Origin of the sequence: Lentzea cavernae (assembly GCF_014653695.1) — a bacterium.
GTDB lineage: Bacteria > Actinomycetota > Actinomycetes > Mycobacteriales > Pseudonocardiaceae > Lentzea > Lentzea cavernae.
In genome coordinates this window covers 57,379-111,959 of sequence record NZ_BNAR01000010.1, presented here as the reverse complement: position 1 = coordinate 111,959, position 54,581 = coordinate 57,379, and the positions used below count along the sequence as shown (strand labels likewise).

59 protein-coding genes and 1 pseudogene (1 of these 60 running past the window's edge) are annotated in these 54,581 nt (G+C 69.4%); 26 read left to right on the top strand and 34 right to left on the bottom strand.

What is annotated here, in order from left to right; all coding sequences use genetic code 11:
- Positions 1–115: 115 nt before the first annotated feature.
- Positions 116–625 carry a ribonuclease FAU-1 family protein gene (locus IE307_RS29525; RefSeq protein ID WP_191302656.1) on the bottom strand — a complete coding sequence of 170 codons (510 nt, stop codon included), beginning with the start codon at positions 623–625 and terminating at the stop codon, positions 116–118.
- Positions 626–675: 50 nt separating this feature from the next.
- Here IE307_RS29525 and IE307_RS29520 point away from each other — a divergent pair, with 50 nt between their 5' ends.
- The 3 genes from IE307_RS29520 to IE307_RS29510 all read left to right on the top strand — a co-directional run bounded on the left by IE307_RS29520 (position 676) and on the right by IE307_RS29510 (position 4,412).
- The gene (locus tag IE307_RS29520; protein WP_191302655.1) at positions 676–1,788 is read left to right on the top strand and encodes a DUF5685 family protein; all 1,113 of its coding nucleotides are present in this window, start codon (positions 676–678) and stop codon (positions 1,786–1,788) included.
- Positions 1,789–1,843: 55 nt separating this feature from the next.
- A complete protein-coding gene (uvrB, locus tag IE307_RS29515; protein WP_191302654.1) occupies positions 1,844–4,006 on the top strand; it encodes an excinuclease ABC subunit UvrB in 2,163 nt (720 codons plus the stop codon).
- A gap of 115 nt (positions 4,007–4,121) precedes the next feature.
- The gene (locus tag IE307_RS29510) at positions 4,122–4,412 is read left to right on the top strand and encodes a hypothetical protein (protein WP_191302653.1); all 291 of its coding nucleotides are present in this window, start codon (positions 4,122–4,124) and stop codon (positions 4,410–4,412) included.
- A gap of 209 nt (positions 4,413–4,621) precedes the next feature.
- On the opposite strand, the gene IE307_RS29505 is transcribed toward IE307_RS29510, so the two are convergent.
- Complete coding sequence (locus IE307_RS29505) at positions 4,622–5,086, bottom strand: GNAT family N-acetyltransferase (RefSeq protein ID WP_191302652.1); 465 nt, start codon at positions 5,084–5,086, stop codon at positions 4,622–4,624.
- Between the two features lie 197 nt (positions 5,087–5,283).
- On the opposite strand from IE307_RS29505, the gene IE307_RS29500 reads away from it, so the two are divergent.
- Complete coding sequence (locus tag IE307_RS29500) at positions 5,284–5,715, top strand: MarR family winged helix-turn-helix transcriptional regulator (protein WP_229905190.1); 432 nt, start codon at positions 5,284–5,286, stop codon at positions 5,713–5,715.
- Between the two features lie 7 nt (positions 5,716–5,722).
- A complete protein-coding gene (locus IE307_RS29495) occupies positions 5,723–6,073 on the top strand; it encodes an MmcQ/YjbR family DNA-binding protein (protein ID WP_191302651.1) in 351 nt (116 codons plus the stop codon).
- Here the strand turns inward: IE307_RS29495 and IE307_RS29490 are convergent.
- Positions 6,070–6,450, bottom strand: a complete 381-nt coding sequence (locus IE307_RS29490; RefSeq protein WP_191302650.1) for a VOC family protein — start codon at positions 6,448–6,450, stop codon at positions 6,070–6,072. The two genes, IE307_RS29495 and IE307_RS29490, sit on opposite strands and share 4 nt — an antisense overlap.
- 56 nt (positions 6,451–6,506) lie before the next feature.
- On the opposite strand from IE307_RS29490, the gene IE307_RS29485 reads away from it, so the two are divergent.
- On the top strand, positions 6,507–6,899 hold the full coding sequence (locus IE307_RS29485; protein WP_191302649.1) for a VOC family protein: 393 nt from the start codon (positions 6,507–6,509) through the stop codon (positions 6,897–6,899).
- On the opposite strand, the gene IE307_RS29480 is transcribed toward IE307_RS29485, so the two are convergent.
- From IE307_RS29480 to IE307_RS29470, 3 genes are read right to left on the bottom strand one after another with little or no spacing between them, the layout of a single operon-like run.
- Complete coding sequence (locus IE307_RS29480; protein ID WP_191302648.1) at positions 6,900–7,826, bottom strand: ABC transporter permease; 927 nt, start codon at positions 7,824–7,826, stop codon at positions 6,900–6,902.
- On the bottom strand, positions 7,823–8,134 hold the full coding sequence (locus IE307_RS29475; protein ID WP_191302647.1) for a hypothetical protein: 312 nt from the start codon (positions 8,132–8,134) through the stop codon (positions 7,823–7,825). The genes IE307_RS29480 and IE307_RS29475 overlap by 4 nt, the downstream gene beginning before the upstream one ends.
- Positions 8,127–10,973 (bottom strand): alpha/beta fold hydrolase, encoded by a 2,847-nt coding sequence (locus IE307_RS29470; RefSeq protein WP_191302646.1) that lies wholly within the window; start codon positions 10,971–10,973, stop codon positions 8,127–8,129. Before IE307_RS29470 ends, IE307_RS29475 begins: the two co-directional genes overlap by 8 nt.
- A gap of 355 nt (positions 10,974–11,328) precedes the next feature.
- Here IE307_RS29470 and IE307_RS29465 point away from each other — a divergent pair, with 355 nt between their 5' ends.
- On the top strand, positions 11,329–12,336 hold the full coding sequence (locus IE307_RS29465) for a TerC family protein (RefSeq protein ID WP_191302645.1): 1,008 nt from the start codon (positions 11,329–11,331) through the stop codon (positions 12,334–12,336).
- A gap of 53 nt (positions 12,337–12,389) precedes the next feature.
- Here IE307_RS29465 and IE307_RS29460 read toward each other — a convergent pair whose 3' ends face one another.
- A complete protein-coding gene (locus IE307_RS29460) occupies positions 12,390–13,592 on the bottom strand; it encodes a metal-dependent hydrolase family protein (RefSeq protein ID WP_191302644.1) in 1,203 nt (400 codons plus the stop codon).
- An 89-nt stretch (positions 13,593–13,681) separates the two neighbouring features.
- On the opposite strand from IE307_RS29460, the gene IE307_RS29455 reads away from it, so the two are divergent.
- Positions 13,682–15,541, top strand: coding sequence for a S9 family peptidase (locus IE307_RS29455; RefSeq protein WP_191302643.1), 1,860 nt, complete (start codon positions 13,682–13,684; stop codon positions 15,539–15,541).
- On the opposite strand, the gene IE307_RS29450 is transcribed toward IE307_RS29455, so the two are convergent.
- The 4 genes from IE307_RS29450 to IE307_RS29435 are packed head-to-tail and all read right to left on the bottom strand — an operon-like array spanning position 15,526 to position 17,572.
- Positions 15,526–15,948: a DUF6236 family protein gene (locus tag IE307_RS29450; protein ID WP_191302642.1), complete on the bottom strand. Its 423-nt coding sequence runs from the start codon at positions 15,946–15,948 to the stop codon at positions 15,526–15,528. The genes IE307_RS29455 and IE307_RS29450 overlap by 16 nt on opposite strands.
- A 23-nt stretch (positions 15,949–15,971) precedes the next feature.
- On the bottom strand, positions 15,972–16,304 hold the full coding sequence (locus tag IE307_RS29445) for a hypothetical protein (protein ID WP_191302641.1): 333 nt from the start codon (positions 16,302–16,304) through the stop codon (positions 15,972–15,974).
- Positions 16,301–16,957 carry an RES family NAD+ phosphorylase gene (locus IE307_RS29440; RefSeq protein WP_093596775.1) on the bottom strand — a complete coding sequence of 219 codons (657 nt, stop codon included), beginning with the start codon at positions 16,955–16,957 and terminating at the stop codon, positions 16,301–16,303. Before IE307_RS29440 ends, IE307_RS29445 begins: the two co-directional genes overlap by 4 nt.
- Before the next feature lie 30 nt (positions 16,958–16,987).
- Positions 16,988–17,572: a DNA-binding protein gene (locus tag IE307_RS29435; RefSeq protein WP_191302640.1), complete on the bottom strand. Its 585-nt coding sequence runs from the start codon at positions 17,570–17,572 to the stop codon at positions 16,988–16,990.
- A 156-nt stretch (positions 17,573–17,728) separates the two neighbouring features.
- On the opposite strand from IE307_RS29435, the gene IE307_RS29430 reads away from it, so the two are divergent.
- Complete coding sequence (locus IE307_RS29430; RefSeq protein WP_191302639.1) at positions 17,729–18,898, top strand: glycosyltransferase 87 family protein; 1,170 nt, start codon at positions 17,729–17,731, stop codon at positions 18,896–18,898.
- Here the strand turns inward: IE307_RS29430 and IE307_RS29425 are convergent.
- Positions 18,840–19,385: an HdeD family acid-resistance protein gene (locus IE307_RS29425; RefSeq protein WP_191302638.1), complete on the bottom strand. Its 546-nt coding sequence runs from the start codon at positions 19,383–19,385 to the stop codon at positions 18,840–18,842. The genes IE307_RS29430 and IE307_RS29425 overlap by 59 nt on opposite strands.
- A gap of 53 nt (positions 19,386–19,438) precedes the next feature.
- On the opposite strand from IE307_RS29425, the gene IE307_RS29420 reads away from it, so the two are divergent.
- Entirely contained in the window at positions 19,439–19,957 is a 519-nt protein-coding gene (locus tag IE307_RS29420) for a hypothetical protein (RefSeq protein WP_191302637.1), read from the top strand.
- Here IE307_RS29420 and IE307_RS29415 read toward each other — a convergent pair whose 3' ends face one another.
- The 6 genes from IE307_RS29415 to IE307_RS29390 form a co-directional block, all read right to left on the bottom strand.
- A complete protein-coding gene (locus IE307_RS29415) occupies positions 19,958–20,860 on the bottom strand; it encodes a hypothetical protein (RefSeq protein WP_191302636.1) in 903 nt (300 codons plus the stop codon).
- 164 nt (positions 20,861–21,024) lie between these two features.
- A complete protein-coding gene (locus IE307_RS29410) occupies positions 21,025–21,885 on the bottom strand; it encodes an immunity 49 family protein (protein WP_191302635.1) in 861 nt (286 codons plus the stop codon).
- 7 nt (positions 21,886–21,892) lie between these two features.
- The gene (locus IE307_RS29405; protein WP_191302634.1) at positions 21,893–26,548 is read right to left on the bottom strand and encodes a DUF8616 domain-containing protein; all 4,656 of its coding nucleotides are present in this window, start codon (positions 26,546–26,548) and stop codon (positions 21,893–21,895) included.
- Complete coding sequence (locus IE307_RS29400; RefSeq protein WP_191302633.1) at positions 26,548–26,856, bottom strand: type VII secretion target; 309 nt, start codon at positions 26,854–26,856, stop codon at positions 26,548–26,550. Before IE307_RS29400 ends, IE307_RS29405 begins: the two co-directional genes overlap by 1 nt.
- A gap of 35 nt (positions 26,857–26,891) precedes the next feature.
- The gene (locus IE307_RS29395) at positions 26,892–27,422 is read right to left on the bottom strand and encodes a YbaB/EbfC family nucleoid-associated protein (protein ID WP_191302632.1); all 531 of its coding nucleotides are present in this window, start codon (positions 27,420–27,422) and stop codon (positions 26,892–26,894) included.
- A gap of 149 nt (positions 27,423–27,571) precedes the next feature.
- Positions 27,572–27,946: an FKBP-type peptidyl-prolyl cis-trans isomerase gene (locus tag IE307_RS29390; RefSeq protein ID WP_191302631.1), complete on the bottom strand. Its 375-nt coding sequence runs from the start codon at positions 27,944–27,946 to the stop codon at positions 27,572–27,574.
- Positions 27,947–28,116: 170 nt separating this feature from the next.
- Here IE307_RS29390 and IE307_RS29385 point away from each other — a divergent pair, with 170 nt between their 5' ends.
- Together IE307_RS29385 and IE307_RS29380 are read left to right on the top strand one after the other, a co-directional pair.
- Positions 28,117–28,923 carry a S1 family peptidase gene (locus tag IE307_RS29385; protein ID WP_191302630.1) on the top strand — a complete coding sequence of 269 codons (807 nt, stop codon included), beginning with the start codon at positions 28,117–28,119 and terminating at the stop codon, positions 28,921–28,923.
- A gap of 53 nt (positions 28,924–28,976) precedes the next feature.
- A complete protein-coding gene (locus tag IE307_RS29380; RefSeq protein ID WP_191302629.1) occupies positions 28,977–30,929 on the top strand; it encodes a beta-propeller domain-containing protein in 1,953 nt (650 codons plus the stop codon).
- Here IE307_RS29380 and IE307_RS29375 read toward each other — a convergent pair.
- Complete coding sequence (locus IE307_RS29375; protein WP_191302628.1) at positions 30,919–31,677, bottom strand: EI24 domain-containing protein; 759 nt, start codon at positions 31,675–31,677, stop codon at positions 30,919–30,921. The two genes, IE307_RS29380 and IE307_RS29375, sit on opposite strands and share 11 nt — an antisense overlap.
- Before the next feature lie 49 nt (positions 31,678–31,726).
- Positions 31,727–32,476, bottom strand: coding sequence for a GNAT family N-acetyltransferase (locus tag IE307_RS29370; protein WP_229905188.1), 750 nt, complete (start codon positions 32,474–32,476; stop codon positions 31,727–31,729).
- A 29-nt stretch (positions 32,477–32,505) separates the two neighbouring features.
- Between IE307_RS29370 and IE307_RS29365 the strand changes: the two genes are divergently transcribed.
- Complete coding sequence (locus tag IE307_RS29365; protein WP_191302627.1) at positions 32,506–32,892, top strand: hypothetical protein; 387 nt, start codon at positions 32,506–32,508, stop codon at positions 32,890–32,892.
- Here the strand turns inward: IE307_RS29365 and IE307_RS29360 are convergent.
- Both IE307_RS29360 and IE307_RS29355 read right to left on the bottom strand, forming a co-directional pair.
- Positions 32,863–33,783: a YihY/virulence factor BrkB family protein gene (locus IE307_RS29360; protein ID WP_191302626.1), complete on the bottom strand. Its 921-nt coding sequence runs from the start codon at positions 33,781–33,783 to the stop codon at positions 32,863–32,865. The two genes, IE307_RS29365 and IE307_RS29360, sit on opposite strands and share 30 nt — an antisense overlap.
- Positions 33,770–33,955: a hypothetical protein gene (locus tag IE307_RS29355; RefSeq protein ID WP_191302625.1), complete on the bottom strand. Its 186-nt coding sequence runs from the start codon at positions 33,953–33,955 to the stop codon at positions 33,770–33,772. The genes IE307_RS29360 and IE307_RS29355 overlap by 14 nt, the downstream gene beginning before the upstream one ends.
- A gap of 83 nt (positions 33,956–34,038) precedes the next feature.
- Between IE307_RS29355 and IE307_RS29350 the strand changes: the two genes are divergently transcribed.
- A complete protein-coding gene (locus tag IE307_RS29350) occupies positions 34,039–35,652 on the top strand; it encodes a hypothetical protein (protein WP_191302624.1) in 1,614 nt (537 codons plus the stop codon).
- Here the strand turns inward: IE307_RS29350 and IE307_RS29345 are convergent.
- From IE307_RS29345 to IE307_RS29330, 4 genes are read right to left on the bottom strand one after another with little or no spacing between them, the layout of a single operon-like run.
- The gene (locus IE307_RS29345) at positions 35,645–36,787 is read right to left on the bottom strand and encodes a cysteine desulfurase-like protein (RefSeq protein ID WP_191302623.1); all 1,143 of its coding nucleotides are present in this window, start codon (positions 36,785–36,787) and stop codon (positions 35,645–35,647) included. The genes IE307_RS29350 and IE307_RS29345 overlap by 8 nt on opposite strands.
- 4 nt (positions 36,788–36,791) lie before the next feature.
- Positions 36,792–37,388 (bottom strand): TetR/AcrR family transcriptional regulator, encoded by a 597-nt coding sequence (locus IE307_RS29340; protein ID WP_191302622.1) that lies wholly within the window; start codon positions 37,386–37,388, stop codon positions 36,792–36,794.
- Complete coding sequence (locus IE307_RS29335; RefSeq protein ID WP_191302621.1) at positions 37,376–38,041, bottom strand: YqeB family protein; 666 nt, start codon at positions 38,039–38,041, stop codon at positions 37,376–37,378. Before IE307_RS29335 ends, IE307_RS29340 begins: the two co-directional genes overlap by 13 nt.
- A gap of 37 nt (positions 38,042–38,078) precedes the next feature.
- Positions 38,079–39,221 carry a GNAT family N-acetyltransferase gene (locus IE307_RS29330; RefSeq protein WP_229905186.1) on the bottom strand — a complete coding sequence of 381 codons (1,143 nt, stop codon included), beginning with the start codon at positions 39,219–39,221 and terminating at the stop codon, positions 38,079–38,081.
- Between the two features lie 55 nt (positions 39,222–39,276).
- Between IE307_RS29330 and IE307_RS29325 the strand changes: the two genes are divergently transcribed.
- The 3 genes from IE307_RS29325 to IE307_RS47680 all read left to right on the top strand — a co-directional run bounded on the left by IE307_RS29325 (position 39,277) and on the right by IE307_RS47680 (position 41,982).
- Positions 39,277–39,780 carry a DinB family protein gene (locus tag IE307_RS29325; protein ID WP_191302619.1) on the top strand — a complete coding sequence of 168 codons (504 nt, stop codon included), beginning with the start codon at positions 39,277–39,279 and terminating at the stop codon, positions 39,778–39,780.
- An 82-nt stretch (positions 39,781–39,862) separates the two neighbouring features.
- Complete coding sequence (locus IE307_RS29320) at positions 39,863–40,765, top strand: NADP-dependent oxidoreductase (protein ID WP_229905184.1); 903 nt, start codon at positions 39,863–39,865, stop codon at positions 40,763–40,765.
- Positions 40,766–40,836: 71 nt separating this feature from the next.
- Positions 40,837–41,982 (top strand): endonuclease, encoded by a 1,146-nt coding sequence (locus tag IE307_RS47680; protein ID WP_191302618.1) that lies wholly within the window; start codon positions 40,837–40,839, stop codon positions 41,980–41,982.
- Here IE307_RS47680 and IE307_RS29310 read toward each other — a convergent pair.
- Positions 41,969–42,415 (bottom strand): NUDIX hydrolase, encoded by a 447-nt coding sequence (locus IE307_RS29310; RefSeq protein WP_229905182.1) that lies wholly within the window; start codon positions 42,413–42,415, stop codon positions 41,969–41,971. The two genes, IE307_RS47680 and IE307_RS29310, sit on opposite strands and share 14 nt — an antisense overlap.
- 10 nt (positions 42,416–42,425) lie before the next feature.
- On the opposite strand from IE307_RS29310, the gene IE307_RS29305 reads away from it, so the two are divergent.
- The gene (locus IE307_RS29305; RefSeq protein ID WP_191302616.1) at positions 42,426–43,487 is read left to right on the top strand and encodes a DNA polymerase IV; all 1,062 of its coding nucleotides are present in this window, start codon (positions 42,426–42,428) and stop codon (positions 43,485–43,487) included.
- Between the two features lie 28 nt (positions 43,488–43,515).
- A complete protein-coding gene (locus tag IE307_RS29300) occupies positions 43,516–43,728 on the top strand; it encodes a hypothetical protein (protein WP_191302615.1) in 213 nt (70 codons plus the stop codon).
- Here the strand turns inward: IE307_RS29300 and IE307_RS29295 are convergent.
- Complete coding sequence (locus IE307_RS29295; RefSeq protein WP_191302614.1) at positions 43,707–44,432, bottom strand: class I SAM-dependent methyltransferase; 726 nt, start codon at positions 44,430–44,432, stop codon at positions 43,707–43,709. The two genes, IE307_RS29300 and IE307_RS29295, sit on opposite strands and share 22 nt — an antisense overlap.
- Before the next feature lie 44 nt (positions 44,433–44,476).
- Between IE307_RS29295 and IE307_RS29290 the strand changes: the two genes are divergently transcribed.
- The 4 genes from IE307_RS29290 to IE307_RS29275 all read left to right on the top strand — a co-directional run bounded on the left by IE307_RS29290 (position 44,477) and on the right by IE307_RS29275 (position 48,627).
- Positions 44,477–45,304, top strand: a complete 828-nt coding sequence (locus tag IE307_RS29290; RefSeq protein ID WP_191302613.1) for a hypothetical protein — start codon at positions 44,477–44,479, stop codon at positions 45,302–45,304.
- Between the two features lie 217 nt (positions 45,305–45,521).
- Positions 45,522–45,719, top strand: a complete 198-nt coding sequence (locus IE307_RS29285; protein ID WP_191302612.1) for a DUF397 domain-containing protein — start codon at positions 45,522–45,524, stop codon at positions 45,717–45,719.
- Between the two features lie 231 nt (positions 45,720–45,950).
- Entirely contained in the window at positions 45,951–46,805 is an 855-nt protein-coding gene (locus tag IE307_RS29280; protein ID WP_191302611.1) for a helix-turn-helix domain-containing protein, read from the top strand.
- A gap of 229 nt (positions 46,806–47,034) precedes the next feature.
- A complete protein-coding gene (locus tag IE307_RS29275; RefSeq protein WP_191302610.1) occupies positions 47,035–48,627 on the top strand; it encodes a toll/interleukin-1 receptor domain-containing protein in 1,593 nt (530 codons plus the stop codon).
- A 1-nt stretch (position 48,628) separates the two neighbouring features.
- On the opposite strand, the gene IE307_RS29270 is transcribed toward IE307_RS29275, so the two are convergent.
- Both IE307_RS29270 and IE307_RS29265 read right to left on the bottom strand, forming a co-directional pair.
- On the bottom strand, positions 48,629–49,510 hold the full coding sequence (locus tag IE307_RS29270) for an SRPBCC domain-containing protein (protein ID WP_229905178.1): 882 nt from the start codon (positions 49,508–49,510) through the stop codon (positions 48,629–48,631).
- 3 nt (positions 49,511–49,513) lie between these two features.
- The gene (locus IE307_RS29265) at positions 49,514–49,825 is read right to left on the bottom strand and encodes an ArsR/SmtB family transcription factor (RefSeq protein WP_191302609.1); all 312 of its coding nucleotides are present in this window, start codon (positions 49,823–49,825) and stop codon (positions 49,514–49,516) included.
- 84 nt (positions 49,826–49,909) lie between these two features.
- Here IE307_RS29265 and IE307_RS29260 point away from each other — a divergent pair, with 84 nt between their 5' ends.
- Complete coding sequence (locus IE307_RS29260; protein WP_191302608.1) at positions 49,910–51,040, top strand: aminotransferase-like domain-containing protein; 1,131 nt, start codon at positions 49,910–49,912, stop codon at positions 51,038–51,040.
- Between the two features lie 159 nt (positions 51,041–51,199).
- A complete protein-coding gene (locus IE307_RS46995) occupies positions 51,200–51,427 on the top strand; it encodes a hypothetical protein (RefSeq protein ID WP_229905176.1) in 228 nt (75 codons plus the stop codon).
- Positions 51,428–51,699: 272 nt separating this feature from the next.
- On the opposite strand, the pseudogene rnhA reads toward IE307_RS46995, so the two are convergent.
- The 3 genes and pseudogenes from rnhA to IE307_RS47495 form a co-directional block, all read right to left on the bottom strand.
- Positions 51,700–52,137 (bottom strand): annotated as a pseudogene (gene rnhA / locus IE307_RS29250) (ribonuclease HI); the annotation flags it as partial.
- Positions 52,028–52,588, bottom strand: coding sequence for a DUF1801 domain-containing protein (locus IE307_RS29245; RefSeq protein ID WP_229905174.1), 561 nt, complete (start codon positions 52,586–52,588; stop codon positions 52,028–52,030). The gene IE307_RS29245 and the pseudogene rnhA, both read right to left, overlap by 110 nt.
- Positions 52,585–53,532 carry an amidase family protein gene (locus IE307_RS47495; protein WP_191302607.1) on the bottom strand — a complete coding sequence of 316 codons (948 nt, stop codon included), beginning with the start codon at positions 53,530–53,532 and terminating at the stop codon, positions 52,585–52,587. Before IE307_RS47495 ends, IE307_RS29245 begins: the two co-directional genes overlap by 4 nt.
- A 10-nt stretch (positions 53,533–53,542) precedes the next feature.
- Between IE307_RS47495 and IE307_RS29235 the strand changes: the two genes are divergently transcribed.
- A complete protein-coding gene (locus IE307_RS29235; RefSeq protein WP_191302606.1) occupies positions 53,543–54,124 on the top strand; it encodes a DUF7711 family protein in 582 nt (193 codons plus the stop codon).
- Between the two features lie 11 nt (positions 54,125–54,135).
- Here IE307_RS29235 and IE307_RS29230 read toward each other — a convergent pair whose 3' ends face one another.
- Positions 54,136–54,581, bottom strand: the final stretch of a protein-coding gene (locus IE307_RS29230; protein WP_191302605.1) for a beta family protein. It continues 646 nt past the right edge of the window; 446 of the gene's 1,092 nt are visible here — the last part of the coding sequence; its start codon lies beyond the right edge, outside the window — the gene reads right to left on this strand; it ends in the stop codon at positions 54,136–54,138.

Sequence of the window (54,581 nt, the reverse complement as noted above, 5' to 3'; positions counted from 1 at the left end):
CAACTGAGGTGTAGTGACCGCTCCCACGCCGCCGAGGGTAGTCAAATATGTGCTCCCAGTTACACGCCGGGTTGATTTGTTACGTCACGGTCAGATGACGATCACACTCTGTGTATCAACGCCAGGTCGTGGGGCAACCCGAATAGGTGAGCCACCGGACTACATCGTGACCGTGCGCTGAAATACCCGACACCGCCGCATAGGTGGTCTCGAGTGCCCATTGCGCGCGCTCGGGCGAAAGGAGTTGGTGCTGAACTGCGGAGATCAACTCGTCCGTGTCCAGAACGGTGACGCTGTGACCCGTCCGGACTATCAGGTCGAGGTACAGATCGGTGGTCTTCCAGACGCTCCCGATCGCGTTGATCTCCACGACGTCGACGTAGAAGTCGAAGTCGAGCCGGTGGCCGGGGTGCCACGACTGGCGCGTCACCCGGAGGTTCAGCTTGGGCAGGAACCAGCTCTCGAAGTGGCTGATCTTCGGATGCCCCGCGAGCGGCCGGAACATGTAGAGGCCGGTCGGCGTGAGGCGGAACTCGTCGACGCTCCTCAGTTGTCCCTTGGGATCGGTGTTGCTCTTGGCGTCCAGGTCGAAGTACTCGATCTTCGGCGGATGGATGTGTGCCACGTCCGCGATACTGCCATCGCGGAGCCCCGCGGCCACTTAGGATGCCGCGCATGTTCGGGATCATCCGCCCCTGTCGCAACAGAATGGGCGCTGAGCTGCGGTCCGCGTGGCTGTCACACCTCTGTGGAATGTGCCTGTCGTTGCGCGATGAGCACGGTCATCTCTCGCGTCTGGTCACGAACTACGACGGACTGTTGATCTCGGCCGCGGTGGAGGCGCAGTCCTCCGTCTCACGGCGGTCCGCCGGGCCGTGCGCGCTGCGGGGCATGAAGTCCGCGGACGTGGCCATCGGTTCCGGGACGCGGCTGGCGGCGTCGGTGTCGCTGGTGCTGGCGTCGTTGAAGATCCAGGACCACGTGGACGACGGCGACGGGCTCGCGGGCAAGGTGCCGTGGGCGGGCCGTGCGATGGCGCGGCGCTGGGCCGCCAAGGGGCTGGAGACGGCGTCCGACCTCGGGTTCGACGGGGCGGTGATGGTCGACGCGGTGCGGCGGCAGTCCGACGTGGAGGCCGCGGCGGGGCTGGGCAGCTCGGTGCTCGTGGTCACCGAACCCACGGAGACGGCGACCTCGTTCGCCGTCGGGCAGACCGCGATCATCGCCGGCAGGCCCGGCAACGCGGCGCCGTTGCGCGAGGTGGGGCGGCTGTTCGGGCGGGTGGCGCACCTGATCGACGCCGCGGAGGACCTGGAGGAGGACCGGGCGTCGGGCGCGTGGAACCCGCTGCTCGCCACCGGGACGTCCGTCGACGAGGCGCACCGGCTGTGCCTGGACGCCCTGGCGGGGATCAGGCTGGCGCTGGCCGACGTGGAGTTCGCCGACGGGCGCCTCGTGCACAAGCTGCTGGTGCACGAGCTGGAGGAGTCGGTCGTCCGGGTCTTCGGCAAGCGCCAGCGGCACCAGTACCCGCCGGACAAGCCCCGGCGGTCGGATCCGGGCAGCGGGCTGTGGGCGTACCCGAGGCTGAACTGGCAGAGGCAGCCGCGCGGGTGCTTCGAGGGCTGCGGCGCGTTCCTCTACATGTGCGGCACGTGCCAGTTCTGCTGCCGCGACCCGTTCCCCGGCCCGTGGAGCGACAAGCGGCGCGACGGGTGTGACGGCGGCGACTGCGGCCCGAACTGCGACTGCAACTGCTGCGATTGCTGCTGCTGCCCGTGCGATTAGGGCTCTGACCAGCTCTAATCGGAAATTGTCAGACCTCCGGCGTAACGTGCTTCCCGTGGCTTTCGCAACCGAGCTCCCGCCAGAGGAAAGCACCGTCAAGGCGCACTCCGAACACCGTCCCGTCGGCGACATCGAGCGCACCGACGGGCAGTTCCGCGTGGTCAGCGAGTACCAGCCGGCGGGCGACCAGCCGGCGGCCATCGCCGACCTCGAACGCCGCGTCCGCTCCGGTGAGCGCGACGTGGTGCTGCTCGGCGCCACCGGTACCGGCAAGTCGGCGACCACGGCGTGGCTGGTCGAGAAGCTGCAGCGCCCCACGCTGGTGATGGCGCCGAACAAGACGCTGGCCGCCCAGCTGGCGAACGAGCTGAAGGAGCTCTTCCCGCACAACGCGGTGGAGTACTTCGTCAGCTACTACGACTACTACCAGCCCGAGGCGTACATCCCGCAGACGGACACGTACATCGAGAAGGACTCCTCGATCAACGAGGACGTGGAGCGCCTGCGCCACTCGGCCACGATGTCGCTGCTGACCCGGCGCGACGTCATCGTGGTCGCGTCGGTGTCGTGCATCTACGGCCTCGGCACGCCGCAGTCCTACCTCGACCGCTCGATCCCGCTGGAGACGGGCGTGGAGGTCGACCGCGACGCGTTCCTGCGCCTGCTGGTCGACGTCCAGTACACCCGCAACGACATGTCGTTCACCCGCGGCTCGTTCCGCGTCCGGGGCGACACGGTCGAGATCATCCCGTCCTACGAGGAGCTCGCGATCCGCGTCGAGTTCTTCGGCGACGAGATCGACAAGCTCTACTACCTCCACCCGCTCACCGGCGACGTGGTGAAGGAGGTCACCGACCTCCGGATCTTCCCCGCGACGCACTACGTGGCGGGCCCGGAGCGCATGGAGCGCGCGATCCGCGACATCGAGGCCGAGCTGGAGACGACGCTCGCGCAGATGGAGCGCCAGGGCAAGCTGCTGGAGGCCCAGCGCCTGCGCATGCGCACCCAGTACGACCTGGAGATGATGAAGCAGGTCGGCTTCTGCAACGGCATCGAGAACTACTCGCGGCACATCGACGGCCGCGGCGCCGGCACCGCCCCGGCGACGCTGATCGACTACTTCCCCGACGACTTCCTGATGGTCATCGACGAGTCGCACGTGACGGTGCCGCAGATCGGTGGCATGTACGAGGGTGACGCGTCCCGCAAGCGCAACCTGGTGGAGCACGGCTTCCGCCTGCCCTCGGCGATGGACAACCGCCCGCTCACGTGGGAGGAGTTCGCCGACCGCATCGGGCAGGTCGTGTACCTCTCGGCCACCCCGGGCCCGTACGAGATGGGCCAGGCGGGCGGCGAGTTCGTCGAGCAGGTCATCCGTCCCACCGGCCTCATCGACCCCGAGGTCGTCGTGAAGCCGACCGAGGGCCAGATCGACGACCTGGTGCACTCGATCCGCGAGCGCGCGGAGCGCGACGAGCGGGTGCTGGTCACGACGCTGACCAAGAAGATGGCGGAGGACCTCACCGACTACCTGCTGGAGCTGGGGATCCGGGTCCGCTACCTGCACTCCGAGGTCGACACCCTGCGCCGCGTCGAGCTGCTGCGCCAGCTCCGCCTCGGCGACTTCGACGTGCTGATCGGCATCAACCTGCTGCGGGAGGGCCTCGACCTCCCCGAGGTGTCGCTGGTCGCGATCCTGGACGCGGACAAGGAGGGCTTCCTGCGGTCCGGCACGTCGCTGGTGCAGACGATCGGCCGCGCGGCCCGCAACGTGTCCGGTGAGGTCCACATGTACGCGGACCGGATCACCGACTCGATGCGGCACGCGATCGACGAGACCAACCGGCGCCGCGAGAAGCAGGTCGCCTACAACACCGAGCGCGGCATCGACCCGCAGCCGCTGCGCAAGAAGATCACCGACATCCTCGAGGCCGTGTACTCCGAGCTGGAGGACGAGGTCCCGGTCGGCGGGTCCGGCCGGAACGCGTCCCGCGGCAAGCGGGCCGCCGGGGAGAGCGGGCGCTCGTCCGGTGTGGTCGCATCGGCGGAACGGGCTGGGATGGCCCGGTCCGAGCTGGCCGACCTGGTGCAGTCGTTGAGCGATCAGATGATGAACGCGGCGCGGGACCTGCAGTTCGAGCTGGCGGCCCGGCTGCGGGACGAGATCCAGGACCTGAAGAAGGAACTCCGGGGAATGGACGCGGCCGGGGTCAAGTGACGCTCGCCGGTCTGTGACGGCGAGGTGTGCGTCCCGCTCCCGCGGGTGCGTGCGACCTCGCCTCATGCCCGGCGCTGCCGCGTGATCGTGTCCGGATGACGGGTGCACCGGAGACATGCGCTACCCGATCAGCGAGCCGCACGAGCCGTGGACGCTGGAAGTTGGCGATGGCCATCCGCTGTACCGGGAAATCTCGTGCGGCCCCGGCGGCAAGCCGGCCGTCGTGCTGCACCGCGGACCCGGTGGCAAAGCTCTCCGGGAAAGCGGGGTCTGGTCGACCCTGCTTGACACCGCGCGGTCCAGTTCGACCAGCGCAACGCCGGCCGCAGTGCCCCCGTCGGCGACCGGCTCGGTCGTCGACCTCTCGGCGAAACCACCCGGCACCTGGTCGCCGACATCGAGGTGATGCGGGTCCACCTGGGGAGCGCCGGCTGGTGCAGGCGGCTCGTGGAGCGTCACGCTCGCTCTCGCCTACCGGCACGCCTATCCGGACCGGGTGACCGAGATGGTGCTCGTGGCCGTGCCGGGCGGCGCCCGGTGCGAAACCGGCTGAATTACCCGCGACTTGGGCAGCGTCTCACGCGCGAGTGGGAGAGGTTCCGCCGAGCAGAGAGCTCAGAGCACCGCGAGGTCTCGGCTGAGTGCGACGGCGAGGACACCGGAGCCGAGGCCGCGAACCTCCCCGGTGTCCTGGAACCCGGCACCCCGGTACAGCCGCAGCGCCCGCTCGTTGGCAGCGCCCGTCCACACCTGCATCCGGGTGTACTCCTCACCGGCCGCCTGCGCGAGCAGATCGGCGAGCAGCAGCCTGCCGTGGCCCCGGCCCCACCGGTGCGGGGCCACGAACAGCATGGACAGGTGGCACAGCCCGGGCAGGCGCGGTCCGGCCCCGTCGAGCTCACGGCCGGGTTCGGCCAGCGCCATGCCGACGACCTCGCCGTCTTCGCGCGCCATCACGAGCAGGACATCCGGTTCGGACAGCTTCACGCGCACCCTCGCGATCCGCTGTTCGCTCATGGGCTTGCCCCGCGCGGTGTTCGCCGCGTGCCAGACGGCCATCGCGGCGTCCACGTCGTTCATCGCGGTACCACCTCGTTCCGGAGCTCTGACCGAGAGCAGATGTGTCTACTGTGGAGGCGTCGCGTTGGGTTAGATCGATGTGTCATTGCGTGATCTTGTGAGCTCATAACGATTTGCGCTTCCCACGTAAATCGCCCTCTGGGGTGAGATGTTCGCTGACGGCTTTCGTCAGGGGCTGTGACGGCCATGATCTCGGGGTGGATGTGGACTCCCACCTCGCCGCGGTGGAGCAGGCGCTTGTAGCTGTGCGGCGCAGTCAGTCACGTCGGGCGCTCGCTGAGCTGGCTGTTCCGGCCTTCGACGTGCTCGACGTCGTGGAGGCGGCGGAACGCGCTGGGGCTCAGGCCACGGTTTCCAGTGTTGCCTTGGCTTTGCACGTGGACCAGCCCCGGGCCAGCAAGCTGGTGACCAGCGCTGTCGACGCCGGGCTGGTGGCCCGTGTCGCGGACAAGGCGGACGGGCGCCGGGTGTTGCTCGTGCGGACGCCGAGGGGGCGGGCCACGTCCGCTGAGCTGCACCGGGCCCGGCAGAGCGCCTGTGCCGTCGCCATGGCCGACTGGAGCGAGGAGGAGCGGGCGGTGTTCGCCCGGCTGTTCTCGCGCTTCGTGGCCGTGTTCGGTGCGCGATAATCCTGTTGTGACACTGGATGAGTTGATCGTCTACTGCGCCGGGAAGCCAGGTGCGGAGGAGACGTATCCGTGGGGCGAGGCCGAGCTGGTGTGCAAGGTCGGGGGGAAGGCGTTCGCCTTCATCGGCCTGGACGCGCACACGGTCGGGCTGAAGTGCGGCGCTGACGCCGAGGCCGCCGCGGTGTGGCGAGAGCGCTTTCCCGACGACGTCACCGTGAGCGGGTACGTCGGGCGGTACGGGTGGAACACCATCGCGCTCAAGGGAGTTGTGCCCGACGACGACGTGCTGGAGCTCGTCGACGGGTCCTACGAGGCCGTCGTCGCACGGTTGCCCAAGAGCAAGCGGCCTGCTGTCTAGCGGTCTTCCGGTTGGAGGACGCCGAAGATGTTGTTCTCGGTGTCCCTGTAGTACGCGAGCAGGCCCACGCCCGGCATCTTGTCCTTGGGCAGTGCTTCAGTGCCGCCGTTGGCCTCGATGGCCGCGATGGTGGCGTCGATGTCGGCCACGCTGATCGTCATGACGTAGCCGTGGACCGGTGCGTCCGGTGCGGGGTCCGGGCCCCGGCGGGGGAGCAGGCCGCCGTTGACGCCGCGCTCGTCGTCGTCGCCGGTCACGACGGTCCAGTACGGGATGTCGCCCCACTGTTCGATCTTCCAGCCGAAGACCGAGGTGTAGAAGTTCCGCGCTCGCTCGGGATCTGCGGCGTGGATCTCGAAGTGCACAGGACGCTGCATGGGACGGCACGCTACTCCGGACAGTGGTTGTCCGCATTGGCTTCTACTGTGGCGTCATGGCAATCGGAATCCAGGTCACGATGGACGCGGCGGACCCCGGCAAGCTGGCCGCCTTCTGGGCGGAGGCGCTCGGGTACGTGGTGCAGCCGCCGCCTCCCGGGTTCGACTCGTGGGAGGACTTCGCGGTCAAGAACGGCATTCCCTTCGAGTCGGTCAACGACTACTCGGCGATCATCGACCCCGAGGGCGGGGGACCGCGGTTCTTCTTCCAGCGCGTGCCCGAGGGCAAGACGGCGAAAAACCGCCTCCACCTCGACGTGAACGCCGGGCTGGAGGCGGTTGATCGGCTCGTTTCCCTTGGTGCCACGAAGGTCCAGGAGTTCAACGACAACAAGGGCCACTGGGTCGTGATGCTCGACCCGGAGGGCAACGAGTTCTGCGTGCAGTAGCTAGCTGGTGATGTCCTTCGTCTTGAACACCCGCGCCGCGAGCAGCGTGAAGATGCCGCCGTAGGCGAGCGCCGAGAACGTGCCGCGGGCCATCTCCGACCAGTCGATGTCGGTCGAGAGCAGGTCCGCCCACGCCATCGCGTAGTGCGTCGGCAGGTAGTTGCGCAGGTCCCCGAGCGGCTCGATCTGGTCGAGGATCTGCGACACGATCGAGACGAGCACCGTGCCGCCGACGGCGCCGAGAGGCGCGTCGGTGGACACGGACAGGAACATCGCGAGGCCCGCGACCCAGAACAGGTTGATCGAGATGTAGATGACGGCGAACGCCATGGCCAGCACGCCGTCGCCGAACGGGGCGGCCTCGCCGGTCGGGCTCACCACCTCGCCCGTGCCGTACCAGGCCACACCGACGCCCAGTGCCACCGCGGGGAGCAGGGTGAGGGCGAAGACGCTGAGGATGCCGCTGCTGATGGCCTTCTGGCGCAGCAGGCGGTGCCTCGGGACGGGTGCGGCGAGCAGGTACTTGAGGCTCGACCACGACGCTTCGGACGCGATCGTGTCGCCGAAGAACAGCGCCACGATCATCGGCAGCAGGAAGCTGCTGCTCACGAACAGCGTGAGCACCACGAAGTTGATGCCGCTGGCCGTCGCGAGGTCCACGAAGCCGCCGGAGCGGCGGTTCGGGTCGGACTGACCGATCTCGAAGCTCAGGGCCAGGATGAACGGCAGCAGCACCAGGAAGCCCAGCACGAGCTGGGTCCGCCGGCGCCGGATCTGCCGTTGCAGCTCCACGCGGATGCGGAGGGTGCGGCGCGCCTTGTACCCGACCGACGAACCGTCCGGAGCCACCTTGGTGTGCTGCTGGGCGGCCGCGTCGGTGAGGTCGTTGAGCGCGCCGGGGTCGGTGTGGACGCCGTTGTCGTTCACCGGTCCACCTCCTGCCGGATCGAGGCCTTCGTGCGGTTCGGGTTCGCCGTGAGGACCGTTTTCACCAGGGGCGAAACTTCGGCCGCGGACGGCTGATCGGCGCCGGAACTGTCGGTGCCGGCTGGGATAATTGAGTCAAGGGGTCCCCCTTCGCGCGCGAACGACGTGCGCTCGCTCGACGAGGGGACCTCTGCCTCGGCTTGCTCGTGTGCGGTGGCGCCGAGGCCCGCGTCCTCCAGCGCCTCGAGCGCCGCCGAGTCCGGGGCGGCGTCCGTCGCGGACGCCGCTGCCATCAGGAAGTCATTCACCGACCAGCTCCAAGAACGCGTCTTCCAGCCTGCGTCGCGGGCCCGCCGAGTCCACTGCCACACCGGCGGCGACCAGCGCCGTGAGTGCGGCGGCGCGCGGGACGCCGTTCATCGACGCGTGCACGGCGTCCTCGTCCTCGTGCACGTCGTGCACGCCTTCGAGGCCCCGCAGGACATCGGCTGCCTTCGAGGGGGAGTCGACGCGGAACGTCGCCTCGCCGCCTCCCGCCGCGATGTCGGACACCTCGCCGGCGGCGACGAGCTGGCCCTTGTGCATCACGACCACGTGCGAACAGGTCTGCTCCACCTCGGCCAGCAGGTGCGACGACACGACGACCGTGCGTCCGGCCGCGGCGTAGCGGCGCAGGACCTCGCGCATCTGGTGGATCTGGGGCGGGTCGAGACCGTTGGCCGGTTCGTCCAGGATCAGCAGGTCCGGGAGGCCGAGCATCGCCTGCGCGATGGCCAGCCGCTGGCGCATGCCCTGGCTGTACGTGCGCACGCGGCGGTGCACCGCCTTGCCGAGGCCCGCGATCTCCAGCGCCGCCTCGACGTGCGCCTCCTCCAGCGGCCTGCCCGTCGCCGCCCAGTACAGGCGCAGGTTCGCGGCGCCGGAGAGGTGCGGCAGGAAGCCGGAACCCTCGACGAACGAACCGATGCGCGACAGCACGGGAGCACCCGGCGTGACCTTGTGGCCGAAGACGCGGATGTGGCCCTCGGACGGGTGGATCAGGCCCATGACCATGCGCAGCGTCGTGGTCTTGCCGGCGCCGTTGGGGCCGAGCAGACCGAGGACCATGCCGTGCTCCACGCGGAACGACAGGTCCGTCACGGCCTTCACGCCACCGGGGTAGGCCTTGGTCAGGTTCGAGATGACCAGCGGCACGCCCTCGAGGTCCGGGTCGAAGTCCTGTGCCATGCGGCGGCGGAACATCGCGACGATGCCCGAGCCGATCAGCACCAGCAGCGCGATCGCGATGCCCCACAAGGCTGTCGTCGGGAAACCCTCGGTGACGTTGCGACCGGGCACCACGGGCACCGAGAGCTCGTCGGAGGCCAGCGAGACGCGGTACGCGGCGGGCTGTTCGGCGTTCGCGAACGCCTGGTCCGTCGTGGACACCACGAGAGCCAGCTTGTGCTCGCTCTCAACAGGACGGACGGCGCCCGGCAGCGTCACCGTCACCTCGGCGGCGGAACCGTCCGGGGGCAGCGCGACGCGGAACGGCGCGACGATCGAGCCCGGCAGCGTGCGCGTGCCGTCCGCGGAGACGTCGTAGAGCTTCGCGAACAGGATCGCCTCGCCGGACGTCTGGTCACCGCGCGCGATCTTCAGCTTCACCGTCGACGACCCGGTCAGCAGCACCTGCGAGGTCAGTTCCTCCGAGGTGAACACCGCGGCCTGGCCCGGCATGTCGAGCGAGAGCCGCGACGAGATCGCCGACGACCGCGACAGGGCCGAACCGAGACCCGGCAGGTTGCTGATCGACGCCGGGTTGCCGCCCGCCGGGTTCACGACGACCTGCTCGCGCCCGCTGAGCTTCAGCGTCTTGCGCTCGGTCGAGGAGCCCTGGGCGAGACCGGGGTAGGACGGCGCGACGACCGTGCGCAGCGACGGCTGGCCGGACGAGCGGAACGCGCCCTGCACCGTGTACTCGAAGCCCGTGCCGGGGTCGGCGCCCTTGCCGCGCAGGTGGAAGTCCATCCAGTCGGCGATCTCGCCGCGCAGCGCAGTGCCGGGGTTGCCGCCGTCGTGGCCGCCCGCGTACCAGACCATCTTGACCTGGGCGCCCGCCGCGGCGATCTGACGCGCGGTGGCGTCGGACTGGTCGAGGCCGAACAGGGTGTCCTGCTCGCCCTGCACCAGCATCGTCGGCTGCTTGATCTGGTCGGTCACGGCGACGGGGGACGACTTGCGCAGCAGCTCGAGCGTCTGCTGCGAGGCGCTGCCCGTCGTGGCGACCTCGGTGTAGGCGGCGCAGACCTCGGGCGTGAAGCGGCCGCACGCGCCGAGAGACGGCGTCGGCGGCTGCTGGCCCTGCGCACCCGAGTTCCCACCCGGTTGCTGCTGCGGCACGGCGGCCTGCTGGTTGTTCGACTCCCGCTGGCCCTGCTCGGGCGCGTCACCCGTGGGCGACGAGAGGTCGATCGACGTCATGCCCGCGGAGAAGAAGATGCCCGCCCACGAGCGCTTGAAGACACCGTCCTCGCCGAACGCCGTGGCGGACGGGGTGGCGTCCGCACGCGGGGTCGCCAGCGCCGAGTTCGGCAGCAGCGACTGGGCGAGGTCGTTGTACGTGATGACCGGGACGATCGTGTCGACGCGCTTGTCGACACCCGCGAGCAGCAGTGACAACGCACCGCCGTACGACGCGCCTGTCACGCCCACGCGCGGGTCACCGCCGCTGTCCTTCTCCACCTCGTCACGTGTGCCGAGGAAGTCGAGGAGCTTCTGCGCGTCGCGGACCTCGCGGTCGACGGAGTTCAGCGCGATCTGGCCCGTGCTGCGGCCGAAACCGCGCGCGGACCACGTCAGCACGACGAATCCGCGCCGGGCGAACTCCTCGGCCTGCGTGTGCACGCTGCGCAGACTGCCGCCGAAACCGTGCGCGAGCATGATCGCGGGCGCGGGCGTCTGCTGGGGGAGGTAGAGGCGTGTCTCGATCGTCACCGTCTGAGCGCTGTCAGGGCTCTCAGGTGCGTCGATGTTCGCTTCTTTGAAGGAAACGGCTACGGGGTCGTCTCCGGATCGAGTGAAGTACACGCCACCTGCGACGAGGGCGAGGACCACGATCAATGCGGGGATCGTCCACCTGCCGCGAAGGCGGGATAGGCGGGACACGCCGATGACGATATGCGAGTTTTGCTGAGAACGTTCTGTCGGGATCCGGCCGCGGTCTCAGCATCAGTGGATCTTCAGCGGGCCTTCAGGTAGGGCCTGTTCAGCACGAACGGCACGTGGCTTATTCCCATCGTGCCTGGTTGCGTGGGTCTGCTCACCCTGTGTGGCGCCAACCGCACCTCGTGGAGCACAATATTGACGCAGCATGGAGGGGAGTACTCCCTAAGCGGCGGTGTCGTCAGTACGGAGCTCTTCGTGGAGCTCCCGGTGCCGTCGGTCGTTCGAGGATCGTCTCGGCGGCGGAGGAGACCTCCGGGTGAATTTGGCATGCGCTGAGAATCCCGGAGGTTGGGTTGTGAACGTCCCCGCATGGATGTGGCTCGCGACGATCGGTGGTCTGCTCGTCCTTCTCGCCGTGGACCTCGTGATCGTCGATCGGAAACCCCATGAGGTGACGATCGGTGAAGCCGCCCGCTGGGTGATCTTCTACGTGGCCATGGCCGCCCTCTTCGGTCTCGGGATCTGGTACTTCTCCGGCGGGCAGTACGCCACGGAGTTCTTCGCCGGGTACATCACCGAGTACTCGCTGAGCGTCGACAACCTGTTCATCTTCTTGATCATCATGACGACGTTCAAGGTGCCCGCGATCCACCAGCACAAGGTGCTGCTGATCGGCATCGTGCTCGCCCTCGTCATGCGCGGCATCTTCATCGCGGCCGGCGCGGCGCTCATCGCCCAGTTCAGCTGGGTCTTCTTCATCTTCGGCGCGTTCCTCATCTACACCGGCTGGCAGCTGGCTCGGGAGAACCACGACGAAGAAGAGGAGTACAAGGAGAACCTGATGCTGCGCATGGTGCGCAAGGTTTTCCCGGTGACGGACGACTACCACGACTCGAAGTCGTTCATCAAGATCGACGGCAAGCGCTACGTGACCCCGATGTTCATCGTGATGGTCGCGATCGGCTCCACCGACCTGCTCTTCGCGCTCGACTCGATCCCCGCGATCTTCGGCCTCACCAAGGAGCCGTTCCTGGTGTTCACGGCCAACGCGTTCGCGCTGATGGGCCTGCGCCAGCTGTACTTCCTGCTCGGCGGCCTGCTCGCGAAGCTCATCTACCTGTCGATCGGCCTGTCGGTCATCCTCGGCTTCATCGGCGTCAAGCTGATCCTCGAGGCGCTGCACACCAACAACCTGCCGTTCCTCAACGGCGGCGAGCCGTTCCACGTGCCGACCATCGGCATCGAGGTCTCGCTGTCGGTGATCATCGGCGTCCTGGCGATCACGACGATCGCCAGCCTGTGGAAGGTGAAGCGCCACCCCGAGGCCGCCAAGCACATCGGCGCCGACGCGAACCAGCACTAGTTCCGGCGCGGTGAAGTGGCACGTGCCCCTCGGGGCGCGTGCCACTTCTGCTTTCAGCCGACGGTGACGCCGTTCTGGTAGACGCCGCGGACGGCCTGCTTCAGCGTTCCGGCCTTCACGTGCTGCTCGGCGTCACCCTCCACGAGCACGAGATCGGCGAGCTTGCCCGGTGCGAGTTCGCCGAGGTCGTTTCCGAGGCGCATGAGGTCCGCGGCCGACGTGGTGGTCGCGTGGAGCGCCTCGGCCGGGGTCATGCCGTACTCGACCATCAGCGTGAGCTCGTTGAGGTTGTCGCCGTGCGGGCCGACGCCGGAGTCGGTGCCCATCGCGATCTTCACGCCCGCCTGGTGCGCCTTCTGGAACGACAGGGTGTGCTGTGCGACAACGGATCGGGCCTTGTCGAGGATGACGTCCGAGATCGCCGTGCCGGCCGCGGCCTGGTCGAGCACCATGCGCGGGGCCATCAGCGTCGGCACCAGCCACGTGCCGTTCTTGAGCATCTCCTCGACACCCTCGTCGGTGAGGAAAACGCCGTGCTCGATGGACCGCACGCCGTTGCGCACGGCCGTGAGGATGCCGTCGCCGCTCATCGCGTGCGACATGACGGCGATGCCCGCCGCGTTGGCCTCCTGCACGATCATCGCGATCTCCTCGTCGCGGAAGTGCGCGTGACGGGGGTTGCTGCGCGGGGACATCACGCCGCCGCTCGACGCGATCTTGATGATGTCGGCGCCGTGGCGGACCAGCGTGCGGATGACCTTGCGCAGCTCCTCGGGGCCGTCGGCGACGGTGTCCGGGAGCCCGGGGTGCAGCGGCGGTGAGATGTGGGCGCCGCACTGCATCCAGTCGTCGTTGTGGCCACCGGTCTGCGAGACCATGTTGACCGCGATCTGCATGCGCGGGCCCTGCACGAGGCCGCGCCGCACCGCCTCCGCGACGCCGAGGTCGGCGCCGAGTGCGTCGCGGACCGTGGTGATGCCGCACTGCAGCGTCGCCTTCATGTTCCCGATCGCCTCGTAGAACGGCAGCGAGAACGGCGTGTTCAGCGACCGCACCAGATCCGCGCCGCTGAACATGAAGTGCACGTGGCAGTCGAACAGCCCGGGCAGGATCGTGTGACCGGTCGCGTCGACCCTGGTGTCGCCGTCGAGCCCGATGCCGACGTCGACGATGCGGTCGCCCTCGACCACCACGTCGCCGGGCTCGCTCGCCCGGCCGGTGAAGACCCTGCCTCCGGAGAACACGATGCGCGTCATACGCGGGAATCTATGCCGCGAGTCAATTTTTGTGATCGGTCAACAAATAACTCTGAGCCTTGCTAACAAGTTCTGTTAACGTCCTGGCCGTGCGCCCTGAAGACCTGCAGCTGCTCACCACGCCCGGCACCGTCGCCGTGTCCGGAGACCTGGTGCTGGTCAGCATCACCACGCCCGACCTCGACAAGAACACCTACCGGGGCGGTCTGCACCGGGTGTTCCCGGACGGCACGACAACACCGTGGACGCACGGTGATCGGGACAATGCACAGCGCATTTCTCCCGACGGGAAGCTGGTCGCGTTCCTGCGCGTCAGTGGAAAGTCGAAGCCTCAGATCTACGTCGTTCCGGTCGACGGCGGCGAACCCCGCAAGCTGACCGATCTGCCCCTGGGCGCCGGCGCCCCGGTGTGGTCGCCGGACTCGACGCGCCTCGCCTTCGTGGCCCGCCTGCCCGAGGAAGGCCGCTACGGCACGACCGACGACGGCCCCGAGTCCGAGGCGCCGCGCCGCATCACGCGCCTCGACTACCGCGTCGACGACGTCGGCTTCCTGCTCGACCGCCGCCCGCGCCTGCACGTCGTGGACCTGGAGGGCACGGTCACCGCGGTGACCGACGGCTCGCACGACGTCTCCGACCCGGCCTGGCTCGACGACTCGACGCTGGTGTTCGCCGCGCCGCGCGACCTCGGCGCCGTCGAGACGCTGCACTCCGACCTGTACACCGTGCCCGCCGTGGGGGACTCCGTCTCCCTGCTGGTGCGCGCCGCCGGCGAGGCCTCCATGCCGTTCGTCGCCCACGGCTCGCTGTACTGGCTGGGCTCGGAGTTCGAGGGCATCAACGGCGTCGCCCGCAACCACGGCCTGTGGAAGGCCGAGCTCGACGGGTCCGGCGCCACCAGGCTCACCGACGTCGAAACCGTGGACGTGGAACGGCTTTCTGGCCCGCCCGTGGCCGACTCCTCCGGCATCCTGCTGGTCGTGCGCAACCGCGGCGCGCTGGAACTGCGGCGAATCCCCTTCGACGGCGGCCCCGGCGAGGTGCTGGCGGGCTCCTCCGCCGCAGTCCGTTCGTTCGCGACCGACGGGTCCACAGTGGTCGCCGTCGTGTCCACTCCGGACAGCGTCGGCCAGGTCGAGTTCGTCGGAACCGGTGTGCGCACGGCGTTCCCATCGGTCGAGGCACGCCGCGTCGTGGAGCTCAACGGCTCGGCGTCGGACGGCTACCCGGTCCACGGCTGGCTCGTGCTGCCCGAAGGCGACGGCCCGCACCCCGTCGTCATGGCGGTGCACGGCGGCCCGTTCATGTACCACAGCTGGGGCTTCTTCGACGAGGCCCAGGTCTACGCCACCGCCGGCTACGCCGTCGTGCTGCCGAACCCGCGCGGCTCCGCCGGCTACGGCCAGGCCCACGGCCAGGCGGTCATCGGCAAGTTCGGCACCGTCGACGTGGACGACGTCCTGTCCCTTTTGGACGTCGCACTGTCCCGTGAGGACCTCGACTCCGAACGCGTCGGCGTGATGGGCGGCTCCTACGGCGGCTTCATGACGTCGTGGCTGTCCGCGCACCACGGCGAACGCTTCAAGGCGGCCTGGTCCGAACGCGCCGTCAACGCCTGGGACTCCTTCGGCGGCTCCTCGGACATCGGCTACTTCTTCGCCGACGCCTACTGCGGCACCGACCCCGAGGCGCAGCGCGCGATGTCGCCGCTCACCTACGCCGAGAAGATCAACCTCCCGTTCGCGGTCGTGCACTCCGAGCACGACTGGCGCTGCCCGCTGGAGCAGGCGCAGCGGATGTTCGTGGCGTTGAAGAGGCGTGGCGTCGAGACGGAGATGCTGATCTTCCCGGGTGAGGGGCACGAGCTGACCCGGACGGGGCAGCCGCGGCACCGGCGTCAGCGGTTCGACGCGGTTCTGGAGTGGTGGGGGCGCTACCTCAAGGCCTGACCCGTTCGGAACAGCCAGCCGACCGGTGACTCCCGCACCGCGTCCGCCTTCAGCCACACGCGGACGCGGCGCGGGACCAGCCTGACCGAGCGGAGCTTGTCCTCCAGTTCGGCGAGTTCGCTGCGCACCAACTCATCCAGCGCGACATCGATGTGCAGGCTCGTCGTCGTGTCCGCGCGCAGCTCGGTGAAGCGGTCGCCGACGTGCCCGCGGAAGCGGTGGAAGTCCTTGGGGAACGTCTCGCGGAGTTCGAGGACCTTCTCGACGGGCACGTTCGCCAGGCCTTCGGGTACGACGGTGTCCACCGCGGCGGTGACGAACGACTGGGTCGCGTCGTACCTGGAGGAGCGTGGTGGCACACCGAGCAGCACCTCGGCGATGCGGTCGACGTCCTGCTCCAGCAGCACGCCGTGCGGGAGTGGCTGGTCGGTCAGGGGATGCAGCGACTCGGCCCTGGCGAGATGGTCGGCCGGTTGTGGTGGCCCCCGGCCGAGCTGACGCGCGGCAACTGCGTGAGCACCCCGGCCCGGACGAACTCGACCGCCGTCGGTGAGTCCGCCGTTCTGTACCCGTCCGGGACCAGGCGAGTGATCTTCGGCCAGTACATCGCCGCGTACTTCAGCCACGTGTCGTCACGAACGTGGATGTTCGGGTAGTAGAACGCGATCGAAGGCGCGTGCTTGCGCGGCTGCTCGACGTGCAGGCTGCCGATCTGCGTCGCCGTGCCGGTGACGTCGCCTTTGATCTCGTTGTGCGTGCTCACCCGAGCAGTGTGTAGTTGAGCTCCTCGCACACGCGCGCCAAAGGCAGATCCAGACCCGGATGGTCCAACGGCAGCAACACGTCCGGCGCCGCCGGCAACCCCGAAGCTCCAGGCGGGTCCCACAGGCAGATCGCCGGATCCCCGGAGTCCATCGACGACCGGTACCAAAGCCCGTCCAGCTCCGGATAAGCCGCCCGAATCGCCCGCGACCAAGCCTGCGTCACGATCTTCGGCCCGGTCGAGATCTCCTGCGACGCCCCGACCCGCGTGGGCCACAACCCACCCAGGTCCAGCAGCCGCAACGTGCGCCGGGGCCGCAGCACGACCAGGAACGGCGAGCGGGTGCGGCGGTCCACGATCGACGTGGCCTGGAAGACCTCGGCGATCGACGTGCGCACGGACAGGCCGAAGTACAGGACGCCGTTCTCGTGGTCCTGCACCGGTGAGCCGTCGTCCGCCGGTTGTTGTGCGTCGAAGCGGGCGTGGGGGAGGGGGCCCGTGTAGCGGAACGTGTTCCAGCGCTGGGGGTGGGAGCCCTTCGCCGTGAACACGCGCACCAGGCGGGTGGCCCGGTGCACCGCCACCACGTCCTCGGTGCGGCGCAGGTGCGCTTGGAGCACGGCAGGGGCAGGCGGCTGCGGAAGCCGTGACATTCGGGTCCTGTCGGGTGTTCGGGAACGCGCTCAGGCCGGTGTGCCGAGTGCGGAGGCCAGGGTGGCGACGCGGCGGGGGTCTCCTCCTGCGAGGAGCCAGTCGCGCGGGGTCGCGGGCTTGCCGTCTACGGGCAGGTCCTCCTGGTCGGTGGTCATGAACGCGGCGACGACGAGCGCCGGTTGGTCCGGCGGGATCTCCGCCAGGACGGTTTCGAGGCCCGGCAGGACGCCGGTGCCCGCGAACTGCCACGCGGGCAGGCGCCAGCTGCCCCTGTCCTTCCAGCCGACGAGCCTGCCGACGCCGAGGCGGTGCCGGATGCGGCTGGTGTCCACCTGGAGCTGGCGGGCGGCCTCGTTCACGGTCAGGGCCGAGTCGCGCAGGACCGCGTGGGCCACGACCGTGCGGGTGCGCGGCTTGGCGTCGGCGGGGCCCGCCGGGGAGAGGTCCAGGCCCACGTCGGTGAGCGCCGCCTGCTGGTCCGGCGTGAAGTAGGTGGCCGGTTCCGGGTGCGGTGGAGCCAGCCTGCGTGCCGCGTCGGACACGAGGGCCAGGAACTCGTCGGGGCTCACCTGCAGGCCGGCCTTGGCCAGCACCGTCTCCAGCGCGGGGCTCATGCGCACAGAATATCCCGTGCGTGCGCATCTGTGCGCCCTACGAACGGCTCAAGCTCGAAGGTTCGACGTTGCGCGGTCACGCAGCGACGCTACGTGAGATTCTCCGGTCCGGACCGGTGACGTGGGCCTCATCTGGTCGATCGATACCATTCCCCGATGCAGCTCGACCGCACCGCCAAGCAGGTCGTGGTGGCGTGGGCCGCCGTCATGATCGCCAGCCTCGCCCACATCATGTACCGCCCACCGGAGTGGTATCTCGACCTGCGCGTCTACCGCAACGGCGGAGTGGCGTTCCTCGAGGACCTCCCCCTCTACGTCGACGGCTTCGCGAACCCCCTCGGCGGGCCCGACCTGCCCTTCACCTACCCGCCGATCGCCGCCGTGCTGTTCAGCCTGCTGGCGGTCGTGCCGCTCGGGGTCGCGATCTTCGCGGTGGGAGCGGCCAACCTCGCGGCGCTCACCGCGCTGTGCCTGATCGCGGCGAGCCGCGTGGTGGGCTGGGGGCCTCGCGCCGTGTCGTGGGGGCTGGGCGCGGCGGCGGTGTCGTCGATCTTCGACCCGATGCGCGAGACGTTGTGGTTCGGGCAGATCAACCTGCTGCTGGGCATCCTGGTGATGGCCGACTGCCTGCTGGAACGCACTCGCTGGTGGCCTCGGGGCGCGCTGATCGGGCTGGCCGCGGCGATCAAGCTGACGCCGGCGTTCTTCGCGTTGTACTTCGTGGCGCGACGGCAGTGGAAGCCCGTGTTCGTGTCCATCGGGTCGTTCTTCGCGTTCGGGCTGCTCGGGGCGCTGATCTCGTTCGGTGACGCGAAGGAGTACTGGACGCACGCGCTGCTCGACCCCGGCCGTGTCGGGCGCCTCACCTACACGGCGAACCAGTCCCTCCGCGGCGTGCTGGCGCGGTTCGGTCTGGAGAACGGTGCCCAGGTCGCCGTGTGGCTCGTGCTGTCGCTTCTCGTCGTGGCGACGGTGTGGTGGTTGGCGTCGCAACTCGGCGACGTCGAGGCTTTCTTCGCCGTGGCGATCGGCGGCCTGCTGATCTCACCGGTGTCGTGGGGGCACCACTGGGTCTGGATCGGGCCCGCGCTCGTGCTGCTCTCGCGACCGGCCCTGCTCCGTCACTGGGCCTCGTACGCGATCATCGCCATCTTCGCGGCCGGGCCGCACTGGTGGTTCCCGAACGACAACGACGTCGAGCGCGACTGGGCGTGGTGGCAGCAGCTGATCGGCAACCTCTACGTGTTCGCCGGGGTCGCCGTGCTGGTCACACTCGCTGTGCGCGTGGTGCGAGACCGCCGTCGAGCTGCTTCAACCGCAAGCTGAACAGCACCAGCACCACACCCCACAGGATCGCGAACCCGCCGATGGTGATCACGAACGCCATCGCGCCCGCCGCCGGGTTCACGATCAGGATGATGCCGAGCAGCGCCGTCAGCGCGCCGGTGACGACGTAGAACCACTCGTTCGTCATCACCTTGCGCAGGCGGACGGCGTCGACGATCTGCAGCACGCCCGTGACGAGCGCCCACGCGGCGATGAGCAACAGCAGCGCGTTCGCCGTGATGCCCGGCCAGAACAACGCGATCAGGCCAGTGACCAGGCCGAGCACGCCGATGAGGCCCAGGGCCCAGCGCGCGGGCCACTCCTCGTGGGTGAGGGTCAGGTACAGCATCATCGCGCCGTCGAAGAACGCGTAGGCGCCCCAGAGGATGATCAGCGCCAGCAGTGTGAGGCCCGGCCAGACCAGGGCGGCCACACCGAACAGGACAGCGAACACTCCGCGCACCGTGAAGAGCCACCACCGTTGCATGGCGAGGATCGTCTCGGCTGTCGCGAGGCTCGGCAACCTGAGACCCTCGTTCGGTGCTGATCCGAGTGGCTGACTGGGAACGCATCCGGTCCGGCGAGGTCACGCTGCAGTTCCGGCGGTGGAAGCGGCCGACCGTGCGCGCCGGCGGAACCCTGCGGACGTCGCTGGGCGTCCTGGCGATCGACGCGGTCGACGTCGTCTCCCGCGTGACGAGGGCCGAGGCGGTGGCGGCCGGGTTCACGACCGTCGCCGCGTTGAAGTCCTCTGTGGACGGAAAAGAAGGCTCCCTTTACCGCGTCCGTCTGCGTTATGTGGGCGAGGATCCGCGCATCGAGCTGCGTTCTTCGTCCGATGTGGACGGACTGGTGCTCGCCGGGGAAGCTCTCGCGTTGCTGCGGCTGATCGCGGCGAACCCCGGAGTGCGGGCCGCGGACCTGGCGGCGTCGATCGGACGCGAGAAGCTGCCGTTCAAGGCGGATGTCCGCAAGCTGAAGGCCAAGGGGCTCACGGAATCCCTGGAGGTGGGGTACCGCCTCTCCCCGCGGGGAGAGGCGTACCTGCGTTCCCTCTGACTAGTTCTGGCCCGTGATCATCGACACCGCGCGGTCCTGCGTCTGCTCGTTCACCTCGGCGACCTGGAAGCCGCGCGCCACGGCGTGCGCCACCAGCTCGGGCTCCGGCGGCAGGCCGTACTTGCGCAGGTAGTGCGGCACGGCACCCGCCCAGATCCAGGTGCCGTCGGTGCGGAAGTTCAGCGGCACGTCCTGCTCGCCGCTCTGCGAGAACTCGTCGAGGTCGTAGCTGCGCGCGGCCAGCACGACCGGCGCCGACTCGAGGTAGTTCAGCAGTCCGTCGAGCAGCTGCGGGTCGACCGGCTGGCGGTTCACCACGATGCGGCCGTCGTCGTTCTTGCCGTCGTACACGCGCGCCGTCCGCAGCTCGCCCTGACCCGCCTGCTGCTCCTGCTGCTGCGGCGGGACCTGGTACTCCTGCTGCTGCGGAGGCTGCTGGGGTTCCGGCTCGGGCGCGGGCAGCGGCGGCAGGCCGACGCGCTGGCGCCACCAGTCCGGGATCTGCCGGTCCGGCCGCGGGAACGTCTGCAGCTCGTCGCGGAAACCGATGGGCGGCGGCGCGTTGCGCCACCTCGGCTCGTCCTCGGCGTTGAAGTCCACCGTGAACGCCGCCGGCGCCTCGATCTCGTACGTCGCGCTCAGCCACGTGCCCCGCTCGGGGTGGTACATGCCCCCGCGCAGGTGCCCGAACATCTGCACGACGTCCATGGGCGGCCGCACCGGTCGCAGCTGGCCGTCGGGCCCGGCGAACGCCAGGTCGACCTCGATGTGCCTGCCCGCCGCGCGGTACTCGGCCCGGATGCGCTGCCAGCCCTGCGGTACGACCGGCAGCATGGCACGGCCGATCTGCCGCACCAACTGCTGCTGGTCCTGCTCGCTCAGCGGTGTAGCCGGCTGGCTCATGTGGTCCTCGCCCCTCTCCCCGTGAAAGCCCGCTGATCTTATCGGGCCACCGTGAGGCGCGCGGGCCGGTCACGTCCCCCGCGCCGTTCACACAACTCTGAGTGGGTGTCAGGCGGTCCGGTTCCAGCTGCTCCGGGGCGTTCGAGCAGGTACCGGCGCCGTGCTCAGAGGCCTTCGCTCGTCCAGGAACCGTTGTACAGGTACGGGGGCAGGTACTCCGACGTGACCTCGATCGGGATGCCCGCGTCGTGCGCCACGCTCGTCAGCCCCAGGGGGCCGACGGCGACGAACCCGTTCGGGGACTCCTCGTTCTCGTCGGTGGACCAGAGCTCCCGGTACAGCTCCAGCGACTCCGCGAGCGCCTGGTTGAACTGCTGCTCGCGGCCGGCGTTGACGATGTTGTGGAACAGGTTCAGCTGCGGGAACGCGGTGACGCGCACGTGCTCGCGATTCACCGGGTCGACCTCGTCCGGGGCGGTGGCCTTCAGCGCCGCGTTCAGGGCTTCGTGCACACCGGGCTGCTGGAGGTTGAACTTCTGGAACATGTCGACCATGAGGAAGACGTAGTCCGGCTCCTCGCTGCCCGACGCGCGCAGCACCTCGACGGGCACCTCGCTGAGCTGCTGGGTCTTCGCGACGTCCCTGGCGACGGCCGCCAGGTAGTTCGCGGTGAGCCAGGTGCCGCCGGACGCGAAGTACACGGGGCCCGTCGCGGTGACCGGGATCTGCTTGCCCTGCAAGGTGATCTCGACCGTCGCGCCTTCCTCGGCCGTCGCGACGGCGTAGATCGCGGCACCGACCTCCGCGGCGAAGCAGAGGCTGTCCCAGGTGTCGCCGTTGCTGCCCATCGGGTCGACCGCGCACCGGTGACCGAGGTGGCTGAGCGCGTCCCTCATCAACCCGCTCAGCGCGATCGTGCGGACGTTCGCGAGGGAGTCGATCGTCTCCGCGATCCGCCGCTCGATCTTTTTCAGCTGCTTGGCGGACCAGTCCGGATCGACCTCGTGTCGGCTGACCTCGACCACCTGGTGCTCACTCCTCGGTTTCCGTCTGCCACTTCATCTTGAAGTGCTTCGTCTCGTAGCCGTCGTAGACGTCGACGCGCCCGTCCGGGTACTTGTCGTTGTAACCGTGCTCCCGCTTGTAGGCGTCGAGCTCGGCCGGCGACAGGTCCTTGACGTCGTCCGCGTGGTGCTTCTGGAGGTAGTCGTCGAGACCCATCTCCTTGACCTTGGCCTGCGTCACAACGTACTCGACACCGGGGTGGTTCGGGTCCCGGCTGGCCGTCAGCAGACGTTCGCCGAGCTCGTTCTCCCGCAGGTAGGCGGCCTTCAGCTCGTCGACCTTCGCGTCCACCTCGGTCTTGCTCAGACCCTTGGCCTCGAGGTCGGCGCGCATGGTCTTCTCCGCCTTGGGGGAGAGCTCGCGGTCGCGCATCTCCTCGGCGATCTTCTCGAAGTACGTGTCGTGACCCTGCTTGACGAGCACGTTGTCGCCGTTGAGCGCGTTGCCGAGCTGGGCGCTCGGGCCCTTCGCCTCGACCACGACGAGCCTGCCGTCGCCGGTCTCCCACACCTGGTCGAACCGGCCGCTGCCGGGCAGACCGGGGTCAACGCGCGACGGCGGCGGCGGACCGGGGTAGATCTCGGGCGTCGAGTGCATGCCCGCGCGGTCGCCGAGCTCCTCGCCGATCTTGGTGAGACGCGCCTGAGCGGCCTTCTCCTCGGGCGACTTGTCCTCGGCGTCCCTCTGGTTCTGGTTCTCCGTCCGGCGTTCGTCGACCAGGTCCTGGTTCTCGCGCCGGAGCTCCGGGTCGACGTCGTCGCCGCGGGAGGTGTCCACCTTGTCCTTGTGGAAGTCCGGCGGGATCGGCGTCTGGTCCTCGGACAGCACGTACTCGTCGCCCTGCTTGCGCACCGGCGGCACCGGGTCGCCGTTGGCGTCGGTGATCATCTGTTCCTTGCGAGGGGTCCGTCCCTGGGCGTCCTCGTCGAGGTAGTACTTCTTCCGGTAGTCCGGATCGTTGACCTTCTCCTCCATGGACGCCTTGGGGTTGCGCGTCTCGATCTCCACGGGCGCGGGATCGATGTGGCGCTTGCCGTTGGGGTCGTCGCCGCGGTCCCTGGCGTCGCTGGGGTCGAGGTCCCTGTCCTTGTCCGACGTACCGGGCGCGAACCCGTCGTCCCCGGTCCTGTGGGACGACCCGTCCGGGTGGTGGGTCTCCCACTCGCCGTTCGGGGGGATCCGCGGCTGGCGGGTGCCGTCGGGGAGGATCTCGGGGTCGCTCGTGAAGACGCGGCCGTTGGCGTCGGTCCACGCCGGCTTGGTGGGGGCCAGGACGGGCGCGTCGAGGTGCCGGGACAACTGCCGCGCGAAGTCGTTGCTGGCCGCGTCGCACCCGATCAGGCGCACGGGCCTGCTGCCGTCGTAACCGGAGCGGCGGAGCATGTCCGCGTACTCCCTCGGCGTGTAGTCGTGACCGCCGATGCGGGCCCGGCCGTCTGGCGTGACGTGGACGTCCGCGGTGAAGTACCGCGGGTCGTTGGGGACCCGGTGCGGCAGGTCGCCCATGTCCCGGTCGCCGCCGTGGTGCGAGATGCCGGCCGGGGTGGTCTCGGCGTGCCGCTGGTGGGCTTCCTCGGGGGACGGGCGGTCCGCGGGAGGGGCGTCCTGGTTGTTGGGGCTGTCCGGGTCGCCGTCGTGCGGCTTGTCCGGGGTGCCGTCGTGGGGCTTGTCGGGGGAGTGGTCCGGGGTGGCGTCGTGCGGCCTGTCGGCGTCCGGGCCGTGGGGCGTGTCGGCGTCGGGGCGGCGGGGTGCGTCGGCGTCGGGGCGGTGCGGGGTGGCGGCTTCCGGGCGGGTGCTGTCCGGGGCGCGGTGGGGGGCTTCGGCGGTGTCGGTGCCGCGGTGACGGGGGCCGTCCGGGGTATGGGGTCGCGATCCGTCGGGGCGGGTGCCGTCGGGCCGGGTGCCATCAGGCCGCGATCCGTCGGGACGGCTGCCATCGGGCCTGGTGCCATCGGGCCTGGTGCCATCGGGCCTGGTGCCGTCGGGGCGGGAACCGTCAGGCCGCGATCCGTCAGGCCGCGATCCGTCGGGACGGGTGCCGTCAGGGCGGGTGCCGTCGGGGCGGCTGCCATCTGGGCGGGATCCGTCAGGACGTGAGCCGTCGGGACGGTTGCCGGGGCCGTTGCCGTCCGGGCGGGACGGGCTGTCGGGGCGGTGCGGCGCGTCCGGACGGGACGGTGAGTTGGGGCCACCGTGCGGGGCGTTCGGGCTGTGGGGCGTGTTGGGGCCGTGAGGCCCGTTGGGGCCGCCGCGGGGTCCGTTGGGTCCTTGGGGCGCGTTCGGGTTGTGTGGTGCGTTGGGGCTGTGCGGCCCGTTGGGGGCGTGCGGTGAGTTGGGGCCACCGTGCGGGGCGTTCGGGCTGTGGGGCGCGTTCGGGTGTGAGGGTGCGAACGGGCCGTTGTGGGGGGCGTCGGGACGGGAGGACGGCGTGGTGGTGCCGTGTGGTCCGTCTGGGCGCGAGGGTCCGCCGTGGGGGCCGGACGGAGGCGTGTTCGGGGTGGTGGGGCGGCCCTGGGGTGCGTCCGGGCGTGATGACGGTGCGCTGGGGGCGTCCGTGCGGGCCTGGGGGACGTTCGGGCTGTGAGGGGCCGACGGCTGCGGGCGCATCGGGGCGTCGCCGCGAGGGGCGTTCGGCGTGCCTGCCGAGGGCGCGTGCGGGGGCCCTGAGGACGGGGTGTGCGCCGATGGCGTGGAAGGGGCGTGTGGTGCTGCCGCCGAGGGGGTGGTGGCGCGGCTCGGGGGAGTCGCGTCGGGGCGGCCCGCGTTCGGGGCGCCGGTGGAGGGGCTGTGCGGAGCGCCCGCTGAGGGGGCGTGAGGCATGCCGCCTGAGGGTGCGCCTCCCGAAGGCATCGATGGCGACGACGGCATCGATGGGGAGGAAGGCATCGAGGGGGACGACGGCATGGACGGGCGGGCGGGGGCGTCTGCCCTGGCCGCTGAGGTCGAGGCGTCGGGGGTGCGTGGGGCTGGGGCGCCGGAGCCGAGGTCGCCGCGGCTGCCGGGGGTGCCGGTCCAGGCCTGGCCACCTGCCGGGGGACGGCCGCCCGCGGGGGACGAGGGGGCGTTGCCGCCGGCGTTCGGGGCGCCGCCGCCCATCGGGCCTGCCTGGGACGGGACCGACGGGGAGCCGTCGGGGGTGCGGGGTGCGGCGGGGGCCTGCGGGGTGTCCATGCGTGGCGGGGCCTCGGGGGGTGCCACGGAGGACTGGACGGTCTGGCCGGTGTTGCGGGGAGCCGGGGCGTCCGGAGTGGACGACGGGGCGTGCGGTGGCGCGCTCGGGCCCGATGGTGCTGACCCGCCTGGGGACGACGAGCCGTCCGGTGTGCGCGGGGCCGACGGTGCCGAGGCGTTGTCGGGCGCGCGGGACGGGGAGTCGGGGGCGGAGCTGTCCGGGGTGCGCGACGGGGCGTCCGGGCTCGACGGGCTGTCGGGCGCGCGCGAGGGTGACGGTGCCGAGGGCGGGGACGCCGACGACGGCGACGAGCTGTCCGGGGCCCGCGAAGGCGCGTCCGGTGCCGAGGGAGACGACGGCGAACCTGGCGAAGAAGGCGAACCCGGCGACGACGGTGAGGAAGGCGAAGTGTCCGGAGAGGACGGTGAGGAAGGCGAAGTGTCCGGAGAGGACGGTGAGGAAGGCGACGACGGGGAGTTCGGGGAGTTCGGGGAGTTCGACGACGGCGAGCTGTCCGGAGTGGACGAAGGTGAGCCGTCGGGCGAGGAGGACGAGGGTGTGCCGCGACCGCCGGAGGGGGACAGGTCCGGGGCGTCGGTGGAGTGGAACAGGCCGCCGGGCTTGATGGACTTCGTGGAGATGACGTCGAGGCCGGTGACCTTGCCGACCAGCTTGCCGACGACCTTCATGATCTTCGTGAAGATCTCGACCAGACGGCCCAGCAGCGGCGAGACCTTCTTGATGGTCTTGATGAGCTTCTGGATCAGCTCACCGATGCGCGTGGCCCACTTGGAGATCGCGGTCACGGCCTGCGCCACGATCACCGGCGTGCCGAAACCCAGGGTGAACACGGCCTCCAGCACCCAGGTGATCAGCTTCGCGACGAGGTCGGCGATCAGGTCGCGGACCATCTCGCGCACGAACCCGACGACCATGCCCATCACGCCGACCACGGTGCCGACCGAACCCGCCGTGGACGCGGCGCCGGACAACGCGTCGAGCTGCTCGCCGGCGGCCTTGCGGTAGGAGTCGGCCGCGGAGCCGGTCCACTCGCCGGTGCCGTCGACGGCGGCCTTGTAGTCCCCGGCGATCTTGCCGAGCTCCGCCGAGACGTTGCCCCACGTCGTGGAGTACGACTGGATCACCGGCGGGTCGCCAGCCAGCCAGTCCAGCGCCTCCTTGAGCGGCTGCATGTGCTCCATCAGGAACGACGCCGCGGAGGACAGCAGGGTGCCGAACGGGTCGATCGCCATCGAGGCGGCGTCGGCGACCAGGCCGACGACACCGAGGCCGCCCTCGATCCAGCTGCCCTCGGAGATGCCCTTGTACGCGTCGACGGCCGAGTCGGCGATCGAGAAGCCGGTGGCCCAGCCGTTGTCACCGGTGCCCGCGTTGAAGAAACCGGACGGCTCGGCGGGAGCCTGCGCCACCAACGGGTTCGGCGAGGACATCAGGCACCGCCCTTGAGGGTGCGGGTGATCTGGTCCTCGACCTCTTGGTAGTGCTTGGCGGTGTCGGTGACCTTCTTGGCGGTGGCGTCCATGGCCTCCGCCGCGCCCTTCAGCGCGTCCAGGCCCCACTGCTCGACCGGGTCGAGCAGCATCCGGAACGGCTGGCAGATGATCCCGTACGCGTCAGTCGGCATCGACACGGTGTTCGCCGCGTCCACTGCTCCCTGCAAACGCCCGTGCAGGCCCTCCAAGGCCTTGGCGTGCGCTTCCAGCACGTCGGAGGTGACGTGGAAACCACCGGAAGTCATCGAACCCCCTCAAGTTCGAGCAGCGGACAGAAAGATCAGGAGAGCACGGACTCCCCGCCGAAGTCGTCGTCATCGTCTGACGGCGGCCGGCGGCGCGGGGGAGGCGGTGGCGTCGGGCGTGCGGGTGGCGGTGCGTCGTCGTCCACCCGGAAGTTGATCTCGTTGCGGTCGTACGGCGTGCGCGTCGGCTCCTCCGCGGGAGGTGCCGGGAAGTTCTTCTTGGCCTCGTTGAACAGCACGTTGGCCGTCTCGTCCTGCGTGCCGATCGTCTCGGCCATGGCTTCCTGCAACAGCTCGGGAATGCGCGACTGCGCGCGCTGCAGGAGCTTCATGATCTCGCCGCTGACCTCGGCCATGCGCTTGCCGGAGGCGGACTCGTTGATCACGAGGTTCTGCAGGATCCCGTTGGACCCGACCAGGATCTCGATCGAGCCGTCCTGAGACCGCTCGGAGATCGTCATCCCCTGGACGCGCGTCGCCATCTCCTGATAGCGGGCGGCGCGTTCCTGGATGTTCTGGTTCCAGTTCGCGAGCATCTGCTCGGACCCGGCGATGTCCTCGGGCACCGGTGGTTCCCTCCTGAAGCGGCGGCGGACTCAAAGGATGACGCAGCCGGATCCGATCTCGTTCCACCCTCGGGTCAAATCGGCCGGAAAGACGAGCGGCGTCCCACTGAACGGACCAGTGGGACGCCGCGGGGTCGTTCACACGGGATCTAGTTCACGCCGAGCAGGTCGACGACGAAGATCAGCGTCTCGTTGGGCTTGATCGCGCCACCGGCACCGCGGGCGCCGTAGCCCAGGTGCGGCGGGATGACCAGCTTGCGCCGGCCGCCGACCTTCATGCCCTGCACGCCCTGGTCCCAGCCCGCGATGACGCGGCCGCCGCCGAGCGGGAACTGGAACGCCTCGCCGCGGTCCCAGGACGCGTCGAACTGCTCGCCGGACGAGTGCGCGACACCGACGTAGTGCACGGACACGAACTGCCCGGCCGTGGCCTCCGCACCGTCGCCGACGGTGATGTCCTCGATCAGCAGGTCGGCGGGCGCCGGGCCGTCGTGCGGGTCGACCTCAGGCTTCGTGGGGGCCATCACAACTTCCTCTCGAACGGGGGTGTTCGCGGTCGATCCAATCACGCGAGGACCGGCGCGGCCGAATGGCCTACGCGGACCAGCCCTACCCGGCCCACGAGAACTCATGTCTTTCTTTAATCACCACCGGCCCTGCAGCCGGAGGGACACAACAGAAGAAGGAGACGATCATGGCGGCAACCCTGCACCGCCTCCGGTCACTGCTCGGCGCGGCACTGGCGGCGGCAACGCTGTCCATGGCCTGCGTCAGCGTGGCCGAAGCAGCTCCTGCCCCGACCGCCGACGGCGAGTTCGGCACCCAGATCGTGGGTGGCACGCGCGCGAGCACGTCCACCTACCCCTGGGTCGTCTACCTGGCCACCAGCAGCGGCTTCCAGTACTGCGGCGGCACTCTCGTCGCTCCCAACAAGGTCGTCACCGCCGCGCACTGCACCGTGGGCGACGCCGCGTCGGCCGTGCGGGTCGTGGCGGGTCGCGACGACAAGAACTCCACCGCCGGCACCGTCGCCCGCGTCACGAGGATCTGGATCCACCCGAGCTACCGCGACGTGACCCGCGGCTACGACGTCTCGGTGCTCACGCTCGACCGCAACCTGTCGCAGACGCCCATCCCGTTCGCCACGTCGGCGGACAGCGGGCTCTACGCCGCGGGCACCAGCTCGAGGATCCTCGGCTGGGGCACCACGTCCTCCGGTGGTTCGGCCTCGCGCTACCTGCTCACGGCCACCGTGCCGCTGACCAGCAGCTCCAGCTGCTCGAGCTCGTACGGCAGCGACTTCAACGCGACCCACATGGTGTGCGCCGGGTACGCCCAGGGCGGCACCGACACCTGCCAGGGCGACTCCGGCGGCCCGCTCGTGGCCGGCGGCAAGCTGATCGGCATCACGTCGTGGGGCGAGGGGTGCGCGGCCGCCGGTTACCCCGGCGTCTACTCCCGCGTCTCCACCTACGCGGCGCAGATCCAGGCACAGCTGTAGTGCGACGGCCGGGAAGGGGCAACCCTTTCCGGCCCCACTTACGTCCTCACACCATGAACGGCAAGAAGCTGTTGGCCGGCACCGCCGTGCTGGCCGTCGCCGGAGTGTGCGTGAGCTCCGCGGTGCGGGACGAATCTCCCGCACCACCACCGATCGCAGATCACGGGCCGGTGCGTCTCGTCGCGTTCGACTCGTGCGACGGCGCAGTGGCCGAACTGCGCCGCGCCATGGCCCCGTACGTCACCGCGTACGGACTGGGCGCCCCCACCGTGTTCACCATGGAGAGCTCGGCGACCGACTCGAGCGCGGGCGTCGCGCAGAAGGCCACGCCCGACTCGAGGAACAGCGCTACCCCGCCCGAGCAGCAGCAGGAGCACTCGACGACGAACGTCCACGAGAAGGGCGTCGACGAGCCCGACGTCGTGAAGACGGACGGAAAGCGCGTCGTCTCCATCGCCGACGGCAAGGTGCGGCTGATCGACGTCGCGAGCAGGACCGTCACGGGCACCGTCGACCTCGGCGAGCGCCGCGCGAGCCAGCTCCTGGTCTCGGGAGACCGCGCGCTGGTGGTCACCGAGGGCCCCGTGCCGATGATGAAGCCGACGATGCCGCCCGACCGCCCGTCGTACGCGCCCGAGTCCGGCACCGAGCTGGTCCTCGTGGACCTCAAGGCGCTCAAGGAGATCAGCAGCCTCAAGACCGACGGCTTCTACCTCGACGCCCGCCAGATCGGCGGCACCGCGCGGGTCGTCGTCCGTTCGCAGCCACGCCTGCCGTGGGTGTACCCGGACCAGACGACCAACGACGCGGGATCGTTGCGCCGCAACAAGGAGATCCTGCAGAACGAGCCCATCTCGTCGTGGCTGCCGCGCTACGAGCTCACCGAGAACGGCGCCAAGTCCAGCGGGACCCTGGTCGACTGCGCGAACGTCAGCCACCCCGTCGTGCACTCGGGGACGTCGATGCTGACGGTGCTGACGTTCGACCTCTCCGGTCAGCTCGGCACCGGGCAGCCGGTCTCGATCGTGGCCGACGGCGACACCGTCTACGGCACCGACCGCAGCCTCTACGTCGCCGACGACCACCGCCTGCTGCCGGAACTCCCGTCCAGGCCACCGGTCCAGCGCCCGACCAGCACGGCGATCCACCAGTTCGACATCAGCCAGGCGGGCCCGCCGAAGCACGTCGCGTCCGGCGAGGTCAACGGCACGTTGCTGAACCAGTACTCGTTGTCCGAGCACGACGGCGTCCTGCGCGTCGCCACCACGACCGGCACGGAAAGCCGTTGCTGCTGGCGGATGCCCGCGGACGTGCAGCCACCGCGGCCGCCTTCGGAGAGCTTCGTCACGACGTTGCGCCGCGACGGCGGCCAGCTGGCGAAGGTCGGTCAGGTCGGCGGTCTGGGCAAGGGCGAGCGGATCTACAGCGTCCGGTTCATCGGCAAGATGGGGTACGTCGTCACGTTCCGCCAGACCGACCCGCTCTACACGCTGGACCTCAACGACCCCAGGCAGCCCAGGGTGACCGGCGAGCTGAAGATCACCGGGTTCTCCGCCTACCTGCACCCCGCCGGTGACGGGAAGCTGATCGGCGTCGGCCAGGAGGCCACGGAGCAGGGCAGGACGACCGGCACGCAGGTGTCGTTGTTCGACGTGGCGAATCCCTCGTCACCGCAGCGACTTGCGCAGTACCACCTGCCGGGCTCCAGCTCCGAGGCCCAGTTCGACCCGCACGCGTTCCTCTTCTGGCCGCAGGACGGGACGCTCGTCGTGCCTGTGTCGACCCACAAGACGAACTACGAGGTCTCGTCGCTCGTGCTGCGGGTCGAGGGGAACCAGCTGCGCGACGGCGGCAAGATCGTCGAACCGTTCAGCGCGAACAACTACGGCGGTCCCAGGCGGACGATCGTGATCGGCGACCAGCTGTGGTCGATCTCGAACGCGGGCGTGCAGGTCAACGCGCGCAACGGTCTCGCGCAGCAGGCCTGGCTGCCGTTCACGCAATAGGTGCGCGGTCTCCGTTGAGCAGGCGGTGCGCCAGCACCGTACCGCCTGCCATCGCCGCCGGGATGACGATCAGCGCGGCCAGCGGGACCAGGCACAGCAGGTAGGTGGGGACGGCGAGGCCGAGCACCAGGCCGCGGCGCGTCGCGAGGATCTGCCTGCGCTGCTTGAACGACCGGCCGCGGCGCGTGAACGGGATGCCGGTGAGCTCGATGCCGAGCAGGTAGCCGTTGACGCACACGGCCAGCACGGGCACGACCGTCTGCCCGATCACGGGGATGAAGCCGCAGAAGAACAGGGGGATCGCGAACAGGATCGACGTGCCGACCAGCAGCAGCGTGCTGCGCAGCCCCACCACGAACCCGCGCCACCAGCCGATCTGCTCCGCGTCCGGCACACCGCCGAGCTCGTCCTCGACCTCTTCGGAGATGTACTCGTAGAACGGGCCGCCGATCATCAGCGTGATCGCGGTGAACAGCAGCACGCTCAGACCGAGCCCGGCCGCGATCACCGAGATCCCGACGGCGATCTCCACGGCCTTGCGCCAGCCGTCGCTCCACGAGTCCGCGAACCCGGTGAGCCACCCGGCGACCGCGTCGATGTTGGTGAACAGCAGCACCCAGCCGGTGAGCATCAGGACGGCCGTGATGACCGCGGGCAACGCCCCCATCAGCACGCGCTTGGGCGAGCTGAACACCAGGCTGAACCCACGCAGCAGCAGACCGACACCGGCACCGAAGTCCTTGATCACGGCCGCAGGATAGTCGGTGCACGCCCCGGATCGCGGCGAACCGCGGGAACTACCCGGGAGGGGCCGCGATGCAGGCCGTTCCGACGCGGCGGAACCCGACGCGCTCGTAGACCTTCGCGATCTCCGCGCTGCCCGCCGACAGGAACACCAGCTCCGCGCCCCGGGCCAGGGCGTCCCTGGCCAGCTCGGCCGTCACCGCGCCACCGAGCCCGCGCCTGCGGGCCGCCGGCAACGTGCCGATGCCCGCGATCTCCACGACGTCGCCCGCCCGTTGCGCGGTGCCGGACGCCAGCACGCCCTCACCGGGCACGTCGGCCACCGCGTACCGGTGCCGTCCGCCCATCGGGGCGGCCTCCGCGAGCGCCGCGTCCCGTTCCGCGGCACCGACCTCGCCCCTCGCCGTGCCCGGAGACGAGAACGCCAGCTGCGCCACCACCGTCACCTCGGCGGTCCGCGTGTCGAGCACGCGCACGTGCGGGTGCGGTTCGGGCAGCTTCTCCGGGTCGAGGACCATCAACGGTGCTTGGAGCACCTCCAAGCCGGCTTCGGCAGCGATGCCGAGCAGGTCCGGCGTCGTCTCGTGGACCCATTCGAACGCCTCGGGCACCTCGAGTTCGCGCTGCCGGGCACGCACCCGCAGGACGTCGTCCGCGGTCGGGCGGCCGCCGGGGAACCGGGGCCGCGCGTAGAACGGGTAGCCGTCGCCCGCCTGGACGAACAGCACCAGCTCGCCGTGGTCCTCGACTCGGGATCCCGGTCGGGGCACGGAGTCGTAAAAGCTTTCGAGAACGTCCCACACGGACGGTCACGCTAGCTACCTTGGGCGCCATGACGCACCGCATTTCCCGCAGCGGGACCGTGGCGGCGCTCGTCGCCCTCCTCCTGGTCCTGTCCGGGTGCGGGGGCGGTCGCGAGGACAGGTTCGTCCGGCCGGGCGAGCCCAGGGAGTCGCCGAGCGGGAACTTCGTCGCGCACGCGGAGAACGGCAGCGAGGTGCGCGTCACCGACCGCGACGGCGGTGACGTGTTCCGCAAGTCCTACGAGTACGCGACGAGTTCCCGTGCCGACGGCATCGGAGTCGTGTGGTTGTCCGAGGTGGACCAGCTGTGGGTGCTCGTCCCCGGCGACACGAGCGAGCGCGTCGAGGCGGGGCCGGACGGGGTCTGGACGGCGGTCGAGGCCGAACTACCCGGGGAGATCACGCGGCTCGGGTGACGGGTCCTTCTCACCCTTCTCGAGCCTCCTGCCGCGCTCCAGTTCCGCGTCGAACTCGGCGCCGAGCAGGATGGCGATGTTCGAGATCCACAGCCACACGAGGAAGACGATCACACCACCGAGCGAGCCGTAGGTCTTGTTGTACGAGGCGAAGTTCGCGACGTAGATCGCGAAACCGACGGTCGCGAGCGCCCAGAGCACGATCGCGAGCAGGCTGCCGGGCGAGACCCAGCGGAAGCCGGGCTGCTTCACGTTCGGGGCGGCCCAGTAGAGCACCGCGAACGCGAGGCTCACGAGCAGCAGGATGACCGGGTACTTCGCGACGTCCCACACCGCGACGACGGTGTCGCCGAGCCCGATCGCGTTGCCCACGGCGTCCGCGACCCCGCCGGTCAGCACCAGCGCGCCGAGCGTGAGCGAGATCAGCACCACCGAACCGAGCGTCAGCCCGAGCCGGATCGGCACCGTCTTCCAGAACGGACGGCCTTCCTCGACGTCGTAGACCGCGTTGCACGCGCGCATGAACGCTCCGAGGTAGCCCGACGCGGTCCAGAGCGCGGTCAGCAGACCGATGACGCCGAGCAGGCTGGCGGCGTTCTGGCTCTTCTGCAGCTCCTCGATGGACGACTTCACCAGGTCGCCGGCCTGGCCGGGCGCGACCTCGTCGACGTACTTGATCAGCTCCTGCGTCGTCGTCTCGCCCAGCAGCGCGAGCACGGACGTCAGCACGATGATCCCGGGGAACAGCGACAGCACCGCGTAGTAGGTGAGCGCGGCCGCCCAGTCCGTCAGGTTGTCGTCGTTGAACTCCTTGACCGTCCGCTTGAGGACGCCCCACCAGGCCCCTTTCGGCAGCCTGGTGGGGCTTTCGACGTCCTTACCTGCGGGCACGGCGCCAGCTGAACGAACGGGTGCCCGTGCCGACACCGGCGAGGTGCAGCGCGAGCAGCAACAGCCCGAGCACGACCAGCGTGTTCACGGTGATCACGTCACCGAGCGCTGCCTTGGCCAGGTCCAGGATCAGCGCTAAGCCGAACGAGACTGCGGCGATGATGGCCAGCATTTGTGTCCACCTCCGTGTTAGGTGAGGTGCGGATACCCACTTGTTCACGGGGGAACCGGGCCGTTCGGAGCAATGAACGTGCCATGATCGGTCCCGTGGACGTCCAGCGCTGGCAGGCAGCGGCGGTTCCGTGGTGGGTGACCAAGGTCGGACTCGTCGGTGGGTGGCTCGTCGCTTTCTACTTCGCCGCGAGCGCCGGCGAGACCCCGTGCACGGCCGCGCAACCGTGCCTGCCGGACCCGTTGTTCTCCCTCGCCGTGGTGCCGTTGCTGGCCACGCCGTTGCTGCTGGTGTTCGGCCGCGTGCTCACCGGCTGCGCGATGGGCGCCCTGTTCGGCGCGGTGGACATCGCGCTCGACGGCAGCGCGGTGGCCAACGTGGCGTTCGGGCTGCACGCCGCCGCGTGCGCGTTGGTGGCGGTGTGGACGATCAGGTCCCGCGCGGACCAGCACGAGGAAGCAGGCGCGGCGCTCATCTCGTTGCCGGGGCTCCCGCCGCAACGCGGAGTGCTGCGCGTCGTAGCCGTGCTGCTGGTCGTCTTCGGGTTCCTGACGTTCGTGCAGTACAGCCTCACCAACGACGCCATCGAGCAGCACATCGCGAACGCCAGCCGCGTCGAGGCCGAGGTCGTCGAGGTCAAGGACACCTACGAGGTGTGGGTGGAGCTGCCCGACCGGCAGCGCGCCGCGTTCCAGCCGCTCGCGCCGGAGACCTACCGGGTCGGGGACGACGTGCCGGTGCTCGCGGACGGAACGTGGGTGCAGATGGCCAACGAGCCGGAGGACGTCACGTGGTGGCTGACCATCGGGGGCGCCGCCGTGTTCTTCGCGATCATGCTGGCCGCGCGGGAACGCCGCCGCCGTGCGTTGTGGACGGTCCCGGTGAAGGCGATCAGGGTGCGCGCGCACCAGATCGGGCCGCGCCGGATCCTGTTGCGCTACGGCAAGAAGGACCTCGCCACGGTCACCACGCTGGCCGATCTCGGGCTGGAGGAGCCGCTCTACCACGACACCGAGGAGTTCGGCCGGGTGTGGCGCGGCGAGGAGGACCCGCCGCTGCAGCTCGACCCGGCCGAGGTGCTCGTCGCGGGAGAGTGGCACCACGGTGGCCAGGTGGCGTTGCTGGTCGAGGGCGAGGTGGTGGCCACCAGCACGCTGAACCGGGTGCGCCCGCGCCACACCGTCCACAGTGCACACCTGCCGGGCGAGCCGGTCACCGCCGGCAAGCCGGTCGACCTGCCGCACGCGATCTGGCCGGGTGACCGGCGGCGCGTCGAGGGCGTGGCGCTGCTGCTCGGCGCCATCGGCGCCTTGATCGCGCTGAAGTACTACCCGAACTTCATCGTGCTCGCGCTGATCGGCGTGCAGTGCGTGCTGTCGGCGGTGACGCGGTTCCAGCCGATGCTGCGCCTCGACCACAACTCGGTCGTGCTCTACACCGGCGTCTTCACCTACCGGGTGCCGTGGGCGCAACTGCACGGTGTGCGCCGTTCCGGCCCCCAGCTCATGCTCGCGTTCGGCCCGCACGGCGACGTCCTGACGACACCGCACCTGCCGGACGGGGAGGCGGGCGAGAAGGTGATGTGGGCCCGCGCCCGCTCGTTGATCGCCGAGCACCCCGGCGAACGCGTGACCCGCAGGCTCAACGTCACCGTCCTCGCCGCGGCGGCCTACGCCGCGCTGGTCCTGTTCATCTGAGCTTCGCCACCGCCTGGAGCAGGCGGTCCACATCGGACTCGTCGGTGTACGGCCCGATGCCCGCCCGCACGGCTCCCTTGTCGCCCAGGCCCAGCCACCGCGAGCACTCCAGCGCGTAGAAGTGCCCGGCGGGCGCGTTCACACCCTCGGCCCCGAGCCGGCGGTAGACCTCGGCCGGATCCAGGCCGTCGACGGAGAACAGCACGGTCGGCGTGCGCGACACGGCTTTGCTGTAGACGCGCACACCGAGCTCCTTGAGACCGGTCTCCATCTTCTCGCGCAGGCCCAGCTCGTACTCCTCCAGACCCTCGAGCGACCGCATGAACTCGACGGCGGCGGTCGTCCCGGCCAGCAACTCGTAGGGCAGCGTGCCCAGCTCGAACCGCTCCGGCACGGCGTTGCTCGACGGCAGCAGCTTGTCCGGCCGCAACGTCTCCAGCAGCTCCGGAGCCGAAGCCAGCACGCCCAGGTGCGGGCCGAGGAACTTGTACGGCGAGCACACGAAGAAATCGGCGTCCAACGCCTCCACGTCGACCGGCACGTGCGGTGTGTAGTGCACGCCGTCGACGTAGACGAACGCCGCCATCTCGTGGGCGGCCCTGGCGATCTCCGCGACGTTCGGGCGCGTGCCGAGCAGGTTCGACGCGGCCGTGATCGCGACGACGCGCGTGCGGTCGGACAGCAGCTTCGTCACCGACTCGACGGGCAGCTCGCCGGTCGTGCGGTCGAACGACGCCCATCGCACGGTGGCGCGTGCCGCCTCGGCCGCCTGCACCCACGGCCTGATGTTGGCGTCGTGGTCGATCCTGGTCACGATGATCTCGTCGCCCGGCCGCCAGTTCTTCGACAGCGTGCGAGCGAAGTCGTAGGTCAGCTGGGTCATGCTGCGCCCGAACACGATGCTGCCGGCGTTGAGGAACTCCGCCATGGTGCGCCGTGCGGTCCGCACGATCTCCTCGGCCCGGCGTTCGGAGGCCGTGACGCTGCCGCGGTTCGAGACCGCCGAGATCATCGTCTCCCTGACGGCGTCCGCGACGACGTCGGGCACCTGCGCGCCGCCGGGCCCGTCGAAGTGCGCGGCTCCCTCGCGCAACGCGGGGAAGTGGGCGCGGACCGCAGCGACGTCGTAGACCATGCCCTCATGGTGCTTCAGCACCCACGAATCGGGAAAGGATCAACCGTAGGGTCATCACCTGTTCGGTGGCGTCGAAGTCGGGGTCGATCAGCCTGCCGAACAGGCCGTCGACCAGTCCCTGCACCCAGGTGGCGGCCGTCAGCGCGCTCACCGGGAGGGCGATCTGACCGGCGTCGTGCGCCTGCTGGAGCAACACGGCCAGTTCGTCGCGCACGGCCTGCTCGTTGCGGCCGACCAGGTCCCACAGCTCCTGGTCGCGGCTGGCCTGCGCCACGACCTCCAGCACCAGCCCCGCGATCTCCCGGTGGAGCGCGGGTTCGCAGAGGTGGCCGAGCACCAGCTGGACGCCGTCCCACGGGCTCAGCTCGCGGGCCTGCGCGAACACGGCCGCGTTGTCCTCGGCGTCCTGCACGAAGATCTCGCGGAAGATCGCCCGCTTGGTGGGGAAGTAGTGGAAGAGGCTGCCGGTGCTGATGTCCGCGGCCCTGCAGATCTCCGCGACGGTCGTGCGTTCGAAGCCCTTCTGGGCGAACAGGCCCGCCGCGGTGTCGGTGATGTGCCGCTTCTTCTCCGCGTGCTTGACCGGGTCTACCGTTCGCACCTGTAGTACTGCCTCTTCTTCTCGTCCCGCACGGAGACGCCGCGTTTGCGGATCTCCCGCGCCAATTCTGCGGCCTCCGCGGTCTCGTACTTCGAGATGGCCTTCCTACGCGCCGTGAACAGGGCGTTCACGTCCGCCGGCAGCTCGGGCGCGTGCTCGACCCACATCCGGAACTCGTGCGCGAACGGGTCCGCGTCGCGCCAGCGGTAGCCCTGCTCGGTGAAGGCCCGTTCGAGCCTCGCCCTGCTCAGGTCCGAGGTCTCGCGGGCCAGTTCGGCGCCCCGGGGCGAGAGCAGCACGAGCTGCTTGCCGTCCGCGAACACCGACTCGACCTCGTCGCGGCCGAAGCCGAACGTCTTGTCGTCCTTGTGCAGCGTGACCCGTGCGTGGCCGACCTCGACCGACATCATCTCCTTCGCCCAGAACAGCGCGAAGACGAAGCCCGCGACCGCGCCGATCGTGATGGCCGCGAGCGTCACCCACGGCTCCGGCACGTTCGTGGCCAGCTCGAACACGCCCTGGAACGGGAACCACCCCAGCGTCGTGATCCACCCGGCTGCCAGCTTGAGCCCCCACACCGCGGCGGCGCCGACGGCCGGGCACGCGACCCAGATGCCGTACCGGACCACCGCGGTCTCCTGCACAGTCGTCATGCGCGGAATACTAGACCGAGCGCTCGGTTTATTGTGGTTATGGCAGGTAGAAGGTCAGGAGATCGCTGCTGATCGGGGGAAACAGGGCGTTCATCAGCGCCTTCTGCGGGCCCGGGTAGACGTCGGTGTGCAGCTGTCGCAGGCCGTCGATGCCGTGCGGTCCGAAGAGCAACGACGCGAGGAGGTCCGGTGCGATGCCCGCGCCGCCCTCCGAACCGGGCGCGAGCAGCGTGCCGCCCCACTCGTACGGGCCCATCTCCGTGCCGTCCCAGCGGAAGCGGACGTGCGTGCGGAAGAAGCCGAGCACCACGTCGGCGGGGTCCTGGCCGCGCAGGCGTCGCGTGAAGACCGGCCGCAGGTGCTCCAGCAACCCCGGGACGTCCGGGATCCGCACCAGGTACTGCTTCACGTCGGGGTCGTCCGAGCCCAGGAACTGCTCCAGCACCGGCAGCCGTTCCATGACCTCGTCCGGGTTCACCAGCGCCACCAACGCCTTCACGGCGTCGTCGTCGATGCCGGTGATCTCGCCCAGCACGACGTCGCCCTCCTCGGGAGGCGTGCTGCGGCCGCTGGCGACCGGGCTGCCGTCGCGGTCGACGATCCACGTGGTGGAGCCGGTGCGGTTGACCAGCCAGCGCCAGCAGGCGGTGCTGTGGCCCATGCGCAGGTCGGTGGTTCGCTGCGTGTCGTCCTGGAAGCGTTGGAGCACGGGGATGTCGGCTTCGGTGGCACGCCGGATCGTGTGTGCCGCAACGGGTTCGGGCTTGGTCGTCAGCTTGCGGGTCTGCTTGACCGGGATCGAGTAGGTGTAGCCGAACTGGCGGTAGAAGTACGGGATGCCGATCATGACCTGGACCAGGTGGCCGCGTTGCCGCGACCGGTTGTGCGCCCAGTTCATCAGCTGCCGCACCAGGCCCCGGCCCTCGTACTCGGAGTCGGTGGCGACCTGTTCGACCTGACCCGCCGGGATGTCGAGACCGGCGAGCGTCACCGTCTCGTCCATCAACGTGGCGGTGGAGACGATCCGGTCGCCGTCCGCGGCGACCCCGACCCAGTCGCTGCCCGCGTCCGGGTCGGTCATCAGCAGGCGGGCGTCGACGCCGTCGCTGGGGTCCATGCGCGAGACGACGAGCTTCTCGACCTGGTCCACGTCTTCGGGGCGCGAGGTGCGAATGTCCACTTCCGGAGTGTTTCCAGGGCGGTGGTTGTCCGCAAACGGATTTACGGTCGTCCGCATGGACTGGAACAAGCAGTTGACCGACCAGCTCGAGTTCCACTGGAACATCCAAGCGAGGCCGCGGCTCGAGGGCCTGACCGACGCCGAGTATTTCTGGGAGCCCGTGCCCGACTCGTGGACGGTGCGCGGGGACAACTCGATCGACTGGGAGTACCCGCCGCCCTCGCCGACGCCGGTCACGACCATCGCGTGGCGGATGACGCACATCATCGTGGGCGTGTTCAACGCGCGCACGGCGTCGCACTTCGGTGGACCGCCCGCCGACCACGCGACGTGGCAGAACGCGATGACGGCGGACGAGGCGTTGAAGCAGCTGGACGACGCCTACGAGGCGTGGATGGCCGGCGTGCGCACGGCCGACCTGGCGAAGGCCGTCGGTCCGGCGGAGGGGCCGTTCGCCGCCGAGCCGATGGCTACCCTGGTGCTGCACATCAACCGCGAGGTGATCCACCACCTGGCGGAGATCGCGCTTCTCCGTGACCTGTACCTGAGGGAGAGCTAGGCACCTGGAAGTGCCTACTTTCTAGAAGTTGGCGCTAACTGCAAGATGGTGCCCATCGAGAACATCGAAGGGGATCATCATCATGCGAGTCATCACGCAGAAGACCGTGGGCGACGCTTCCGTGCTGGAGGTCGCCGACGTCGCGACGCCCGTCGCCGGACCGGGCGAGGTGCTGGTCAAGGTGGGGGCGGCGGGCGTGAACCCGGTCGACACCTACATCCGCGGCGGTGGGTTCCCCGCGCTCGGGGAGCCGCCGTTCACGCTGGGCTGGGACGTCGCGGGCACCGTCGAGCAGGCCGGTGAGGGGTTCGCCGCCGGGGACGAGGTCTACGGGCTCCTCGACTTCCCCGGCACGGGTGGCGGTTACGCGGAGTACGCCGTTCTGAAGGCCACCAGCCTGGTGAAGCGTCCCTCCTGGCTGACCCTCGAGCAGGCCGGTGCGACGCCGATGGTGGCGCTGACGGCGTGGCAGGCACTCGGCCGGGGCGGGGTCTCCGCCGGTCAGCGCGTGCTGGTCCACGCGGCGGCCGGTGGGGTCGGGCACGTCGCGGTGCAGATCGCCAAGGCACGGGGCGCGTACGTGATCGGCACGGCGTCGGCGGCGAAGCACGACTTCCTGCGCTCGCTCGGGGTGGACGAGGTGATCGACTACCGCCACCAGGACTTCACGGAGATCGAGCCGGTCGACGTCGTGCTGGACACGGTCGGCGGGGAGTACGCCGAGCGCTCGGCCGGGGTTCTCAAGCCCGGTGGCGTGCTCGTGTCGATCATTCCCGGCAACCCAGGTTTTGACGTTGACCGAGCTTCCGCGCTCGGAATTCGTTTCGAGCTGGTCCTGAGCGTGGTCGCGTCCGGTGCCGACCTCGCCGCGTTGCCGCAGCTCAAGGTGCAGATCGACCACGCGGTGCCGCTCGCGGAGGCCGCAAAGGCGCACGAGCTCGTCGAATCGGGGCGCACGACGGGCAAGGTCGTCCTGGTGCCGTGACCACTCGTTAACCGTGCGTTGACCATGTACACCGATCGTGTGCGAAACATCCACACGATCGGGGAGTGCTCATGGCGCGGTGGAGTCCACTTGCTTTAGTCGTCGCTTTGTTGGCGGCGGTCGGCCTGTACGGGTCGACCGCCGCGGTCGCTGCAGCTCCGCTCACGGTCGCGCAGGCGATCAGCCAGCAGAACGGGTCGTCGGCGACGGTCCGCGGGTACGTCGTCGGCCAGCCCACGGCGACGACCACGGTCATCCGTTCGGGTTGTCCGAACGACTACGCGCTCGCGCTGGCCGACTCGGCGTCCACGACCAGCACCTCGAGCATGGTCTACGTGCAGATCCCGTCGTCGTTCCGTTCGGCGTGGGGCCTTCGCACGAACCCCTCGTTGCTCGGCAGGCAGATCGACGTCACGGGCTCCCTGAGCGCGTACTTCTCGCACGCCGGCCTGACGTCGTCCACGGCGTTCGCGTTCGCCGGCACGACGCCGCCACCCACCACCACGACGACCTCACCCCCACCTGGTGGCGGTGGCGACTACTACGCCGCGGCCAACGGCAAGACCGGCGCGGCGTTGAAGTCGGCCCTGAACGGCATCATCCGCAACCAGACCAAGCTGAGCTACGACCAGGTCTGGGACGCGTTGAAGGCCACGGACCAGGACCCGGCCAACGCGAACAACGTCAAGCTGCTCTACAGCGGAATCTCACTGCCGAAGACCTCGAACGGTGGCGGCGGCGACCAGTGGAACCGCGAACACGTCTGGGCGAAGTCGCACGGTGACTTCGGCACGGCCACCGGTCCCGGCACCGACGTCCACCACCTGCGCCCCGAGGACGTGTCGGTCAACGCCGCGCGCGGCAACCTCGACTTCGACAACGGCGGCTCGCCCGTGACCCAGGCGCCGGGCAGCCTCGCCGACGGTGACTCATTCGAGCCGCGCGACGCGGTGAAGGGCGACGTCGCGCGGATGATCTTCTACATGGCCGTGCGCTACGAGGGCAACGACGGCTACGTGAACCTCGAGATCAACAACTCGGTGTCCAACGGCTCCCAGCCGTACATCGGCAAGCTGTCGGTCCTCAAGCAGTGGAGCCAGCTGGACCCGCCGGACGCGTTCGAGCGCAACCGCAACCAGGTGATCTTCGACCGGTTCCAGCACAACCGGAACCCGTTCATCGACCACCCGGAGTGGGTCGCCTCTATCTGGCCGTGAGTCGTTCGAGGAAGGGGCGCTGCGCGGAGACGATCTTCGCGCTCGCCTCTTCCACGCTGAACCACTGAACGCGGTCGACCTCGGGGAACGACTTGAGCTTCCCCGACTTCGGCGGCCACTCCATCTCGAACGTTCCCGGCGTGACGGCCCCGGGGTCCAGATCGCCCTCGAGCGCCCAGACCGTGATGACCTTGCCGGACCCCTTGGCCTCGCCGAGTTCGACGAGCTCGCCCTCGGGCGCCGGCAGCCCGAGCTCCTCCTCGAACTCGCGGCGCGCGGCCTGTTCGGGCGTCTCGTCGTCGCCGTACTCGCCCTTCGGCACGGACCACGCGCCGGCGTCCTTGCGGGCCCAGAACGGGCCGCCCATGTGCCCCAGCAGCACCTCGAGCTGGGTGGTTCGTCTGAACAGGAGGATCCCGGCCGACCGTTTCATACTGTCCAGCATGGCGGACTGGGTCCTGCACGTGGACCTCGACCAGTTCATCGCGGCGGTCGAGGTGCTGCGCGACCCGTCGTTGCGCGGCAGGCCGGTGGTGGTCGGCGGCAACGGCGACCCGACCGAACGCGCGGTCGTGGCCACCGCGTCCTACGAGGCGCGCGAGTTCGGCGTGCGCTCGGGCCTGCCGCTGCGCACCGCGTTCAAGAAGCTTCCCGACGCCGTCTACCTGCCGGTCGACCACGCCCTGTACGAGGCCGCGTCGACGGACGTGATGGCCGTGCTGCGCTCGTTGCCGGTGGTCGTCGAGGTGATGGGCTGGGACGAGGCGTTCGTCGGCGTCTCGGCGGACGACCCGGTCGAGTTCGCGCGGTCGGTGCAGGCGGCGGTCCTGTCCGGGACGGGCCTGCACTGCTCGGTGGGCATCGGCGACAACAAGCTGCGCGCCAAGATCGCCACCGAGTTCGGCAAGCCCGCCGGTGTCTTCCAGCTGACCCGCGAGAACTGGGCCGAGGTGATGGGGCACCGCCCGACGTCCGCGCTGTGGGGCATCGGCGCCAAGACCTCGAAGAAGCTCGCCGAACTGGGCCTCGTCACCGTCTCCGACCTGGCCTCGGCCCCGGTGGACGCGCTGGCCGCCCGGTTCGGCCCGCGGATGGGTCCCCACTTCCGCGGGGTCGCCCAGGGCGCGGGGGACACGGCCGTGAGCGCGACGCCGTGGGTGGCCAAGTCCCGGTCGCACGAGAAGACCTTCCAGCAGGACCTCTCGTCGATGGACGACATCCGCCGCGAGGTCGTGGCACTGGCCCACCAGGTGGCTCTTGATGTCGTCGCCGACGGACGCCCTGCCGTGCGCGTGGGCGTGAAGGTGCGGTTCGCGCCGTTCTTCACCAAGGTCCGGCTGATGAAGCTGCCAGCGCCGACGTCCTCTGCGGACGAGCTGGCGGCGGCCGCCCTGACCGTGCTGGACCGCTTCGAACACGGCCGGGCCGTACGTCTTCTTGGAGTACGCGCGGAATTCTTTGACGATGATGTCGAACCGAAAGCTTCTTCTTCGACGTATCAGTAAGTAGAGGATTCACCGCTAGGAGAAGAAGATGACCGACTCATCACTGACACACCGCGACCGCGCCGTTCTCAAAGCAGTGGCCGACGGCCGTTGCGAGATCGCCGGCAGCTCCCTGCTCGTCGACGGCCTGTGCTGCGCCGACCAGTTCGTCGGCCTGCGCCTCCGATCTGCGGGCCTGATCAGCGCCCGTCCAGGCCCCGCCGCACTGACCACGGCGGGTTACGAGATGCTCGCAGCCTGACCTCTGCGGAAGATCGACATCAGGTACTTGTTCGAGAACCGATAACCGCCGTCTGACATTCGGAACGGTTCAACAGCGGCCCTGATTTTCTTCACGACTTCCTCCTCGCCCTCCTTCTCGATGACGCGCTGGTAGCTGCCCACGCTCAGGAAGCCGCGCAGCATCGTCGCCTCGTCGGGATGAACCTGGGGAATGTCGATCGTGATTTCTTCCCGCGCCTCGGGCAACCTCGCACCCCTGCGCGCACTCGACCCCCGCACTTGGCGTCCGATCGTGAGCAGATCGCTCTGCTCTTCCGGGTGCCACTGGCACACGATCACGTAGTCCTTGCTGACCCTGACCGCTTCTTGGAACGCCTCGTCGGGGTCGTCGGCGAAGAACAACGCGTTGAACGCCGTCACGACGTCGAACGTCCCGTCCTGCCAGGGCAAGCGCCCCAACGGCAACTCGCGGAACTCAGCCGCACTCGCCTGCCGCGCCACCGCGATCATCTCTTCGGAGATGTCGATCCCGGTGGCCTTCGCCCCCGCTTCCGTTGCCAGGGCGCAGAACTCGCCGCTGCCGCACGCCAGGTCGAGCACCGTCGTGCCTTCGGTGATGCCGGTGCGTTCGATCGCGGTTTTCCAGGCGGGCACGGACATCTTGGCGCCGAGCACCGCCCGCTCCGCCGCCCCGCGTCCCCACAGTTCGCTTTCCCGCGTCATGGCCGCGACCCTAATCCGCTGGCCAAGGCGTGGATCATGGGGAGATGGGTGTTCTGGCGCGGGTGCTGCGGTCGGTGGGCGGCGAGGAGGCGCTGGACCGGCTGGCGAGCCTGTCCGGCAGCGACCTGACGAGCTTCCTGCTCGCGTTGTCACGGAGGCGCGCCCAGGCCTTGTCCGGTCCCGATGTGTTGCGCCAGTACCGTTCCGACCGCTTCGTGGCACCCTCCGCCGTCCCGTTCCCCGTCCTGCGCGCCGCCGAAGACCGCCTCTTGGCCGCACTGCCCCCGTCGTTCTCCGTCCTGGGGCTGGCTCCTTTGGCACCGCTGGGGACGTGTTCCGCCGTGGCTCTCATGGACCAGAACAACGTGGTGTCGACCGTGCGCGGCACCGAGGTCGCGGCCGACCCGACGAACGCGCTGGCGTTGGAAGCCGCGCTGCTGCGCCAGGCCGGACCCGACGACGTGCGGCTGGCGGCGGTACAGCGCGTGGTGCGGGCGCAGATGTTCAGCGGTGCCGGGAGGTTCGCGCACTTCACGTTGTTCGCCGCGGTGTCGGCCGGACGTGATCGCGGCTCGCTTGCGTTCGAGCGTGAGCACTTCGCTGAGCACGTGGCGTTTCTGCGTTCGGCGTGTGGTGACGTCGAGTTCCGCGTGACGGTGCTGGATCCGCGGTTCGAGGTGGTGCGCGGGGATCTGCCCGCTGACCCTTCGCGGGAGACCGGGTACTACAAGGGGTTGTGCTTCAAGGTGTTCCGCGATGGTGTGGAGATCGGGGATGGTGGGTTCGTCGACTGGACTGCGCGGTTGACCGGTAACCGCAAGGAGCGGTTGCTGATCAGCGGTGTGGGGGTGGACCGCTTCGCCACGCTCTGATTCCAAGTCATATCAACGATTGCTGTTGTGACATGTCCTTGAAATGTCCTCTTTCCCTTGTGGCGGCGTACCTCTGGTGGTGTTGATGGACGTCTGCATTGATTTACTCTGAGCTGTGGCCTCGTCGGGTTGGAGGCGTTCCCTCCCCCCCGCCATCCCGGGGTGCACGTGGGTGGCCGGGCCGAGGACGGTGGGTTCGGTCGGGGACCCCGGTGCGATGGGAGCGACGATGACGGCAGAGCTCAGGTGGATCCGAAGCTCCTACAGCAGTGGTGGAAGCGAAGCTTGCGTGGAGTTCGCTGCCGACGCGCCGACCTCTGTCCTGGTGCGTGACTCGAAGGACGGATCTGGATCCCTGGTTCGTTTCTCTTCATCGGCTTGGACCGCCTTCGTGCGGTTGGCTGCGGCGTCCTGAGCCCGTCTCGCCGGTGAGTTAGCTAGATCGAGCGAATCGCTCAAGTGCGGTGCGATTCTGGCGCGATCTTGACCCGACCCTGCCTAAAGTTGCCTGCGCCCAGCAGTGTAGAACATGTCACTTTAAAGTTGTTCAACCTGCATGCATCCAGACTACTTGCATTCACAATGCCAGGTGTCACAATGATGGTGAGCATGCACGCCACGTGTGCCACCGAGGGAGCGCTGCGCCTTGTCAGGTAAGGGAAACCCCGTCGCACAACGGCGGAAGCTGCTGAGTGAGCTGAAACAGGCCAGGGAGGCCAGGAAGCTCACCCAGGACTCCGTCGCGGCTTCGCTCGACTGGTCCAAGTCGAAGATGATCCGCATCGAGCAGGGCCGGAGCGGTATCTCGGTCACGGACCTGAGGGCCCTGCTGCTGCACTACGGGATCACGGAGCCGGCCCGCGTGGACGAGCTGGTCGAGCTCGCTCGCGCGACCAAGCGGCCGGACTGGATGGCGAAGTACAAGGGGTTGCCCAAGGGGTTCGCGGAGTTCATCGAGCTCGAGCAGGTGGCGATTCGCTGCCGCTACGTGCAGACGTCACTGATCCCAGGCATGTTGCAGACGCCGGGGTACGCGACCGCGGTCGTGGGCGGCGGTGGTGGCAAGGAAGAAGAGGTGCAACGCGGTGTCGAGATCCGCATGCATCGCCAGGACCGGATCGGCCCGGTCGGACCGAGCATGTTCTTCATCATCGACGAGTCGGCACTGCACCGGGTGATCGGCAGCGCCGAGGTCATGCGCGAGCAGCTCGGTCACATCAAGGAGCTGGCCGCCACCAGCCAGATGTCCATCCAGATCGTGCCCTTCGCGGCGGGTGTGCACCCGGCGATGAAGGGATCTTTCACGCTCTTCGAACTCGACGAGGACGAAGAGGACTTCTCCTTGTTCCTCGAGGAGCTCTACAGGCCGTCGCTCATCCAGGACAACTCGGACGTCGTGCGCGAGTACCTCGCGCTCTTCTACCAGCTCGAGAAGTTCGCACTGCCCACCAGCGAGACGCCGCGCATCATCGACGAGCGGATCAAATACCTAGGAGGCTGACCAAGCGTGAGTTGGACGGGTGTCTGCGCCAACAGACACCCGTCCGATGGCAACGCCGCTATCCCACACCACAGCGCTAAGTGAGGCGAGTAGACAACGCCGTCGTCAGCTTATGACGTTCGACCGCATCTGACTGCCGCCATCAGGGCCCTTCCAGGTCAAATGGCCTCGCCTCACCGATCCGGAGTGATCGGTGGCCGCAGGTCACCCCGCCGCAAGGAGGCCCGAAGTGGAGAGGAACGGTCTCTTCGTCAGTTACAGCAGCAGCGATGGTGCTGCCGTCGCTACCGCACTGGTGACGTCCTTGCGGTCGAGAGGCTTCGACGTGTGGTGGGACGGGGACCTGCCACACGCCGCGCCGTTGTCCGTCCCGTCGTGGATGGAGGAGGGATTCCGCGACCGGACTGTGCTCGTGGTCGTCTCGCCGGACTACCTGCGGGCGTTGGAGACGAACGATTTCCTTGAACGCAAGGGTGTGCGGTACGAGGCGCGGCTCTTGCGGCACAAGCTCTACCACCACGGCGAGGCATACCGGTGCGGTGTCGTTCCGGTGGTGCCGCAGGGGTTCGACAAGAACCTGTTGCCCGCGGTGCTGCAGTCGCTGGTGATTCACACCTTCGACCCGGACACCGGGACCGGGATCGAGGTGCTGGCGAACGCGCTCGCGGGGGGCGCGGAAGGTGGTGTGGCGATGAGCGTGGAACCTTCCACCGCATCGGTGAGCGTGCGGGAGATGTTGCGGGACCTCGAAGAGCTCGATCCGGCTGAGCCGGCGGCGCTCGCACTGGCCCGGCGGTTGGCGGAGTCCGGGCAGGGTGACATCGAGCTCGCCAGGGCGTTCGACTCCGTCGTGGGCGCGGCCAAGGCCCACGGCGAAGTGGACCTGGTGCGCCGCTTCTCGGAGATGTGCCTGCGCACGTTGTCCGCCACCGAACGCCTCCGCGGCGAGGGTGCTCTGGAGGCGAAGATCCTCGTCGAGGGGCAGGCCTGGTACCTGCTGCGGGAGTACCGGCTGGTGCGGGCCGCCGCGTCCGCGGAAGACGGCACGAAGATCGCGGAGAAGTATCGGGACCTCTACACCGCCGCGCGCGGAACCCTGTGCCACGCGACTGTGTTCCTGCGCATGGCGGCAGAGGGGGCCGACTTCGATCGGGACTTCTACCTGCGCAAGAGCAAGCTGCTGTTGTTGCAGGCGATCGACCGGTTCTCCACGATCTCCGGCAGCGCGAGCGGGGAGGTCGGACTCTGCGCCTCCCTGTGGGCGGAGTGGTCGCTGGCGCGGTTCCACCTGACCGGTGACCGGGCGAACCTCGCGACCGCGATGACGAAGGCCAGGTCCGCTGAGGCACTGCTGTCGCCTGGCGGCGAGTGGTACCAGGGGCTGATGGTGCTGCGCGCCCGTCTTTGCCACGCCTCTCGCAAGTACAACGAGGGCAAGACGTACGTCACGGGCGTCATCACGGCGGGCGCGTACCCGGAGGTGGTGGCCCGTGCGCATCAGGTCCGAGCCGAACTTTCACTCGGCAGCCGGGAGAAGGCGAGCGCGGTCCGGGACTTCCTGCTGGCGGAGGAGAAGTTCCGCGCCCTGAGCTACGACCACGCCGCGGCGGCCTCCTGGTGGTCTGTTGCCAAGCTCGACTCGGCACGGGTCACCGACGTCCGGCTCACCGCCGCCGACATCGACGAACTCGAGGATCTGGCGCCGGACCCGCGGACCCGGCGCCGAGCCGTGCTCGAGTACGAAGAGGCGAGCGCACGTCGCTTCGGGCGCCGTTGCCCGCCGGACTGGCGCTTCCTCGTTGACCGCGTGCGCTACGCCTGACTCAGCGTTCGGCGTAGCGCCGGGCCAGTTCCTTCTCCCTGTCCTCGGGCCACGGGCAGCGGATCTCGCCCTGCGTCGCCGCGAAGAACAGCTCCAGGTGCACGTGCCACGCCGCGAGCACCTCTGGGCCGTGGGCGTTCTCCTGGACGAGCGTGACCGTCGTGCCCTGCAACGGCACGTGCTCGAACTCCCAGCGCACCTTGCCCTTCGGCTCGCCGTCCTGGAGCCACTCGTACTCCAGCAGCCGCGGTGCCTCGGACCTCGTGACCGCGCCGGGCGTGATGCCAGGATGCGCGGCGCGGGCCGGCACGCCGGACTCGTCGCCTTCGGTGAGGAGCTTCCAGACGTCGTCGAGCGGCGTCCACACCAGGTCGCGGGCGAAACGCACGCCGCCGGGTTCGTCGGTGCCCTCGTCGAGGCCGAAGTGGCGGATGTAGTGCTCGATGCGCGACAGCCACTCGATGGGCGGCTCGAACTCCGTGCCGTCGGCGTGGGCTACCAGGGCGTCGAGGCAGGTGGTCCAGCCGGGGGCGTCGCGGCCCACGGTCAGCTTGTTCGTGACGACCGCGGTGAAGACGAGCAGGCAGCCGTCCTCGCGCGGCAGGATCTCGAAGCGCAGCACGTCGGTGAGCCAGCGGAAGGCGAAGACCTTCGGCGGGTCGGACTCCAGCAGTTCGCCCTCGCCGCCGTCCGCGTCCACCGGCGCCTCGTCCGGGAACGTGAAGCGCATCTTCGTGCCGTCGACGTCGACCTCGGCCGGGAACCAGTGCTTCATCTCGGCGGGATCGGTGACGACCCGCCAGACCTTCTCCGGCGAGTGACGCAGCCTGCGTTCGAAACGCAGCACGGGCTTGCCCTCGATCATCCGCAGTTCGGCGTCCACGGGTCAGTCCCCTTCGATCTCGTCGAGTCGTCGTTCCAGTGCGTCGAGGCTCTTCTCCCACATCCGGCGGTACGGCGCGAGCCAGGCGTCGATCTCCGCCAGCGGGCCGGGTGAAACGCGGTACCAGCGCTTCTGGGCGTCGGTGCGCACCTCGACGAGTCCGGCCTCGCGCAACACCTTGAGGTGCTTCGAGACGGTCGGCTGGGCGAGCGTCAGCCGGTCGACGAGGTCGCCGACCGGCCGCTCGCGCTCCCGCAGCAGGTCGAGGATCTCCCGGCGACTCGGATCCGCCAGCACCGCGAATGTAGATGCCATGACGGCAATATAGCTCGAAGGGCATATGTCCGCCACCTGGGAAACGCGTTGGGACCTCGTCGGTCGCCGGTTAGCGTGCCGATCATGCAGCTTCCCGTGGCCAGTTCCCCGGTGCGCGACCTGCTCGCGCTGACCTCCCGCCCCGAAGTGATCTCGTTCGCCGGCGGCCTGCCCGCTCCCGAACTGTTCGACCTGGACGGTCTGCGCGCCGCCTACGACCTCGCACTACGCGACCCGTCGGTGCTGCAGTACGCCCCCACAGAGGGAAATCCGGACCTGCGCGCCCTGGTCTCCACCCGCCTGACCGGCCTCGGACTGCCCACGTCGGACGTCCTGATCACCACCGGCTCCCAGCAGGCGCTCGCCCTGGTGGCCACCGCGATGCTGGGACCGGGCGCCGTCGTGGCGGTGGAGGAACCGACGTACCTCGCCGCGCTGCAGTGCTTCCGGATGACCGGCGCCAGGATCGTGCCCGTCGCCAGCGACGCCGACGGCCTCGTCCCGTCCTCGCTGCGGTCGGTGGTGGCCGCGGAGAAACCCGGCCTGCTCTACCTGGTGCCGACGTTCGCGAACCCCACGGGCCGCACCCTCTCCGCCCCGCGCCGCCTCGAGATCGCGGAGATCGCCGCGGCTCACGGCCTGTGGATCGTGGAGGACGACCCCTACGGCGAGCTCCGCTACCGCGGCTCCGCCGTGCCACCGCTGGCGTCCCTGAGCGACAGGACCATCTACCTGGGCAGCTTCTCGAAGATCGGCGCACCCGGCATGCGCCTGGGCTGGCTGCGAGCCCCCGCCGACCTGCTGCGCACCCTGACGATCGTGAAGCAGGCAGCCGACCTCCACACGTCCACAGTGGACCAGGCCGCCGCCGCGAACTACCTGGCGCACAACGATCTCGACGCCCACGTCGCCCGCCTGCGCGTGGAGTACGGCGCCCGCCGCGACGCGATGATCGCCGCCCTGCCCGCTTGCGTGCCGTCGGGCACGACGTGGAGCGACCCGGACGGCGGCATGTTCGTGTGGCTGCGGCTGCCGGGCGGCGCGGACAGCGCCGCGTTGCTGAAGGAGGCGCTGCGGCACGACGCGGCGTTCGTTCCCGGCGCGGCGTTCTTCGCGACGACGCCGGACCACGCGACGTTCCGGATGTCGTTCACCACCAACACGGTCGAGGAGATCGGCGAGGGCATGGCCCGCCTCGCGAAGGTGCTGTTGTGAGCCTGCTGGACGACGAGGCGTTGTGGAGCTCGTCGGTCGTCGCGAACTGCGCGATGAACCGCGAACGTGGCCTGGCGAGCTACCGCCGCGAGCTGCGGAGCGATCTCCTGCTGAGACGCGGCGCGCGCCGCGTCGTGGCTCGCGCCCGGTGGCCGGTTCGTGGCGAACTTCGACGTTGCCGCTGTGCGCCGTGCCGACGGCACACCGTTCGGTCGCGTGCTGACCAAAGCTCTGCGCGACAACGGGTTCGGTTATGACAAACGAGTCGTGAGCTACGAGGGGACGGGCCGGCCGCAGTTGCCGTTCGCCTACCTGGGCGCTGACGACCGGGCGGGTCCGAACTACACGGGCCAGCCCGCGGTCCACTCGTACTACGAGCCGCTATGACGCCTGTTCGCGGGCTGTCACGTGAAGAGTTCCAGCGCGTCTTGGTGGTACTCGCACCGCCCGCCACCGGTCGCGATGGTGCACGGCGCGCCCTTCTTCGTGCGGGCACCGCACTGTAACGCGGGGTCGTGCACGTGGCACAGCCCGTTCGCGCCCGACGTGATCGGGCAGGGCGTGCCCTTCTTCGTCGGCGCGCCGCACGGTTCGCCGCTCAGTTCGCGCGCCGGCTTCGCGACCTTCTTCTTCGGCTTCGCCTGGGGCTGCTTGGTTTCGCGGCCCGTCACCTCGTCCACTCCGCGCACGGCGAGGCGGTCGGCGCGCTCGTTCTCCGGGTGTCCCGCGTGGCCCTTGACCCAGTGCCACTCGACCTCGTGCCGGTTGGCGGCTTCCTCCAGGCGGCGCCACAGGTCCGAGTTCTTGACCGGCTCGCGGGCCTTCGTGAGCCAGCCGTTCGCCTTCCAGCCGTGCACCCAGGAGGTGATGCCGTTCCGGACGTAGGTGCTGTCCGTGTAGAGCTTCACGGTGGACGGGCGCGTGAGGCTCTCCAACGCCACGATGGGCGCCATCAGTTCCATGCGGTTGTTCGTCGTCGGGCCGATGTCACCGCCGTACATGTCCTTCTCGTGCTCGCCGTAGCGCAGCACGGCGCCCCAGCCGCCCGGTCCCGGGTTGGGGCTGCACGCACCGTCGGTGTAGATCTCGACCTCCATGCGTCAGGAGGCTACCGACGAGCTCGAAGCTCCTGCGGCTGCGGTTGTTGGCGATGATCTGGCGGAACATCTCGACGAGTGCCGGCGCGTGGAGCGGCTGGTCGCGGTACACGGAGATCATGCGCGCGGTCTTGTTGCCGTGGCCGCTTGTGATGATGTTGTGCGGATCTGGCACGGCTGCCTTGTCGTAGAGCATCACATTCACGTGGTCCTTGGTGCCGAGCAACGCGCAGACGTTGCCGTCCAGCACGAAGTACGGCCGGTTCGTGAACTTGATCGTCTCCTCGACATCCGGATCGGCCTCGTGCACGAGCCTGCGCACTTCGCGACAAATGTCCTGTTGCCACTCCGGCAGCCCGGCGATGTAGTCGTCGACGCGTGTGTCCATATCTCTGTGTCGCTGCCCTTCGCCGTTTCTCGACATCGCGTCCGAGCGCACCACGAGGTTCATGGCGGCCAGGGTGCGACCTCCACTGCGTTGGAGGTCAACAGTGCCGCAGCCACCAGGTCGGCCTCGCGGCCGTGACGCGCCACAGCCTGCAACCCAACGGGCAGGCCATCCGAGTCGAACCCCGCCGGGATGCTGATCGCCGGATGCCCGCTGAGGTTGAACGCCCAGGTCAACGCCGTGTTCATGCGCGCGCCCGGACCGTCGTGCCCGTGCGGCGGCCCAGGCGTGGTCGGGGTGAGCAGCAGGTCCGCGGTCTCGAACACCGAGTCGAGCGCCGGATTGGGACCACATCGCCCGGCGAACCAGTCGGCGGCCGGGTCCCCGAGCACCAGCGAGACAGGGCGCGGGCTCAACGGCGCGGCCGCCCGCCAGGCGATGGACGCCTGCTCGTCATCGACCTCGGCGAAGCCCAGATCCGTGGACCACACGGCTGTGGGAGAGCTGACCTCGGTGACACCCAGATAAGTCGCGAGCAGCGCGGGATCGCGGGTGAACACGCCGACCGCGGCCCGTTCGGCAGAGGTGGTCTTCAGGCCGAAGACACCGCACCACGCGGCGGGGATGCGGATCGAACCCGCGCCGTCGACACCCGTCGCCAGCGGCACGACACCGGAAGCCACCGCGACCGCCGAACCGGCTGAAGAACCGCCCGGCGTGCGGTCGAGGTTCCACGGGTTGCGTGTGAGGCCGCGAGAGTTGCGGCCCCACATCTGCCACGGGGTGCTGCCATCAGGTGTGGTGGTCAGTCCGATCGGTACGCACCCCATGGCCACCAACGCGTCGCGGTGGCTTCGGCGTTCGCCACGCTTCACGGCGATGGGCATGCCCGCGAACGGCAGTGGCGAGCCGACCGGTGCGAAGGTGTCGAAGACCTCGTGGAACGCGCACAGCGCGGGCTCGACGAGAGCCAGCCGCGCCAACGCCTCGGAGACCCGGTCAGGCATGATCCACCCCGTGAAGTGGACCCGCGCTGTGCACCACCTGACCGAACTCGCCGAGAAGTGCGGCGACGTGCCGGCCTCGTTCTTCCGGTTCCAGGTGGTCGAGCTGTGGGTCTTCGGCGACCTGCTGGACGTGCCGCGTGACGTCGACGTCATCGAGGTCGCGCTGGTCACCGACCTGCCGGTGGACGAGGTGCCGTGGATGACCGAGCCCGTCGGGGCCGAGCATTGGGCGAACTCGACGCGCCTGTCGCGCAACCCGTTCGAGGCGCGCTGGCGGTCGAAGGACGCCCCGGTGTGGAACCACCGCGTCGAACGGCCCGCGCTGCTGTGGAGCGCCGCCGACGGCATCAGCGAGGAAACGCTCGTGGCGGTCAGCGACGGCACGGGGGAGCTGGTCAGGACGCAGGCGCCGACTGCCGACGAGTTGCGCAAGCGCTTGGAGGACGAGCTCGAGGTGAGCCTGCGGGCGTTGCGGCGGGTGAACCAGGAGTACACCGACCGCCGCTGGAGCCCCGGCAAGCTCACGCCGCAGTCTGACGCCCTGTGGCGCACGACCACCGGGTACCTGGACCTGCTGGACGCGACCTCCTGACCACACGCACGTCACAGCTCGTCCGGCGGACGGCGGGTCAGGTGCTCCAGGTGGTGCGACGTGGCCATCGCGACCCAGCGTGAGACCGTGCTCGCGGTCCGGCTACCTCCGCGACGGCACCCCGCCAGTTCGCGATCGCCCCACGAGTAGCTGCTGCCGGCGAACTCCGGCCGGGCCACGAGCTCGTCGGCGATGTCGGAGAACGCCTCGCCGGCGGAGCCCTCCACCACCTTCCCGGAATCCCTGTCCAGCTGCCGTCGCAGCGCGATCACACCGCCAGGCACGGTGTAGAAGAGGTACGGGTTGATGGTGCGTGGCCCTGGGGCGGCTGGCGCGGAGGTGCGTGGGTGGACCACGCCGTAGTCGCCATAGTGGATTTGTGCGTCGCTCACCCCGCTCGCGACCTCGCGCCAGATCCGGACCTCGGGCCGGTCCCGGACAGTGGTGGCGAACCCGT

Bases quoted from the DNA above. Each gene is read 5' to 3' on its own strand.
- IE307_RS29405 (WP_191302634.1), bottom strand. From the start codon at position 26,548: ATGTCCTCGCCGAACCCGTTGGTGGCGCAGGCTCCCGCCGAGCCGTCC.
- IE307_RS29335 (WP_191302621.1), bottom strand. From the start codon at position 38,041: ATGACGACTGTGCAGGAGACCGCGGTGGTCCGGTACGGCATCTGGGTC.
- IE307_RS29485 (WP_191302649.1), top strand. From the start codon at position 6,507: ATGGCAATCGGAATCCAGGTCACGATGGACGCGGCGGACCCCGGCAAG.
- IE307_RS29265 (WP_191302609.1), bottom strand. From the start codon at position 49,825: ATGGCATCTACATTCGCGGTGCTGGCGGATCCGAGTCGCCGGGAGATC.
- IE307_RS29350 (WP_191302624.1), top strand. From the start codon at position 34,039: ATGATCGGTCCCGTGGACGTCCAGCGCTGGCAGGCAGCGGCGGTTCCG.
- IE307_RS29520 (WP_191302655.1), top strand. From the start codon at position 676: ATGTTCGGGATCATCCGCCCCTGTCGCAACAGAATGGGCGCTGAGCTG.
- IE307_RS29400 (WP_191302633.1), bottom strand. From the start codon at position 26,856: ATGACTTCCGGTGGTTTCCACGTCACCTCCGACGTGCTGGAAGCGCAC.
- IE307_RS29290 (WP_191302613.1), top strand. From the start codon at position 44,477: ATGGGTGTTCTGGCGCGGGTGCTGCGGTCGGTGGGCGGCGAGGAGGCG.
- IE307_RS29345 (WP_191302623.1), bottom strand. From the start codon at position 36,787: ATGGTCTACGACGTCGCTGCGGTCCGCGCCCACTTCCCCGCGTTGCGC.
- IE307_RS29435 (WP_191302640.1), bottom strand. From the start codon at position 17,572: ATGAGCCCCGCGCTGGAGACGGTGCTGGCCAAGGCCGGCCTGCAGGTG.
- IE307_RS29365 (WP_191302627.1), top strand. From the start codon at position 32,506: ATGACGCACCGCATTTCCCGCAGCGGGACCGTGGCGGCGCTCGTCGCC.
- IE307_RS29425 (WP_191302638.1), bottom strand. From the start codon at position 19,385: ATGCAACGGTGGTGGCTCTTCACGGTGCGCGGAGTGTTCGCTGTCCTG.
- IE307_RS29510 (WP_191302653.1), top strand. From the start codon at position 4,122: ATGCGCTACCCGATCAGCGAGCCGCACGAGCCGTGGACGCTGGAAGTT.
- IE307_RS29310 (WP_229905182.1), bottom strand. From the start codon at position 42,415: ATGAAACGGTCGGCCGGGATCCTCCTGTTCAGACGAACCACCCAGCTC.
- IE307_RS29380 (WP_191302629.1), top strand. From the start codon at position 28,977: ATGAACGGCAAGAAGCTGTTGGCCGGCACCGCCGTGCTGGCCGTCGCC.
- IE307_RS29245 (WP_229905174.1), bottom strand. From the start codon at position 52,588: ATGAACCTCGTGGTGCGCTCGGACGCGATGTCGAGAAACGGCGAAGGG.
- IE307_RS29355 (WP_191302625.1), bottom strand. From the start codon at position 33,955: ATGCTGGCCATCATCGCCGCAGTCTCGTTCGGCTTAGCGCTGATCCTG.
- IE307_RS29300 (WP_191302615.1), top strand. From the start codon at position 43,516: ATGACCGACTCATCACTGACACACCGCGACCGCGCCGTTCTCAAAGCA.
- IE307_RS29505 (WP_191302652.1), bottom strand. From the start codon at position 5,086: ATGAACGACGTGGACGCCGCGATGGCCGTCTGGCACGCGGCGAACACC.
- IE307_RS29460 (WP_191302644.1), bottom strand. From the start codon at position 13,592: ATGACGCGCATCGTGTTCTCCGGAGGCAGGGTCTTCACCGGCCGGGCG.
- IE307_RS29415 (WP_191302636.1), bottom strand. From the start codon at position 20,860: ATGAGCCAGCCGGCTACACCGCTGAGCGAGCAGGACCAGCAGCAGTTG.
- IE307_RS29490 (WP_191302650.1), bottom strand. From the start codon at position 6,450: ATGCAGCGTCCTGTGCACTTCGAGATCCACGCCGCAGATCCCGAGCGA.
- IE307_RS29325 (WP_191302619.1), top strand. From the start codon at position 39,277: ATGGACTGGAACAAGCAGTTGACCGACCAGCTCGAGTTCCACTGGAAC.
- IE307_RS29260 (WP_191302608.1), top strand. From the start codon at position 49,910: ATGCAGCTTCCCGTGGCCAGTTCCCCGGTGCGCGACCTGCTCGCGCTG.
- IE307_RS29320 (WP_229905184.1), top strand. From the start codon at position 39,863: ATGCGAGTCATCACGCAGAAGACCGTGGGCGACGCTTCCGTGCTGGAG.
- IE307_RS29285 (WP_191302612.1), top strand. From the start codon at position 45,522: ATGGGAGCGACGATGACGGCAGAGCTCAGGTGGATCCGAAGCTCCTAC.
- IE307_RS29440 (WP_093596775.1), bottom strand. From the start codon at position 16,957: ATGTCACGGCTTCCGCAGCCGCCTGCCCCTGCCGTGCTCCAAGCGCAC.
- IE307_RS29430 (WP_191302639.1), top strand. From the start codon at position 17,729: ATGCAGCTCGACCGCACCGCCAAGCAGGTCGTGGTGGCGTGGGCCGCC.
- IE307_RS29385 (WP_191302630.1), top strand. From the start codon at position 28,117: ATGGCGGCAACCCTGCACCGCCTCCGGTCACTGCTCGGCGCGGCACTG.
- IE307_RS29295 (WP_191302614.1), bottom strand. From the start codon at position 44,432: ATGACGCGGGAAAGCGAACTGTGGGGACGCGGGGCGGCGGAGCGGGCG.
- IE307_RS47680 (WP_191302618.1), top strand. From the start codon at position 40,837: ATGGCGCGGTGGAGTCCACTTGCTTTAGTCGTCGCTTTGTTGGCGGCG.
- IE307_RS29390 (WP_191302631.1), bottom strand. From the start codon at position 27,946: ATGGCCCCCACGAAGCCTGAGGTCGACCCGCACGACGGCCCGGCGCCC.
- IE307_RS29305 (WP_191302616.1), top strand. From the start codon at position 42,426: ATGGCGGACTGGGTCCTGCACGTGGACCTCGACCAGTTCATCGCGGCG.
- IE307_RS47495 (WP_191302607.1), bottom strand. From the start codon at position 53,532: ATGCCTGACCGGGTCTCCGAGGCGTTGGCGCGGCTGGCTCTCGTCGAG.